The sequence below is a fragment of the Gammaproteobacteria bacterium genome (genome assembly GCA_016199745.1).
Lineage (GTDB): Bacteria > Pseudomonadota > Gammaproteobacteria > Acidiferrobacterales > Sulfurifustaceae > JACQFZ01.
In genome coordinates this window covers 1-57,671 of record JACQFZ010000005.1, presented here as the reverse complement: position 1 = coordinate 57,671, position 57,671 = coordinate 1, and the positions used below count along the sequence as shown (strand labels likewise).

Sequence of the window (57,671 nt, the reverse complement as noted above, 5' to 3'; positions counted from 1 at the left end):
CGTGAGCGGCAGCATCGGTATCAGCCTGTACCCGACCGACGGCATCGATGCCGACGCGCTGATGCGCGCCGCCGACACCGCGATGTATCACGCTAAGGAAAAGGGTCGCGGCAACTATCAGTTCTTCACGCCGGTACTGAATCAAGCGGCGCGGCGGCGGTTGCGCATGAGCACGTTGCTGCGGCAGGCGTTGGCGCAGCGTGAATTCGAATTGCACTACCAACCGCAGGTCGACATTGCCAGCGGCCGCATATTATCGGTGGAGGCGTTGTTGCGTTGGCGGCAGCCGGGACACGACGCGGTATCCTGCGGCGAGTTCATCGCCGTCGCCGAAGACAGTGGTTTGATTTTGCCGATCGGCGAATGGACCTTGCGCGAGGCGTGTAATCAGCTCAAGTGCTGGCACAGCGCTGGCCGCCAGGATATGCGCGTTGCCGTCAACTTATCGGCGCGTCAGTTTTATCAACCGGGTTTCGAAGATTTGGTGGAGTTGGTATTGCAGGAGGTCGGGTTGCCGGCCACCGCGCTCGACCTCGAGATCACCGAGCGCATCCTCATGCAGCCGAACGAAGATAACCTGGCGATCTTGCGGCGGATCAGCGACATGGGCGTGCAGTTGTCGGTCGATGATTTCGGGACCGGCTATTCGAGCTTGGCATACTTGCAGCGTTTTCCCATCAATGTGCTCAAGATCGATCGTTCATTCATCAACGGTATTGGCTACGACCCGAACGACATGGCGATCGTCTCGGCCATTATCGCCTTGGCCAATAATTTGAACCTGAGCGTGATCGCCGAAGGGGTAGAGAAGGCGGAGCAGGCGACGTTTCTCAAGGAGCACGGCTGCTTTACCGCGCAGGGGTTTTATTTTGGCAGGCCGGTGTCGGCTAGCACGTTGACGGAAATGTTGCGCCGGCAAAAGCAGTCGTCCGAGCGCCTCGCCGGTAATGGCGAATCGGCTTAACGGTTCGGAGTTTCGCCACAGCGACAGGCAGTGGTTATTGAAGTGTTGACGACGTGCCGGTGGTTGCTCGTCCTAGCGGCAACAATGCTCACGGATTCGGCTTAAGGTAAGACGCCAAAATCCGCTTCACACCGACGCGCGGGAAGTTGACCGTGAAGTGTTCGCCGCCGTTGTCGAGGATTTCACCCTCGCCGAAACGCGCGTGCCAAACGCGCTGGCCTTTATTCGGGCGGGCGGGATCGACGGGTTTGGCGGTAATTCTTTTCGGTGCGCGCATCACCCGCCGCGGTGGGCTCGCGCGTTGGCGGCAATTGTCGCAGCGGTTGCAATCGATCTCGGTGTGGTCGCCGAGATAGTTACGCAGGTAACGCATGCGGCACAGGGCCGACTGCGCATAATGCATGATGGCATCGAGTCGTTCGCGTTCGGCGGCGGCGCGGCGCTCGTATTCGTGCAGGAATTGGTCGAGCTCGCGCGGATTGGCGAACGCACGTTGTTGCTGTAGTCGGCGACCGCGCCGTTGCAAGATACCGATCAATTCGAGCTGGGCAACGATCACCTTAATACGTCGTTCGCTCAAGCCCGTCAGCCGTACCAGCTCGCGCGGTGTCATGGTTTTGTTATCGTCGCCCGCCAGCAGCGCTTCGTAGACCTTCTGCGAATCTTCATGGCGCGGATACTTGCCGCCCAAAAAGTACGATTGAATGCGGCGGTCTTCGAGTTGATAAAGCAGGATCGCCCGCGCCGGTCGATCATCGCGACCGGCGCGACCGGCCTCTTGGTAATACGTCTCCGGTGAATCGGGAAAGTGATAGTGCACGACCAGCCGAATATCCGGTTTATCGATGCCGAGGCCGAAGGCTTTCGTTGCCACGACGATACGAAAACGATTTTCCATGAAACCGGTCTGCGCTTGCTCGCGTTCGCGCGGCTTCAGTTCACCGTGGTAACGCGTCGTCGAATAACCGCGGTCGCGCAGCCAACTCCATAACTGGTCGACGACGCGCACGGTGGCGGCATAGACGATGGTCGGACCGGTCATCGTTTGCAAAATACGCAGCAGCGCGCCGCGCTTGGCGGCGTCGGTCGGTGTGCGGCGTACATCGAGAATTAGATTTTCGCGGTCGGCGCCGGTGTTGACGATTTGTGCGCCGGCGATATCGAGCTGTTGCAGGATATCGCGCGTGACAGGCTCCGGTGCGGTCGCGGTCAACGCCAACACCGGCGGCCGGCCGAGCCGGCGCACCACATCGCGTAGGGCGAGATACGCCGGACGAAAGTCGTGGCCCGACTGCGAGATGCAATGCGCTTCGTCGATCACCAGCCGCGAGACGCCGCGGTTGCGTAATAGCGTCACGTAATCGGGATCTTCCAGGCGCTCGGGTGTCACGTAGACGATACGAACGTCGCCATCGGCGATTTCAGCCGCGGCCGCCCGTTGTTCGCGATCGGTTAGTGTAGAGTCGATTTTTACCGCGGCGAGGTTGGCGTCGATCGCCTTCGCTTGCTGGTCCTGCATCAGCGCGATCAACGGCGAGACGACAACGGTGGTCTTCGGCAGGAAGAGGGCGGGTAATTGATAGGCGAGCGATTTGCCGCCCCCGGTCGGCATGATGCCAAGCGCGTCGCGGCCGGTTAGTACCGCTTCGATCAGCGCGCGTTGGCCCAAGCGGAATCTAGTAATTCCGAAGCGCGTCCTTGCTTCGCGTGCAATGCTGTTCCAGTCGATACCGCTCACGACGTGCCCGCTACAAATAAGCACGACAGGCTAGAGGAGACTTACTCTAGTTTCAATGAGGGTAAGGCCGGGCGGGTTAGGGGTTTATCCCCAGTGGTGTTGACATGGCGCAATCGAAAAATTAGCGCAGCACCCGCACCGCCGCTGCATCGCCGTTTTTGATCGGTGGCAAATCGGCCAACAACTCTTTCGGTTCGCGTGGGCCGTATTTGCCCACGCGAAATTACGATGGCGAGCAAATAGCGTCAGAACTGTAACCGGTCCATGGTCTTTTCCTCCAATAGGTTGGCAAACATTTAATGGCGCCGTCGTCGCTTCAACAATGCGGATGTGCCCGAAGAGACACGCACGCGTTAATGCTGTCGCGCACATCGTGCAACGGTCTAAATAGCCGTAAGCAACAACATAAGTGAGGAGACGTTCGCTTGCTCGTGATTCCATGCTCCGGCATGATCTAACCGTGCTGGGGTGATAACGCACCACACAACAACGGGAAGAGATGTCATGGTTGACGGCTACATTCTCGAAACCAGGGACCTTTTGAAAGAGTTCAAAGGTTTCGTGGCCGTCAACGGCGTTAGTTTGAAAATCCAACGCGGCCACATCCATGCGTTGATCGGTCCGAACGGCGCCGGTAAAACCACCGTCTTCAATTTACTCACCAAGTTTTTGCCGCCGACGCGCGGCAGTATTTTCTATAACGGTCACGACATAACGCGCACGCGGCCGGCGCAGATTGCGCGCCGTGGGTTGGTGCGCTCGTTTCAAATCTCCGCCGTGTTTCCGCATCTCACCGTGCTCGAAAACGTCGGCATTGCGCTGCAGCGTCGGCAGGGTCATTCGTTCGATTTCTGGCGCTCGTGCGCCGGGCTGATCGTGTTGAGCGAGCGCGCCCATGAATTGCTGGATGCGGTCGGCCTATCGGCATACGCCGAAGTACCGGCGGTCGAGTTGCCATACGGCCGCAAGCGCGCGCTCGAGATCGCGACGACGTTGGCGCTCGAACCGGAGCTGATGTTGCTCGATGAACCGACCGCCGGCATGACGCACGAGGATGTCGAGCGCATTGCCGCGTTGATCAAGCGCGTGTCGACGAATCGCACGGTGTTGATGGTCGAGCATAATTTGAGTGTGGTTTCGAATCTGTGCGATCGCATCACCGTGCTCGCCCGCGGCGAGATCATTGCCGAGGGCGACTACGCCACCGTCTCAAAAAATCCCACGGTCAAGCAGGCTTACTTAGGATCGGAGCATGTCTGAGGCCGCCGCTCAGCCGCTATTGTCGGTGCGCGATCTCAACGCCTGGTACGGCGAATCCCACATCTTGCACGGCACGAGCTTCGACATTCATCGTGGTGAAGTCGTGACCTTGCTCGGACGCAACGGCGTCGGTAAGACAACGACGCTGCGCTCGATCATGGGCATGGTCGGTCGCCGGCAAGGCTCGGTTCGATTCGGCGATGCCGAGATCATTCGCCTGCCGTCGAATCGCATCGCCAAGCTCGGCATCGCCATTTGCCCAGAAGAGCGCGGCATCTTTGCCAGCTTGAATGTCAAAGAGAACTTGTTGCTGCCGCCGGTGGTGCGCGTCGGTGGCGGATTAGCAGTAGCGCAGATCTACGAGTTGTTTCCGAACTTAAAGGAACGCCAGACCAGCCAAGGCACCAAGCTTTCCGGCGGCGAGCAACAGATGCTCGCCATCGGCCGCATCCTGCGCACCGGCGCGCAATTGTTGCTGCTCGACGAACCGACCGAAGGGTTAGCGCCGGTCATCGTGCAACAGATCGGCCACACCATCGCCCGGCTCAAAACCGCCGGCTTTACGATTTTGCTGGTCGAGCAAAATTTTCGTTTCGCCGCCGGCGTCGCCGATCGGCATTACGTTATGGAAAACGGCGGTCGCGTGGTCGACATGATCCGCAATGCCGAGCTGCCGGCGAATCTCGGTAAGCTGCACAATTATTTGGGCGTGTAGGTAACGATAAGGAGCGACGATATGTTCAAGCGATGTTTATTAGCCGCGGCAATGGCGTTCACCGCCGGTGCTGCACAAGCGGCGATCTCAGGGGGTGTCGTCAAAATCGGCGTACTCAACGATCAATCGGGCACCTACGCTGATCTGTCCGGGCCGGGATCGGTACTGGCGGCGCGCATGGCAGTCGAAGATTTCGGTGCGGCCAAGAAAGGCATGAAAGTGGAAGTTGTCGCCGCCGATCATCAAAACAAACCCGATGTCGGCTCGAACGTCGCCCGTCAGTGGTACGACGTCGACGGCGTCGATGTGATCGTCGATGTGCCGACGTCATCGGTGGCATTAGCGGTCAACCAAATCACGCGCGACAAGAACAAAGTCTTTCTCGATTCCGGCGCCGGTAGCTCCGATCTCACCGGCAAGTCGTGCTCGCCGAACACGGTGCACTGGACTTTCGACACTTGGGCACTGGCGAACGGCACCGGCTCGGCAGTCGTTCGCACCGGCGGCACTACCTGGTTCTTCTTGACCGCTGACTACGCCTTTGGCCAAGCGCTCGAGCGCGACACCGAAGCCGTGATCCTCAAGAACGGCGGCAAAGTCCTCGGCAAAGTCCGCCATCCCTTCCCCAATTCCGATTTCTCCTCGTTCTTGCTGCAAGCACAAGCGTCGAAGGCCAAGATCATCGGCCTCGCCAACGCCGGCAGCGACACGGTCAACGCGATCAAGCAGGGCGCCGAGTTCGGCATCACCCAAGGCGGTCAGCAATTCGCCGGTCTGCTGGTGTTTATCAGCGATGTGCATGCGCTCGGTCTCGATAAAGCGCAGGGTTTGGTGTTGACCGAGTCGTTCTATTGGGATCAAACCGACGGTACGCGTGCTTGGTCGAAGCGCTTCTTCGACAAGCACAAGCGCATGCCGACGATGGTACAGGCCGGCGTGTATTCATCGGTGTTGCATTACTTGAAAGCGGTCGACGCGTTGAAGTCCGACAGCGACGGCGCCAAGGTCGTCGCCAAGATGAAGGAGTTGCCGACCGACGATCCGCTGTTCGGCAAAGGCTCGATTCGCCAGGACGGCCGCAAGATTCACCCAATGTATTTATACGAGGTGAAGAAGCCGAGCGAGTCGAAGGGTCCGTGGGATTACTACAAAGTGCGCGCCACCATTCCGGCGGAGCAAGCGTTTCGACCGTTGAAAGAGGGTGGGTGCGAGCTGGTGAAGTAATGCACCTCTAAATTTTTCACCCATCGCAAAACGTAGAGTTCCCCTCCCCCCTTGCGGGGGGTGAGGCGGAGATTTCGTGAATGCACTTAACGTGCATTCACGCCGCTGAACGGGTGCACACGATTTTTGTGCACCCCGGCGGGAACATGACAGGGGGAATACTATGAACTTCGAGTACGCCATGATTTCAGAGTTGGAAACGATTCCCCCTCTCCCCCGTCCCCTCCCCCGCAAGGGGGGAGGGGGGCGCTTCGTTAAGCCCTCGCTATGAACACAATCTTCGGCGTCCCTACCCAAGCACTCTTCGGCCAATTATTAATCGGCCTAATCAACGGCTCGTTCTATGCGCTGTTGTCGCTCGGCCTCGCCGTCATCTTCGGTCTGCTCAATATCATCAACTTCGCGCACGGCGCGTTGTACATGCTCGGTGCGTTCTGCGCTTATTTTCTGTTGACCTATCTCGGCCTCGGCTATTGGTGGGCGCTCGTGCTCGCGCCGATCATCGTCGGTATTATCGGCATGCTCATCGAACGGTTAATGCTGTCGCGGCTCTACGGACTCGATCATCTATACGGGTTATTGCTGACCTTCGGCGTAGCATTAGTGATTCAAGGCCTGTTCCTCAACGAGTTCGGCTCGTCCGGTCTGCCGTATCCGACCCCAACCGAGTTGCAGGGCGGGCATAACCTCGGTTTCATGTTCCTGCCGAACTATCGCGCCTGGGTCATCGTCGCGTCGGTCGTCATTTGTTTCGGTACCTGGTTCATGATCGAGAAGACCAAGCTCGGCGCCTACTTGCGCGCTGCCACCGAAAATCCGGCGTTAGTGCAAGCGTTCGGCATCAATGTGCCGCGCATGATCACACTGACCTACGGCTTCGGCGTCGCGCTGGCCGCATTCGCCGGCGTCATGGCGGCACCGATCTACTCGGTCAACCCCTTGATGGGCGCGAACCTCATCATCGTCGTGTTCGCCGTGGTCGTGATCGGCGGTATGGGCTCGATCTTGGGCGCGATCGTCACCGGCTTCGCGCTCGGCGTGGTCGAGGGCCTGACCAAGGTCTTTTATCCCGAGGCATCGAACACCGTGATTTTCATCGTCATGGCGATCGTCCTCATGTTCAAACCGACCGGCCTGTTCGGACAACGCTGATGGCGAACAACTCGACAACCCTAACCGCCCCGGTCGCGACCGGCGATCTCAAGCCGCAGCGCATCGCCTTCGCGTTGATGCTGTTGTTCTTTATATTGGCACCGCTAGTGGTCTATCCGGTGTTCTTGATGAAGATCATGTGCTTCGCGCTGTTCGCCTGTGCCTTCAATTTGCTCATCGGCTACGGCGGCCTATTGTCGTTCGGGCACGCGATTTTTTTCGGCACTGCCAGTTATATTTGCGCGTATACCGCCAAGGCTTGGGGCCTGACGCCGGAGCTCGCCATTTTGTGCGGTGCGGCGGCGTCGGCGTTGCTCGGCATCGTCACCGGCCTCATCGCCATTCGCCGCCAAGGTATCTATTTCGCCATGATCACCTTGGCGTTGGCGCAAATGATTTACTTCTTTTACGTACGCGCGCCGTTCACCGGCGGCGAAGACGGCATCCAAGCGGTGCCGCGCGGCCGGCTGTTCGGTTTGATCGATCTCAACGATGTCACGGCGATGTATCTCGTCGTCCTGGCGATCTTCGTCGGCGGTTTTCTGCTTATCTATCGCATCATCCATTCGCCGTTCGGCAACGTGCTGAAGGCGATTCGTGAGAACGAACCGCGGGTGATCTCGCTCGGCTTCGATACCGATCGCTACAAGCTGCTCGCGTTCGTGCTGTCGGCAACACTCGCCGGTCTTGCCGGCGCCACCAAGGCCTTGGTATTTCAGCTGGCGTCGCTCACCGACGTGCACTGGACCATGTCCGGCGAAGTCGTATTGATGACGTTGCTCGGCGGTCTCGGCACGATCTTCGGACCGGTAGTCGGTGCCTTCATCATCATCGGTTTGGAAAACTATCTCGCGCAACTCGGCGCCTGGGTGACGGTGGTACAGGGGGCGATCTTTGTTATCTGCGTGCTCGTGTTTCGTCGCGGCGTCGTCGGCGAGATTGGCCGCATGCTCAAGAAATCGTTGTGAGGTGACGCTATGAGCGTCTCAGGAAAAGTTGCTGTCGTAACCGGTGCCGCCAGTGGTTTAGGTAAGGCGATCGCCGAACGTTTAGCCGCTGACGGCGCGCGTGTCGTTGTCGCCGATATTGCCGCCAGCGGTGCGCAAGTGGCGCAGGCGATCGGCGGTGTGTTCGTGCAAAGCGATTCAGGAAAGCGCGCCGACTGTAAGCGTTTGATCGACGAAACGCTCACGCGCTTCGGCACGATTCACATTCTGGTCAACAACGCCGGCTTCCAGCATGTCGCGCCGATCGAAGAATTCCCCGAAGACATGTGGGACAAGATGATTGCGGTGATGCTGACCGCACCGTTCTTGCTGACGCGCTACGCCTGGCCGGCGATGAAGGCGCAGCGCTGGGGCCGCGTGATCAACATTTCGTCGATTCACGGTGTCATCGCCTCGCCGAATAAAGCGGCGTATATCTCCGCCAAGCACGGCCTCGTCGGCCTAACGCGCACGGCTGCGCTCGAAGGCGGGCCGTTCGGCATCACCGCCAACGCCATCTGCCCGGCGTACGTACGCACGCCATTGGTCGACAGCCAAATCGCCGATCAGGCGCGCACCCGCGGTATCAAACCGGAAGAGGTAATCGAGCAGATCATGCTGGAGCCGGCGGCGGTGAAACGCTTGATCGCGCCGGAAGAAGTGGCGGACTTCGTCGCTTATTTGTGCACGCCGACCGGCGAGGTCTTCACCGGCGCGGCGTTGATGATGGATCTTGGATGGACCGCGCGCTAGTCTCCCGAGTCATTAATTCAGTAAAAAATTCCCGGCCGCTTGGTGCTGCGTCTCCCTCTCCCCTTGCGGGAGGTGAGGCGGAGTTTTCGTGTACACACTTAACGTGTGTTCGCGCCGCCGAACGGGTGCAGGCGATTTTCCTGCACCCAGGTGGGAATACAACAAGGGAGAGGGGAGCGGCTAGCGATACATTTATTCAACGAATTTATGACTCGGGGCGCTAGTCAATCGCCGACGATTTCGACGTAACGCTTAACGACTTGCTCCATTCCCAGCTCGATGCATTCAGCCACCAGCGCGTGACCGATCGAGACTTCTAAAATGCCGGGAATTTTCAGGAAGCGCGGCAGATTCTGCAAATTCAAATCGTGTCCCGCGTTCACGCCGAGGCCGGCCGTTTGCGCCTTTTCCGCGGCCCGACGAAAATTTTCAAGAACCTCGTCGTTGCCCGCGCTACCGAAAGTTTCGGCATAAGGCTCCGTGTAAAGCTCGACTCGGTCGGCGCCTACCTCTTTGGCGGCTTCAATCGCCGGGTAGTCGGCATCGACGAACAGGCTGGTGCGAATCCCGGCATCTTGCAGCTCGGCAATGATGCGCCGTAGAAATTTGGATTCTTTGCGGATGTCCCAACCATGATCCGACGTCAGTTGGCCCGGATCGTCGGGAACCAGCGTGCACTGCTGCGGACGCGTACGCTTGACGACCGCGAGAAATTCTTCGGTCGGATAACCTTCGACGTTCAACTCGCGTCCGTGTTCGGTACACAGCGTTTTAAGCTCGGCGACATCGGTATAACGCGCATGCCGCTGATCTGGGCGCGGATGCAACGTGATGCCGTGCGCACCGAGATCGAGGCAGCGACCGGCGAACGCCCGCACGTCCGGGAAATTGCGGCCGCGCGAATTGCGCAGCAGGGCGATCTTGTTGATGTTAACGGACAGCTTCGTCATGGCGTCATTGTTTCTCGTAAGCTTCGAGTTCGAGCGGCGATCGAGCGTATCCCATCATCTCCATTTCGACTAAGTAGCGCCGTATGAACGCCGTGCGACCGAGTCGGTCATGTTGGCCTACGTGTACCAGCTCGTGACGGAGCAGGGTCGGCTCGTCCTTATACTGTGGTTTTAGCATGATCGCATAACCGATAGCACGACCGTTTTCAGAATGGTTGCCCATCCCATAACGTTCTGCGTTGGCACGCAACTCCGGATCTTCCGGCATCGGGAATGTATCGAGCACGACAACCCGCACTTTCTCCGGATGGGCGACTCCCAGTTGACGCGCGCTGTCGACTTCAGCGGCGGAAAGTGGGCGTCCTTGCGGTAATAGTTGAGCCTCTATCTGGTTGTACCAGTTCAATGCCGGCGGTAGAAATCGATCAATCTTGGCGACGACAGCGGCCGGCGGTTGATCGAGTGCGCGTAGTTCTTCGGCCGACGGTTTATGTACGATCATACAACCCGCTGTATTGAGGCAAACGCCGATTGCCAGAGACGTCACGTAATAATATCGTCGCGTGCATGCTGATTTCATTTGTTCGATGCATCCAATCGTAGTACTACATTTTATCGGTCTATTGAGCGACCATCGAGATGGCGTAAGCGAGAAGTCATATCAAAAAGACGGCTCTATACAGTGAATTTAACGACGAGATCTAGGGGTTGGATATGGCGATCTACTCAGTAAGCGCGGCTACCGACAACCCACAACACGGCGACTTAGTTTTTGCATACGAAAGCGACTCCAGTGAAAATAGCCACGTTTTTAACGGTTATTCAAAAAAAGACTGGAAGCCGATTCAGTTCATGTGGCATCTGAAAAACAACCAGAAGCGTCAAAACCTAGTCATCAACGATTTCGTGTTAGTGATCGGCGCTGGCACAAATATCGCCATGAACAAAAGGGCCAAGAAGGTGTTGGCGCCGGTGTTAGGGGACGATGCAGAATATTTACCGATTAAGGTGGATGGAGAAGATTCAGAGCATTGGTATCTACTCAATATCCTTCATCGAGTGGAAAATGCGTTGTCAGAGGAGTTGAGCACCTACCGTATCCGTCGAGATGGCAGCAAAGGCGGATTGCGGCGAGCTGTATTTGTCGAGAAGAATATTCCAGACAACCGTATTTTCGTGTACCCCGATACGTACATTAACGTGAAAGTCAAAGGCGAGTTTCTGGAAGAGTTGGTAAACAAACATAAGCTCACTGGCTTACACTTCACGCCATGTGCAACTGCGGAAGCAGGCCCGCTACCAAAAACCGCCGCCGGTTAAGCAACAGCGCGACGGGGTGTTGCGAGTACCGACCAATAGTGAGATCAGTGGCAGCGACTTCATTAAACATTTGAAAATCGTTTGGTCCGGTAAGCATCGAGATCGGGCGCCGCGCAATACACCGATTCGATAAAAAAATTCCGCTCGTGCCACATGATCTCCATTTCAAAAACGCAAAAAGAATAACGCGCCGGATCTTCGGCCCACCCGGACGCGGTCTTTACCGACACCGACGTAAAAAGCTCGTTGTCGTTCCCCCACCACGCGAGAATTAAATAGGGAGCGACGCCGTCGTGCAGAATGGCGAAGGCCGGTGTCGACGCCCAGGAAATTTTCTTTTGCGCTTTTACGTCAGCCAGTCGCGGCAGGAACTCGTCGAACAATACCGGTCGCTGATGCGCGGAAATGGTGTAGAGCTTGATCTGGTCAGCGTCCGACCAGTCGGCGTGGCTTTCGATGCGGCGTGGGCGATACATGAGCTTAGGAGTCTAGCGGATCGCTAATCGTTCGACACGTGGTTAAGTGAGTTGCTTCCCGGTAAAGCGATAAGTTGCCGCCAAAGGGATGGCAAAGGCGATTGCGAACACAGAGTTCAGCACAGCATTTTGCCAGAACCCGGACCATAACGAAAAGGCGGTATCGGGAACGAACCAAGCCAGTAAGGACGCAGCAACCATGAACCAGCCTTCTTTAGAGCCCCGACGAAACGGTCCCAACAACACGATTAGCAGCGCCGCGCCCCAACCGAACAGCGTTGCGCCGAGAACGGCGTGCACCAGAGTGATGTAAGAGACAGCCGTTGTTTCAAAGCCGGTAATGCCTTGCGCTGACGAGAAGACAAGCAACCCGAATGACTGCAGCGTAAGAGTTGGCGCCAGCACCATGCCGATACCGAGAAGTAAAACGCCGACGGTAACGACGATCAGCCAGCGCCACCAGAAGACAAACGACGGTGAAGTGTTCATACGTTGAAGAACTAAGGAGACTTTATTATTTTCCGACGATGAAATAGTAACCAAAGACAATGAGCGCCAGAATAACCCCTAACACCAGCAAGCACCCACGTTTGGTTTCTGCTTGAGTGCTATCGAGCTTCCTTTGCAGGGAAGGTTGAGTCTTTAGATAGTCTTCGACTAGGTCTTTCGCTTCCTTGAGACCGATGTTCCGTTCTTCTCGGACATGCTTGATGGCTTCTATTTTGTTGCCCCGTTGTAAAGCGGATATCGCCGCCGCGGACAAAGAGGTATTTTCGGTCATTGAGGATTCCGTTGCGTTTAATGATCGTCTTTTGGTGAGTGACGACGGCGCTGGACTTCACAACAGCCGTTGCTTCAAGAAGGTCGTTCAGCATGTTGCGGCAAGTCATCGAGTATTTCATACCACTCGGCTTTCGAGCCTACGAAGATATGGGCGCTAGGCTTACTCACTATCGGTGTGTCGAGCGTACCAATGCGCAGCCGAATTATTTCGGGCAGCGATCGACGCTTGCTATAAAGCGGAGAGCTGCAGTTCCTGCAAAAAACCCGAAATACGCCCGGCGTCGATTCGTATTCCGCTAAAACATTCTCTCCACTAACGAGTTTAAAATCCTGCGCCTTGATCGGCGCGTTCGTTGCAAACGCGGAGCCGTTTGCTTTGCGACATTTTGCGCAATGACACATCACAATCGGACCCAATGCTGAGTGGACCTCGTAGGTTATGGCACCACATAGACAGCTACCGTTAAGCATGCGACCTCCGTCGATAGATTAGCATTCTGTTGATCGGCGCGAACGATCGCGTTAAGAGGACGCGCGCCGTTGTCTCGCGGTGTTCGCCACGAATACTTGCTAGCCGTGATGTTTTGCGAGCATGGCGGCTATAAACGATGACCACGCTGGATCGGGTTCCCAAACTGACTTCATTAACGCAAACGCTTCCGCGTGCGCGGATTTTTGTTTTATAGCGCGATACAGTCCGAAAAAAGCCGTGACCCGCTTATTCGCTGCACAGTGTACCAACGTCTTTTTTTCTTGAAATTTTTCTATGGCGGCGAAAAATGCTAACAGATCTACTTCAGCCGGCGCTGCGAATTGCACGGGTATATGGACGTACTCCATACCGAGGGAACGAACTACACCAATTTCGTCGTGCAGTGAGTACCGAGGATCATTGTGTAACGCGAGGTTGATAACGACCTCGAATCCTTCGCGCGCCGCAGCGGCCAGCTGGGCTTCAGACGGCTGGCCGGAAGTAGACAGCTTGCTGTCTACCGGTCGGTAGTTATAAATGTCGACCACTTTTTCCATCGAGTCAGGCATGGGTCTTTGAGTGTAACAACTCAATAAGCGCCGATAATTCGGGCATCATTTCGTATTGCGCCCCGGCGACGATGGTCGCATCCCACGATGCTTTCGAACCGACGTATAAGTGTGCGCCAATTTCGAGCTGATCGCCGTTATCCAGCAACCCGGCTGGCACCCAAAAGTAGGGGGTGTTTCTCAGCGGATTGGGCGTAGGTGAACCGCATTGGGAACAGAAGTCTGAACGGAACCCGCTGGCTTTAACGTACGACGAAATATACGTTTCACCGGCAAGCCAACGAAAATTTTCAGCGGCAATAATGAGTGCCGTGTTTGAAGCGGAGCCGCCTTGCTTGCGACAAAGCGAACAATGACATTGATAGAGTCGCGGAAGAGCGCCGACAATTTCAAACTCGATTTCCCCGCAAAGGCATTTACCGCGCATAGATGATTCCGAAATATCTAACGTTGAGCTAGTGTCCTGTTCCGTATAATTTGCCAAAGAATGTTTTCGGCATATAGCCTTGAGTTTCCCTCTCCCCTTGCGGGAGAGGGAACAAGGGAGAGGGGAGAGCATATGAACTTAGTACGATTGCCTCTCCACCACCGGCCCATTCTTATTGTCGTGGAATACCCATATCGATAAGTGCAGGCAACTCTGCCATGTCGCTGAATACCTGATGTGCTCCGGCGCTGAGAAGCCGCGCCGCCGGGGTAAGTGCCGAATATCCATACACCGTCATGCCGGCGGCAATACCGGCTGACACGCCTGTCGGCGTATCTTCAATGACGACGCAAGCCGATGGCTTTACGTTGTATTTACCGGCGGCATAGAGAAATACATCGGGTGCTGGTTTGCCTCTCGCCACCTCAGTGACACTAAAAAGTTTTCCGTCGAAGCGAGGCAACAGCTTTGTAATACCGAGCGTTGTGCGCATTTTCTCGTGGTCGCCGCTGGAGGCGACACAGCAAGGAAGCTTGATGGTGTTTAACGCGGCTTCGATGCCCGCTACCGGCATTAGCAGCGTCGCCAGCGCTTCGCTCGTTCTACGGCGATAGTTTTCGACGAAGTCAGCCGGCGGAGTGTTCCCCAAGAGCTCGGTAATGAGCTCAAGGCATTGATTCATAGAACGCCCGACAAAACGTTCAAACATATCGTCTAGCGTTACCGGGATGCCGAGCTCATTGAGCATGTGCGCAAAAACTTGGTTGGTAATGCGTTCGCTATCGACTAGTACACCGTCGCAGTCGAAGATGACCAACGCAAATTTACGGATGTCGTGCGTGTTCTTTTCTTGCATAACGAAAAGCAGCGGTTATGTTCAAATTTTCCTAAATTCACCTGTTAGATGTCCGCTCGATCGAAGAGTTGGGCCTCGATGGACTTTGCCAAGGTCGCGAGCTTGACTCGGGAGTTAGCGGTACTGCGCCTAGATCGAGCGCCTTGTTAGCTGTTGTTACTGTAACCTGACCGTTATGAGCCGATAACCAACATCGAGCGCGTCGACATTGAGCAGATGTCGATGCTTGCGTTCCCATCCACCCGAGGCAAGATCTTTGCTCAATTCGTCGATGCGCGTTTCGACGTCCGGGATACGAGAGAACGACGACATGCCGGAGCGGATCCCCCTATCAAGATAAGCCTGTGGCCGACACCAATATGCGCCCAAGAAACCATCGACACAGTCTGCTGGGATCGGGACCGGCTGAACGGTGATACGACCCAGCTGGCGTTCGATCTCAGCGACGGTTGGGAAAATAGCTCGATCAAATGAAAGAAGTTCAGGGAAATAGTCCTGTACGAGCCAGAAGCCATTCGATTCTGGATCCCAAGTAAAAATAACAATTTGTTTGCGGGCGGTGCGGGCACACTCCGTCAGTCCTTTTTTCTTGTCTTGCCAATGATGCAGAGTGAGAACGGCCATCGTCGAATCGAATGCGCTGTCAACGAACGGCAGGGCTTCCGCCTTCGCCTGTACAATATTCGAACATTGTCGACGTTGCGAAATCATTTGTGCCGATGGCTCTACCGCAACCACGGGCAAATCGGTGGGCTCGTAAGCGCCGACACCGGCACCTACGTTTAGTACCGCAGATGCACCGTCCAATTGTTGCCGAATGTGCGCAAAGATTCTCGGCTCTTGCTGGCGACGGCTGGTGTATCCGCGACCGATCTGATCGTAAAGCTCCTTCATAAATCTTCCCGCGACGCAGCGTTAGGCGCATTGCGCCGCATAAACCTCAATCTCCAATAAGAATTCAGGGCGTACGAGCTCGGGAATAATCAGCAACATGGATGCAGGACGAGCATCGCCGAGAAAACGAGAGCGGACTTTTACGTAAGCCGGAATATCCGAGGCGTGGAGCAAGTAGTGAGTCACTTTAACGAGATCTTTGACTGTCATGCTCGCTCGTTCGAGCAGGGTAATAATGTGCGTCCACGCCAGCTCGGCTTGACCGGTAATGTCGTTAGGCAAGGTTCCAGCTAACGCGAGGCCCGGTGTTCCCGCCGTGAAAAGCCATCGTGCGTTAGGTGGTACTTCGACCGCGTCGCTATACGAACCAATTTGTCGCGCAACGCCGATATCGTGGAGCTTGTTCGTCATCTAGTCTCCCTTGAGCGCCATGGTGGCCGTTCATATTGGGAGACTAACTTAATCGACGTCGCTTGTGCCGCGTCCAAAAAAATATTGGACGATGACGCCTAGCCGGCGAGAGCCGAGCACGCGACGTTAAGATTCGCAGTCTTTCGGCAGTGGCGCGGCATCGGTCAATGTCGACGCAAAAAGCGAGGTCAAGGCCGTTTGCTCAAATCCAGACGCAACCGATCCTTTAAACGCAACACCGCCATAGCCGGTCGGCCGCATATGCGCGCGAATCCACACGACTGTATCCGGTTGAATCGGCACCGGCCCGCCGGCGCGCGCGAACGGTTGATCGTTGACGTGGCTGCGCAGCATTATTTTTCGATACAACAAACGGCCGTCTTCGCTGACCACTTCCCACCAGTCGGCGTACTGTTGGCAGCCGGTATCGGCGCTTTTGATAGTGACGGTGAATTGATACGCGCCGGCAGTGCCGTCGGCCTCGACGGAGACGATGTCGGCGCGACCGTGTAATGGTTTGGCGGCGGTGGTGAGCGAGCGATAGGCGTTGTTGTCCGTGGCAGGTGCGCCGGCGACCGTGCCCTCGGGTTTTGCGGCAGTGGGTGCCGAGGGGGCGGGCGCGGCCGCTGGTTCCGTCGCCGTTTCCGGCGGTGCAGTTTCCGCTCTTCGGGTAGCGGGTGCGGCCGCATTTTGCGATGTGTCGGTGGATTTTTTTGCGAGCTCTAACGATTGTTCTGGTATCGGTGCGTCAGCGGCGCGCTCCTCTTCGTGTTGTGATTCGGACGGGGCTACGGTCGACGAATCCGGCGTTGCTTGCTGCAAACGAGCTTGTTCGCGCATCGCTATCTTCGCGCTGGGTGCCGGCGGCATGACGTCGTCGTTCTTCATGAAGGTAATGAGCGTCACGCTCAGCACGATGACGGCGGCGGTGGCGAATGGGGCGCGCCAGTGGGACAGCAACGAGCGTGGTTTCCCATCGACCGCTGCGTGGGCCTCGGCTTTGATCCGCGCGTCTAGTCGCGCGGGTGGCATCTCATCGGCACCGACCTCATAGAGTTGCGACAAATCGTCGGCGTCGGGCAAATCGATTTCCATGTCTTGGTCCTTGTTTTTGTTCATGCTGATTCGGCCTCCGTTCCAGAAACATGACCCGCCTGCCGCATTCCTTCGCGCAGCTTGGCGACCGCATACCGTAAACGGCTCTTGGCGGTTTCGGCGTTGACGCCGGTGGCGTCGGCAATTTCTTCCAGCGACAGGCCGCCTTCCTCGCGCAACAAAAATGCCTCGCGTTGCGCCTCGGGCAATTGCGCGATCAGTACTAACAACCGTCGCGCTTGCCGGCGCGTGTCGAGCTCGCCCTCCGGGGCGCGGCCGGCGGGGCTATCGGCAGGACTGTCGTCCGGATCGTCTTCATAGGAGATCGGCATGCCGGCGGCCTGTTGCCGGTAGTAATCGATCAGACGATTGTGCGCCAGCCGATATAGATAGGTTGTGAATTTTGCTCGCACTTCGTAGCGTGCACGTGCTTTGATGAGGTTGGTCCATACGTCTTGGAACAACTCCTCGGCGACCGCGGCAATGCGACATTGGCGCAGCAGATAGCGGTAGAGTGGCGCCTTGTGGCGGTCGTACAGCGTGTCGAAGGCGCGCGCGTCGCCGTCGCGATAGGCGAGCATCAACTGTTCATCGGCGGGCGCATCCATGGCTATAAACGCTACGGCTCGCTGTTTGGGGTTTTTGTTAGGCGAACGGGGCTTAAACTACGCGGGGAACGCGCCAGCGGCAAGCCTCCCTTGCGCTGATGAGGGTTTGGCTGCCGGCATACAATAAATGAGGTAGCGCGTTGGAGCAGTGCGTGGCAGCGTGCGGGTGACAAAGGAATCGTATAACAGAGGATGACACGATGAATTCAAGGAAGGTAAAGACGGCGGCCGATGCGCGCCGAATCGTCGAAGAATATGATCTAAGCCACGTGCGCACCGGGGTGTTCGATATCGACGGTATCTTGCGTGGCAAGTACATGGCGCGCGAAAAATTCCTGTCGGCGCTCGAAGGCGACGGCTTTGGTTTTTGCGACGTGGTCCTTGGCTGGGACAGTAACGATCAGCTTTACGACAATACCCGCTTTACCGGCTGGCACACCGCCTATCCTGACGCGCTGGTGCGCATTATTCCGGACAGTTGCCGCGATCTCGCGTTCGAAGATCATATGCTGTTGTTCCTCGGCGAATTTGCCGGGCGTGCCGAGGCGATTTGTCCGCGCGGGTTGCTGCGGCGTGTACTGGAGCGTGCGGCCAAGATGGATTTCAAAGTATTGGCCGCCGCCGAGTTCGAATTTTTTCTGTTCAACGAAACGCCCGATTCGATTCGGCAAAAGCACTACCAAAATTTAGCCAGCATCACCCCCGGCTATTTCGGGTATTCGATGCTGCGCAGCAGTGTGCATGTCGAGTTCTACCGCGACCTAATCGAGCTGTCGAAGCGCATGGATTTTCCGATCGAGGGCTTGCATACCGAGACCGGGCCGGGCGTGCTCGAAGCGGCGATCTATGTCGACGAGGCGTTGGCCGCCGCCGACAAAGCGGCGCTGTTCAAGACCTACACGAAAATACTGGCACAGCGTCGCGGCTGGATGGCGACGTTCATGGCCAAGTGGTCGCCCAAGTGGCCGGGGCAGAGCGGTCATCTGCATGTGTCATTGAAACGCAAAGACGGTGGTGGCAGCGTATTTCACGATCCGAAAAAACCGCACTACATGAGCGACACGATGCGTTGGTTCGTCGGCGGCCAACAAGCATTGATGCCGGAGTTGCTGGCAATGATTGCCTGCACCGTGAATAGCTACACCCGCTTGATTCCCGGGTTTTGGGCGCCGACCCAAGCGAGCTGGGGCGTCGAGAACCGCACCTGTGCATTGCGTGTGATTCCGGGCACGGCCAAGTCGCAGCGCGTCGAGTATCGGATCGCCGCCGCCGATATCAATCCATACATCGCCCTCGCCGCCGCCATCGGCTCCGGGCTTTGGGGCATCGAGCATCGTATCGAGCCGACCGCGCCGATCGAAGGCAGCGCCTATGAGCACGAGCTGCCGGCGGAATTGCAATTGCCGGCGACGTTGTTCGAAGCGGCGCAGCGATTGAAGACGTCGACGGCGGCGCGCGAATTGTTCGGCGCGCCGTTCGTCGAGCACTACGCGGCAACGCGCGAATGGGAAGAGCGCGAGGCGCGCAAGGCGGTTAGCGATTGGCAGTTGCAGCGATACTTCGAGATTATTTAATGCAAAGGCTCGCCAGCAATTCAAACGAGCGCTCCCCTCTCCCCTTGCGGGAGAGGGGGAGTGATTTGCAGTAATGCATAATTTCCCCCCTCTCCCGCAAGGGGAGAGGGGGACGCGAAGTTTTACATCGAGGTGGTGTCATGAATCGGTGCGTTCACGATGACTGAATCAACGCTACAAACCATTAGCCCGATCGATGGCGAAGTTTATGTCGAACGTCCGCTAGCATCGGCGCCAGCGATCGAGGCAGCGCTCGCCCGTGCAACGACGGCACAAGCGGCATGGAAGAAAGTCCCGATCGAGCGCCGCCAAGAAATTTTAACGCGCGCAATCGATGCCTTCGTCGCCCGCACCAGCGAGATCGCGCTCGAGTTGACCTGGCAAATGGGCCGGCCGATCGATCAGACGCCAGGCGAGGTGCGCGGCTTCGCCGAGCGCGCGCGTTATATGCTCAAAGTAGCGCCGCAGGCGTTAGCGCCGATTCGGCCCGAGGCCAAGAACGGTTTCAATCGCTTCATCCAACGCGAGCCGGTCGGTGTGGTCGCCGTTATCGCGCCGTGGAATTATCCGTACCTCACTTCAGTCAACGCGGTTGTGCCGGCATTGATGGCCGGCAATGCCGTTATCTTGAAGCACTCGCAGCAGACGCCGCTGTGCGCCGAGCGTTATGCGCAGGCGTTCGCCGACGCCGGGTTGCCGGAAGGCGTATTTCAATTTCTACATCTGCGCCACGCCGACACCGATAAGCTGATTACCGACGCCCGCATCGGCTTCGTCGCTTTCACCGGCTCGGTACCGGCTGGCCACGCGGTTAAGCGCGCACTGATCGGGCGTTTTATCGGTCTGGGCTTGGAGCTCGGCGGCAAAGACCCAGCCTATGTGCGTGCCGACGCCAATCTCGCGCATGCCATCGAGAATCTGGTCGACGGCAGTTTCTTCAACACCGGCCAATCGTGTTGCGCCATCGAACGTATCTATGTCGACACGTCGATCTACGGCCGCTTTGTGACCGATTTTGTCGAGCTGACCAACGCCTATCGCTTAGGCAATCCGCTGACCCCGGATGTCAATCTCGGACCGATGGTACGCGCGTCGGCGGCGGAGTTCGTGCGCGGGCAAATCGATGCAGCGGTCGCGCAGGGCGCGCGCGCCGTGGTCGATCACACGCGCTTTCCGGCAGACCGGCCGGGCACGGCATATATGGCACCGCAAGTGCTGATCGATGTCGATCATCGAATGCGGGCGATGACCGAAGAGAGCTTCGGGCCGGTGGTCGGTATTATGAAAGTGAAATCCGATGCCGAAGCGGTCGGCTTGATGAACGACAGCCGCTACGGTCTGACGGCGTCGATTTGGACCGGCGATGAGAAAGCGGCGCTGGAATTGGGTGAGCAGTTGGCAACCGGTACGGTGTTCATGAATCGCTGCGATTATCTCGATCCGGCGTTGGCGTGGACCGGTGTTAAAGATTCGGGCTTCGGTTGTACGTTGTCGGTGCTAGGCTACGAATCGTTGACGCGGCCGAAGTCGTTTCATTTTCGTACGGCGTTGTAGTTTTAAGACCCCCACCCTAACCCTCCCCCTGCTGCGCAGGGGAGGGGACTCAGTAGGTGTGGCACGTTGATTCCCTCCCCTGCGCAGCGGGGGAGGGTTAGGGTGGGGGTAATAAAAGGAAATGCAAGCATGATCCAACCGCTTACCGGCAAATGGAACTACCCAACCACCGTCTGGGCCGGCCCGAATCGTATTAAAGAACTGCCCGACGCCTGTCGCGTGCTCAACATCCAGCGGCCGCTGCTTGTCACCGATCGCGGCCTCAAAGACACGCCGATGATTTTCGCGGCGCTCAATATCAATGCGCAGGCGCAGCTGCCGACGGCATTGTTCGCCGACGTCAAAGGCAATCCGATATCGGCCAACGTCACCGCCGGTTTGGACGCCTATCGCGCCCATCGCGCCGACGGCGTCATCGCTATGGGCGGCGGCAGCGCGCTCGACGTCGGTAAATCGGTGGCGTTTATGTCGGGTCAGACTCGGCCGATCTGGGATTTCGAAGATATCGGCGATTGGTGGACCCGTGCCGATCCCACCGGCATCGCGCCGGTGGTGGCGGTGCCGACCACTGCCGGTACCGGTTCCGAGGTCGGCCGCGCGGCGGTGATCGTCAACGAAGCGACGCACGAAAAGAAAATTATTTTCCATCCGAAGATGCTGCCGGCGATCGTCATCTCCGACCCGACGCTCACCTTCGGTTTGCCGCCGGCGGTAACCGCCGCCACCGGCTTCGATGCGTTCGTGCATTGCTTCGAAGCCTACTGCGCGCCCGGCTTTCATCCACTGGCCGATGGCATCGCCGTCGAAGGCATGCGCTTGATCGCCACCTACCTGCCGCGCGCGTATCGCAAGGGCGACGACATGGAAGCGCGCGCCTACATGTTGGCCGCCGCCAGCATGGGGGCGGCGGCGTTTCAAAAAGGTCTGGGTGCCGTGCATGCATTAGCGCATTCGGTCGGTGCGCTGTACGACACACATCACGGTTTGACCAACGCCGTGTTGCTGCCGTATGTGATGCTGCACAACCGCAGCGCGATCAGCGCGCACATGACGATACTCGGACGCGTGCTCGGGTTGGCCGATGCTTCTTTCAACGGCATGCTGACCTGGGTCTTGGAATTCCGGCGCACGCTCGGTATCCCGGCAACGTTGGCGGTGTTGAAGGTACCGCTGGAGCGGGCCGAAGAAATCGGTCGCATGGCCGAACGCGATCCATCGGTCGCCGGCAATCCGATCGCGGTCGACGCTGTCGCGTTGGCGAGGATTTTCTCCAAGGCGGTGGCCGGAAAGCTCGAATGACCGCGACGTTGAAGATACTCGTAGTCGACGGCAATACGCGCGAGACCGACGAAAAGCATGTGACATTTGGCGGCGTCGCCACCGGCCAACATTACGTCAATGTCCTGCGCTCGCTGCGCGCCGACATCGACTGCACGATCGTGCATCCGGCGCGCGCCGGCGGCGTGGTCCTGCCGGCGGGTGTCGGTCTTGATGCGTTCGCTGGCGCCGTTTGGAGCGGCTCGGCGCTGAATGTATATAAAGATGAACCGGCGGTGCGGGCGCAGATCGATTTAGCGCGGGCGATTTTCAGCGCTGCTGTGCCGCAGTTTGGCAGTTGCTGGGGCCTGCAGGTCGCGGTAGTGGCGGCCGGCGGTGACGTGCGCGCCAATCCTCGTGGGCGCGAGCTGGGTATCGTTCGGCACATCGTCCCCACCAGCGCCGGCGCCACGCATGCGATGTTCGTCGGCAAGCGCAGCCCGTTCGAGGCCATCGGCGTGCACCTGGACGAAGTCACGGCATTGCCGACGAATGCTGTTGTGTTGGCCAGCAATAGCATCAGCACGGTGCAGGCAGCGGAGATTCATTTCGGTGCCGGTGTTTGTTGGGGCGTGCAATACCACCCCGAGTACGACCTCAACGAGATTGCCACCGTTATCCAGCGTCACGGTGCGCGCTTAATCGAGGAGCGATTTTTCGCCGATATGGCGATGCTGAACCGCTTCGTCGGTGATCTGCGTGCGTTGCATACCGATCCGAGTCGTACCGATTTGGCCTGGCTTTACGGCATCGGCGATGACGTGCTGCAGCCGCAGCGGCGGCGGTTGGAGCTGCGACGTTGGCTCGATTGCCAGGTGCTACGGTCCAGCTAAGGTCAGTCGCCAAAACCCGTTTCCCAGATTACGGCGCGCTTCGCGTCTTCATCCGCGCTACAAACGGGGTCAGCCCTGCGGTTCATTTTTTTAAACCTCATATATAAGGAATAACGTTTCTCAGTGTCGGTTTTCCGACACGGCGTGTTTGCGCGGCGCGGTTGTTGCAGCTCTCAGAACCAACTCCACGGGCTGAAGCGGGACGTGCTTGGGCATGACAAGAGATACGAAGAAATCCGCGCAAGTCCTTGAGCTGCGACGTCCACCGTCCGATGAGGAAATAAAAAGCCTCATCTCGTTGGCGGCCGATTGGTACTGGGAGCAGGACGAGCGTTACGTTTTCACCCGCTTCATCGGCAAGGTGTTCGACCGCTCCGGCCTCGATCCGCAGCGGCTCATCGGCACAATGCGGTGGCACGGCGGTGCCGTGCCGCTCGGCGATGGCGGCCGTTGGGACACACACCGGGCGCTACTCGAAGCGCATAAGCCGTTCACCCATTTTATTTATCAGCGCGTCAGCGACCAGGGCGAGCCGCAATATTTGAGCGTCAGCGGCCAGCCGGTGTTCGACGTGCAAGGCAAGTTCAAAGGTTATCGCGGCATCAGCAGCGACGTTACCGAGCGTATCGAGATCGAGCGGCGGTTGGCGATCGAAAACGCCATCGCCCGCATCTTGATCGAATCGAGCGGTATTGCCGACGCGGCGCCGAAAATTATTCGCGAGATCTGCGAGCCGATGGGTTGGACCTGCGGCGCGCGCTGGGACGTCGATGTGAACGGCCGCCGGTTGCATTGCGCCGAAACGTATAGCCGTGCCTCGGCATCGGCAGCAGTCGAAGCTTTCCTCGCGTCGATGAAGAGCGACGTGTGGATCGCGATGCCGCCGGCGGCGCCGAACCAAGCCGACATCGCCCAGGCGCAAACGGTATGGGTGCGCGATCTGGCGCAGGCCGCGGCGTTTCCCTGTGCGCCGGCGGCGCTCGCCGCCGGGTTATGCAGCGCGTTTACGTTCCCGATCGCCGCCGGCGGTGAAAAGCTCGGCGTATTCGTGTTCTTCGCCGGCGAGATTCATCGGCCCGATGCGAGATTGGTTAACGGCGTGCTGTATCTCGGCGGGCAAATCGGTCATTTCTGGCAGCGTACTTTGGCCGAGGATGCGTTGCGCGAGATTGGTCAGCGCTTCCAGCATATGACCGAAGTATCGCCCGATTGGCATTGGGAGCACGACGAGTACTATCGATTCAACCACATCAGCGGCAACGATATCGGCAAAACCGGGCTGCAGCTGAACGATCCGATTGGTAAGACTTATTGGGAGTTGCCATTTCTCAACGTCAAAGAAGAGCAATGGTCGCAATTGAAGGCAACGCTCGATGCGCGTCGAGCGTTTTTCGATATGGTGCTGATGTGCCGCGGCAACGACGGCGGACTATGTTACGTCAGTTTGAGCGGACAACCGTTCTTCGATGGCACCGGCAAGTGCAAAGGCTATCGCGGTGTTGGCAAGGACGTTACCGAACGTGAGCGCGATATTAAAATTCGCCGCTTGGTCGATTCGAATGTCATCGGTTGTTTGTTCACCGAAGACCTCAGTGGCGTCATCACCGATGCCAACGACGCGTTTTTACAGATCGTCGGTTATACCCGCGAAGATTTGAACGCCGGTAAGGTCAACTGGGTCAAGATGACGCCGCCCGAATATCACGCCGCCATGAATCGCGCGACCCTGGACTTGCAGACCAAGGGCCAGACGCATATCTACGAGAAGGAATACATCCGCAAAGACGGCAAGCGCATTCCGGTACTGATCGGCAGTACCCAATTCGGCGGATCGATGGACAAGGGCGCGTCGTTCATCCTCGATTTGTCGGAACGGGTGAAGGCCGAAGAAAAAGTGTTGCGCGAGAGCGAAGCGCGCTTTCGTAGCCTGACCGAGCTATCGTCGGACTGGTATTGGGAACAGGACGATAATTTCCGCTTCGTGTTCTTGTCCGACGGACTCGGTCAAAAGACCGGCCTGATCGGCTCTTACGTCGGTAAAACCTTCTGGAATTTCCCGACGCTCAACTTAACGCAGGAAGATTGGGTGCGGCATCGCACCAAGCTGGCCAAGCACGAGCCGTTTTACGATTTCGAAATGCGTTTCCCCGAAAACATATCGCCACGGTAGCGCGCAAAATTTTGGCGGCGCTTATCCGGCCGATCATTGTGCTCGGTCAGGAGTGCCGGGTGAGCGCCAGCATCGGTATCTGCCTGTATCCGCAGGATGCGCAGGACGAACAGGTATTGATGAAGAACGCCGATATCGCCATGTATCGCGCCAAGGAGGAGGGCAAAAACAACTACAAGTTTTATTCCGAGCAACTGAACGTACATACGCTCGAACGCTTAGCGCTCGAGACCAGCATGCGCCGCGCACTCGAGCGTAACGAATTCTTCCTGCATTATCAGGCGAAGCTTAATCTCAAAACCAACCAGATCACCGGCGTCGAGGCGTTGTTACGCTGGCAGCATCCGGAGCTCGGTATGATTTCGCCGGCGCAGTTCATTCTGCTGGCAGAAGAGACCGGACTCATCGTGCCGATCGGTAAATGGGTATTGCGCACGGCGTGCGAGCAGAGCGTCATCTGGCAGCAGCAAGGATTGCCGCCGTTGTGTATGGCGGTCAATCTGTCGTCGCGCCAGTTTGTCGATGACGAATTGCTCAAAGACATCGCTAACTCGCTCGCCGAAACCCATCTCAAACCCGAGTTGTTGGAGCTCGAAATCACCGAAAGCATGGTGATGCAAAACACCGAGCACGCGATCATGCTGCTCGGCGCCATCAAGCAGATGGGCGTACGCCTCGCGATCGACGATTTCGGCACCGGCTATTCGTCGCTGGCACAGATAAAACGTTTTCCGATCGACACCCTCAAGGTCGATCGCTCGTTCATTCGCGAGATTCCCCTGCATCCGGAAGACAACGCCATCACCGAAGCGATCATTGCCATGGGTAAAACCTTGAGCTTGACCGTGGTCGCCGAAGGTGTTGAGACACCGGAGCAGCAGAAATTTCTACGCGACCATGCGTGCGATGAGATGCAGGGCTTTTACTTCAGCAAACCGGTGTCGGAGATACAGTTTGCCGAGCTGGTACACCAGCATGTGCGCGCGCACGGTGACAACGACAATCGTGGCGATGTGACTGAGGGCGGCGTCGATTTTTTAAAATAGAGCAGGCGGTTGTCGGCAGTATTAGTCGGATGTATCGATCGATCGCATTTTTTTTGCCAACCCTTCCGGAAAAATAGTTTCCACGCTGTGCTCCATGTCGGTCACGGTCCACCAGCGGGTATTCAGAATGCCTTCTTGCCGGTGCGCATCGGCGACCACCGGCGTCTGTTCCCACTGCGGCAGACGAACCAGGAAATATTTTTCCTGTTGGCGCACCGGCGTATCTCTAAACATAAATTCAGCCGTTCTTTCCCACAGTGGCTCGAGCGAGATATGCGCTACCCCGAGCTCCTCGTGCGCCTCACGGACCGCTGCCTGCTCGAAAGTTTCGCCGTCCTCCAAGCCGCCGCCCGGCGTTACCCAGAATCGTTCGGTAGTAGATCGCTCGTATTGAAACAACAGCGTCCGTCCGTGCGGATCGACGATCACGAGTCGGGCGGCTTTGCGTTGAGCGAGTTCCATGGGTCGCCGAATTCTATGCTAGTTAGCCTGGTATTGTCTTAGAGGCGGTAACAAAATGAACGTTGGCACGTTAACTCCCTCCCCCTCAGGGGAAGGTTGGGGTGGGGGTGGGTTTGCGGCACAGCTTCGAAACCCACCCCCACCCTGTCCCTCCCCCTGAAGGGGAGGGGACGGCTACGTTGAAGCTATTTCATTTTGTTACGGTCTCTTAGAAAAAGATAAATCTATCGCCGAAGGTTTTTTTATGAACGCCAGATGCAATCAATGCGTATGCAAAAAGGCAACGCGGAACGTAGCTTGCGTTCCGCGCGCCTGCCTACCGTGGCAACGGTTACTTGATTGCCGCGGCGGCGGCAATGATGGCGGCCGCCACTTCCTGCGGCTGGGAGATGAACACGACGTGGCTCGCCTTGACCGTCGACGTCGTCGCGCCGATTTTCTTCGCCATCGCCTGTTGCAACGACGGCGCGATCATCCGGTCGTCACTGGCAACGACATACCAGCTCGGCTTGTGTTCCCATGCCGCGCTGGCGACTTTCTCGTCGAACGACTTGCCGAGAATCGGCCCCTGGGTCGCGGCCATGATCTTGGTTTTTGCCGCCGGCAGATCCTGCGCGAAGGACTTCGTGACGACCTCGGCCGGCAGGGTCACGTAACCGCCGGCATCGGCGATCAGCGATGACGCCCATGGCGCCGGCGGAAGATCTTTCGTCAGATCTGTCACCGACTGACCCGCGGACGGCGCGAACGCGGCGACGTACACGAGCGACTTTACCTTGTCGTTGGCGCCGGCTTCGGTGATAACGACGCCACCCCATGAATGACCGACCAGCACCACCGGACCTTTCTGCGCATCGATCGCGCGCTTCGTGGCGTCGACATCGTTAGCGAGCGAACTCAGCGGGTTTTGCACGGCGACGACGTTCAAACCCTTAGCTTGCAACAACGGTATGACCTTATCCCAGCCGGAGGCATCGGCAAAGGCGCCGTGAACGATGACAACGGATTTCATGGGTTGATCTCCTTTGGATAGGGGTGCTGCCGCTTGCGCGGCCTCGGCGGATGCACTGGCCGACAGCGCGGTAACGAAAGCTGCGGAAACGGCGATTAAACGACGCGAATGGAATTTCATGACATGGACTCCTATTGAGTTAAAGGGGACACCGGTTACGAAAGACGATCAAACCAACGTCAATAACACCTGAATATTGCCGCGTGTGGCGTTGGAGTACGGGCAAACGTTGTGCGCCTTGTCGACGAGCGCTTGCGCCACCGCGCGATCCACGCCTGGCAAGGCGATCTGCAACTCGACCTCGAGGCCGAAGCCGCCGGGTACGGCGCCGATACCGACCGTGCCGGTGATCGCGGCGTCGCCGGCAACGGCGACTTTTTCTTGGCTGGCGACGAACTTGATCGCGCTCAAGAAGCACGCCGAGTAACCGGCGGCGAACAACTGCTCCGGATTGGTCGCGGCACCGCCGCCCCCGCCCAGCGCTTTGGGCGTGGCGAGCTTTACGTCGAGATGGCCGTCGCTGGAAATGGCACGGCCGTCGCGGCCGCTGGTGGCGGTGACCGTTGCTTGATAGAGCACTTTTTCGATTTTCATGATGACGTTCCTCGGTAGTTGCAGTTATTAACGATTAAACAATTATATTTTGTACAATTTAATTACCTAAAAAAAAGCCATTCGATCTGCTGCTTTATTTTGCAATGCTTTTCACCAGAATGGCGCGCATTTCCTGTAAGCGACGCGTCAGCAGCTTAACTTCCTTCGGCGAGCACTGGACCGTGCACGCGAGTTTGTCGGCCACTTCGTTCGCCTTAGTTTTCAGCTCCCGCCCCTTGGGCGTAAGGCTCACCAACACCCGCCGCTCATCCTCTTCCGCACGCCGCCGGCGGACCAACCCGAGCAACTCCAAGCGCTTCAGCAACGGCGTCAACGTGCCCGAGTCGAGATAAACCTTGTCGCCCAACTCCGACACTGTCACACCATCGCGCTCCCACAGCGCCATCAATACCACATACTGCGAATAGGTCACACCGAGCTTCTTGAGCAACGGCTGGTACACCTTGCTCATCGTCAGCGACGTGGAATAAAGCGCGAAGCACATCTGGTTGTCCAACAGCAACGCGTCGGTTGCAGGGGCGTGGGCGGCTTTGGACGATTTCATGGTGACGAATATAACGAAGTACAATTAAATTGTAAACAATTTAATTTGCCGGCCTTACGTTTGATCTGCAACGCGATTACGTATTTAGTTATCCTACATCCTCCAGTTCCCGTTTTCGTCGTGCCTGGTAATTGCCATGATAAAAAGACTTACAAGTGTTTTGGTGGTGATATGCGTCTGCGCGACTGCGCACGCGTCTACTGTTGAAAAAAATCCAGTATCGCTATTAGCCTGGGAAATTGGATTCGAACGGTTTGGAGACGTACTGCTTCGCTACGTGAAATTTGACGCATTCTCCGAATATCCCTGCCTTCGCTTTGAAACATTGACGGATAGTCACAAGCTTATTGACCGCATGGAGGTGTGCAAATTGCCGCTGAGCAATGAAACGGTCGACGTGAGAAAACTTAATTCGGTTATGTTCGAACACTTCAAGGCGACCGAGAATACGTTTCACTTTAGCGCTAACCTCGACTTCTCGACGCCGGGCCATGGAGCGCCGAACAACTACTACCATTGCAAAGTCGATGTCTCCTCGAAAGGCAAGCTCGCCGGCCCGGTATGTAAGCAAATCGATCGGCAGACCTACAAACAGGAGGAGCAGGACGAAAAGAAGGACCAAAAGAACAAGGATCAGCAGTGAGGACGGGAAATTCGGGTGCGGAAATTGGGGTCACCCACTGGCCAAGAAGATAAGCCGGCCTCTGTTTTGGCCGGCTTATCTAGATCAATTTGCTTACGCCTTTGGCTCAAGCACTAATCAATGCCAGTCGGCGGTTACCGTACCGGAACAGAGCCAGGAGCTGTCGGTAAGCATCCAACCGCCGGCTACCGTTTGCGAAGCTCCCCAGGGAACGAAACCTAAGCGTCCGTAAAATTGTTGATACGATCCTGTGAGCGGATAAGTATGAACATCGGACGGTATTAGACCATCCGTATAAATGGAGATCTCGCCGAACAGGGCGGATTGCCCCGGAACTAGCCATTGTTCGAACGTGTAATTACCACTGTCATCGCCCCACAGTTGCATCGTCGAACAATCGCCGACACTTTCTCCCTTTCCTGAACTAAGGGTTCCGGCGGTGTCGTCAGGTGTAGTCGCCGTCTCGTTTAAGCCTAGCGTTTTAAAAACTTGTTCTGTACTGAGGTGGACTCTGTTTTCTTCTCTAAGTTTCTTAAGATCCTCTGCTTGTTGGGGCGTAAGCTTTATGCCCTGCATCGTTGCCGGACTCTTTGTAGGGCGTGCGACGTCTTTCGCTTGAGATTCCTCCGCAGCGGTTGCGGTTATCGAAAAGAAAAGTAACGCGCTGCAACCGGTCGATAGCAATGTTTCCTTTGTGATTTGCATTGGATAAGACTCCTTTGGATTTGCCAACCATACGTAACACCATGATCGTTACTTCATTCCTCAACGACATGGTTCATCGGTAGGTATCCACTGCATGCAGATCGGTTCAAGCGCAACCTAGGGGAAAGTACTGGCACGATTAAACTAAAGGGAGCGTCGAATAACCCTCAACTCGATAAAAATATTCCGAGTGTGGCCATTTTAGTTTGGCATGACCTTCCTCTTATTGTTGGACGGAAACATTACAAGTGTCAGGCAAAAGGTGGGAAGTCCACATACAGCATGGACCAGAAAATGAACTTGCAGGAGTGCATTGCGTGCACTCCTATTTCTTTCTATCGACTTTCTTGATGCGGTCTGAGATTCAAGTTTGGTTTGCGAGAAACCGTAGGATCTATCGTTATTGACTCGCTTCTTAGTTGCCCAATGTCATGAGGCCGGCGTTGCCGCCGGCAGCAGCGGTGTTAACGCTGATGACCCGTTCCACGAGCAGTCGGAGCAATGGGTAGCGTTGTGTCGTATCGGCGCTAATGAACGGTATCAGTGCGCCGTCACACGCGGCGATTTCCATGCGTAATCGTTCGGCCGCGGCCACGTCGCCGGCAAACAATACGGCCGCTGTCGGCGTGGTGCGCCAGTCCTTGCCGAACTCGATGTGTCGGCCAATCGCCGGTGGCAATGAATCCAACAGTGCGATTGCCGGTGTCGATCCGCCGAACGTGAGCCGATTGCCGGTGGCAAGGCAGGCGGCGATTTGCGACAGCAGTACGGATTCGGTCGTGGCGATACAGGCAACTGTGCCGCGTGCGGCAAAGACGAGTGTGTTGCTTTCACCGGTCGGGCCGGGGAGCGGCAAACGTTTGCCGAGCAATGTGGTCGTGGCGTAGAACGAACACGTCTCGGCCAGCTCGCGGCGTCCGCTGGCTTGGGCCCATTCGGCCAACATCGCCAATACCGGCGCCGGCGGTTCACCGATAGTGCCGGGTCGCGATATCGGCGCGGCGCTTTTCGGTTGCAGCAGGCGTTGCAAGTAAAGCGGGCCGCCGGCTTTGGGGCCGGTGCCGGACAAGCCTTCGCCGCCGAATGGTTGTACACCGACGACGGCGCCGATCATGTTGCGGTTCACGTAAATATTGCCGGCATGTACGCTCGTAGTAACGAGATCGATGCTTTCGTCGATGCGGGTGTGTAAGCCGAACGTCAGTCCATAGCCGGTGGCGTTGATGTCATTCAGCACTTGCACAAGCCGGTCGCGCTCGAAGCGCAACACATGCAGCACCGGCCCGAACACCTCGCGCTTGAGCGTCGTTATGGCGTCGATCTCGATCAGTGTCGGTGGCACGAAGGTTCCGTGCGTGCCGTCGGCCGGTAACGACAATTGATAGACCGGTTGGCCGGCGTCTCGCATCTGCCGAATATGGGTCAACAGTGTTTGTTGCGCATCGCCGTCGATGACCGGGCCGACATCGGTCGACAACTGCGCCGGATTGCCGACGCGCAATTCGCGCATCGCGCCTTTGAGCAGCTCGATCAGCTTGTCGGCGATATCGTTTTGTACGCACAGCACGCGCAACGCCGAGCAACGTTGACCGGCGCTATCGAACGCCGATGCCAATGCATCTTGTACCACTTGCTCCGGTAGCGCCGACGAATCGACGACCATGGCATTTTGGCCGCCGGTCTCGGCGATAAAGGGGATTTCGTCGAACGCACGGGTGCGCTTGGCTAGGGCGCGGTTGATGTGCTGTGCCACTTCGGTCGAGCCGGTGAAAACGATGCCGCGCACGCGCGCATCGGCGACCAGCGCCGCGCCGACAACATCGCCCGCGCCCGGCAGAAATTGCAGCGCCGCCGGCGGAACGCCGGCTTGATGCAACACCGTCACGGCGAAGCCGGCGACGAGCGGAGTTTGTTCCGCCGGTTTTGCCAGCACCGGATTGCCGGCGACCAACGCCGCGGCGACTTCGCCGACGAAGATCGCCAGCGGGAAATTCCACGGGCTGATGCACACGACCGGGCCGAGTGCGGCCGGTGTCTGTTGCGCGTAGTTGGCCCGCATCTGCTGGGCATAGTAGCGGCAGAAATCAACCGCCTCACGCACTTCGCCGATCGCGTTCGGCCAGGTCTTGCCGGCCTCGCGAATGCATAGGCTGATCAACGTCGGCCGATGCTGTTCCAACAATTCGGCCGCGCGTTCGAGCATGGCGGCGCGCTCGGCGATCGGTGTGCGTTGCCACTGCGGCGCAAACGCTGTTGCCGCGGCCAGCGCGGTTTCGACATCGGCGAGCGTTGCCGGCACTACGCTGCCGACGTGGTCGCGGCGATCGGCGGGATTGGTAATTCGCTCGGCATCTTGACCGTGATGACGACCGGACGCCAATAACGGTCTCGTCTCCCATAATTTATGCGTCAGCGCATCGAGCTCGCGTTGCACTGATGCCAGCACCGATTCATTAGCGAGATCGACGCCGCTGGAGTTGCGTCGAGTAGCGCCATAGAGATCGTGCGGCAGTGGAATTTGCGGATGCGGCTGACCCCGCCATTGCTGCGTTTGGATGAGCGGATCGGCGATCAGGGTATCGATGCTGATAGTTTCATCGACCAGGCGATTGACGAACGAACTGTTGGCGCCGTTTTCCAGCAAGCGCCGCACGAGGTAGGGCAGTAACGTTTCGTGATTACCGACCGGGCCATAAATTCGGCAGGGCTTATCGAGCTTATCGCTGCCCACGACTTCGTCGTACAACGACTCGCCCATACCATGTAAGCACTGGAACTCGTAGTCGCTAACGCCAGTATCGAGCGCCATTTGATAAACCGCCGACACCGTATGTGCATTGTGCGTGGCGAATTGCGGATATACGGCGTCGCCGGCGATCAGCAGCTTGTGCGCACAGGCGAGATAAGCCACGTCGGTATGCGCCTTGCGCGTGTACACTGGATAACCGTCGAGCCCGTCGACCTGCGCGTGCTTGATCTCGCTGTCCCAATAGGCGCCTTTCACCAGTCGGATCATCAGCCGATGGCCGCTGCGTTGCGCCAGGTCGACGAGATAGTCGATAACGAACGGCGCGCGTTTTTGATACGCCTGCACAACGAAGCCGATACCGTGCCAGCCGCGTAAATCGGCATCGAGCGCGAGCCGTTCCAGCAAATCGAGCGACAGATCGAGCCGCTCGGATTCTTCGGCATCGATGTTGACGCCGATGTCGTACTGCTGCGCCAGCCGTAACAGCTGCCATAACCGCGGCAGTAATTCCGTCAACACGCGCTCGCGCTGCGCGCGGCTGTAGCGCGGATGCAATGCCGACAGCTTGATCGAAATACCGGGGCCGCGATAAAGCCCGCGGCTGGCGGCCGCTTGGCCGATCGTGTGAATCGCGTGTTCGTAAGCTCGGCAGTAACGATCGGCGTCGGCCGCGGTCAGCGCCGCCTCGCCGAGCATGTCGTACGAGTAACGGTAACCGCGAAGCTCGTGCTCGACGCTGCGGTCGAGCGCCTGTTGGATCGTTTCGCCGATAACGAATTGCTCGCCGAGCAGTCGCATGGCGATGTCGACGCCTTTACGAATCAACGGTTCGCCGCCTTTGGCGATCAGTTGCAGCAACGCATTGCCGAGCGTGTGCTCGCTGCGGGTCGCGACCAGCTTGCCGCTGATGAGCAGGCCCCAAGCAGCGGCGTTCACGAACAGCGATGGGCTATGGCCGAGATGCGCCTTCCAATCGCCCTTGCTGATTTTGTCGCGGATCAAGCGGTCAGCGGTATCGGCGTCCGGAATACGCAGCAGCGCTTCCGCCAAGCACATCAGAGCAATGCCTTCTTGGTTCGACAACGAAAACTCATGCATCAGCATGTCGACGCCGCTAGCGTGCGTGCGTTTGTCGCGTACGGCGGTCACCAAGCGGCGCGCCCGTTCGAGTATTTGCGGCACGCTCGGCGCCAATGATTGTAGTTGCGCTATCAATGCGTGCATGCAGGTAGGCTCGTCGCGTCGATAGGCGGCGGTGATCGCCTGGCGTAGTCGATCGCGGCGCGCCTGCTCGTCGTTGGCGAGGGGTGAGTTGGAGTGTGGGTTCGTCGTACCGGCTCCTGCGATTAAGCGCCTATGTCATTGTTAAGGATAGGAGACAAAATGGTCGGCTAAAACGTCTGCCGATTGAAGGGGAAGGGCGGGCGCGTTAGACAATATTTCGTATTCCCTTCTGAAGTTGTTGAAAGCCGCCATGGCAGAACTTAAGCTCGCCCTGGGCCGGGCTGTTTAGTTCGGACGCTTAGCGGCTGGCCCAACGAGGCGAGCCGCTGAACAGTTGTTTCACCTAACTGGACTTAGGAGGATTGTATGAACCACAAGCGCACGAGATTGGCGTTAATCGCCGGTATTGCCGCCGCAGGCCTGTTTGGTCTGGGTAGTGCATCAGCAGCGGACAAAGGTACCATCAAAATCGTTACCCATTCGCCGCTCTCTGGCCCGAACTCGCCGTCGGGCGAATCGATCAAACTCGGCGCGCAACTGGCGTTGGAGGATTACGGCAAACTGCTTACCAGCCAGGGCTTCAAGGTGCAGCTGCAACCGGAAGATGACCAAGCCAATCCCAACGTGGGCGTCGCTAACGCCAACCGCCTGATCAACGACCCGGACATTCTCGCCGTTGTCGGCCACTACAACTCCGGCGTATTCATTCCGTCTTCGGAGGTGTACGCCAAGGCCAATCTGGTCGCAGTATCGCCGGCCAACACCAACCCGCAAGTGACCGATCGCGAATCGACCCGCGCCATCGCCAATCGCATTTGCGGCCGCGACGACGTGCAAGGTCCGGTCGGTGCGGATTTCGCCGTCAAAGATCTGAAGGCGAAGAAGGTCTACGTCATCAACGACAAGACCGCGTATGGCGCCGGTGTCGCCGATGCGTTCGAAGCGGCGGTCAAGAAGGCCGGCGTCAAGGTCATGTTGGCGAGCGGCGTCGACGATAAGGAAACGGATTTCTCCAGCGTCCTAAACCGTGCCGCCATCGACAAACCTGACATCATTTACTTCGGCGGCTACTACCAGCAGGGCGGCCTATTGCTGAAGCAGATGCGGCAGAAGAAAGTCGGCGCCGTATTCATGGGCGGCGACGGCCTCGACAGCGGCGATCTGCAAAAGATCGCCGGCAGCGAGAACGTCACCAAGGCTTACTTCACCACGCTTGGCGTACCGCTCAGCAAATTGCCGGCGGCGAAGAAGTTCGCCGAGGTCTACAAGACTAAATTCAATAAGGACCCCGAGGCGTATTCGGCTTACGGTTACGACTCGATGCGGGTCGTGCTGCAAGCCATCGCCGATTCCGCCAAGGCCAACGGCGGTAACAAGCCGAGCCGCGAGCAAGTGGCGGCGGCGGTGCGCAAGGTCAAGTTCGACGGTTTGACCGGCAAGATCTCGTTCAACAGCCGTGGCGATATCGAAGTGGCGAAGTATGTCGTTGTTGGTGTCGGTCCGACGCCGGACAAGAACGACGTGAAGAGCATCATCGAGAAGAAGGCGCCGAATAGCTGAGCTATTTCGTTGCTCATGCATAACGAAGGGTTCCCCTCTCCCCTTGCGGGAGAGGGGAAAGGGGAGAGGGGGAATATTATTGCCGCGGGCTTTTATGACGTCCCCTCTCTCCTGCCCTCTCTCCCGCAAGGGGAGAGAGGGACACTTCGTTTAGAAGTGTGAAGTTCTATATAGCGGGGCCGTCGCCATGAATTTCAGCGAAGGACTACAGCTGTTGCCGATTACGCTTACCGACGGCTTAGTGCTCGGTCTGCTCTACGCTGTCATCGCGCTCGGCTACACCATGGTCTACGGCGTGTTGGGCCTGATCAATTTCGCCCATGCCGAGATCTTCATGGTCGGTGGCATCGTCGGTATCGAAGTGCTGACGTTCGGCACCGCCGGCACTGGCATGCATCCGGCGTTGCAATTGCTGCTCGCCGTTACCGCGGCGATGCTCATCTCGGGTGCGCTCGCCGTCGTTACCGAGCGTATCGCCTATCGACCGTTACGCTTGCGCAATGCGCCGCGCTTGGTACCGTTGATCACCGCCTGCGGCGTCAGTTTGTTTCTGCAAGATTTCGTCCGCTTCATCGAGAGCCTGTTCGGCAACTTCATTCGGCCGTTTCCCGATTTCGAATTTTTCTACCGATCGGTCGAATTGTCGGACAGCGTCATCGTCCCGTACAAATCGATCGCTATCGTCCTGGTCGGCGTCGCCATGTTGATCGGTCTCACGTACCTTGTGAACTACACCCGCTTAGGCCGTGCCGTCCGCGCGGTCGCGCAGGATCAAAAGGCGAGCGCGCTCATGGGCATCGACGTCAATCGCATGATCGCGCTGACGTTCCTGGTCGGCGGTGCGCTCGGTGGCGTTGCCGGCGTGTTGTACGGTTTGCAGTTCGGAAAGTTGGATCCGTTTTCCGGATTTATTCCCGGCATCAAGGCGTTCACCGCCGCCGTGTTGGGCGGCATCGGCAACATCCCGGGAGCCATGTTGGGCGGGATTGTGCTCGGCGTGCTCGAAGTGCTTGCCGGTACTTACCTGCCGATCCTGACCGACAACGCCGTCGGCACGGAATACAAAGACATCTTCGCGTTCGGTATTTTGATTTTGATCTTGATCTTCCGCCCGTCCGGGTTGTTGGGGCGAGCGACGGTAGAGAAGGTGTAACGCCATGATGACTTCGGAACTCGATCGACCGCGCGACTGGACCTGGTGGGTGGTCGCCTATGTCATCGCCGCTATCGTTATCAAAGTTCAGGTCTTTTCCGGCACTGGTTTGTTGGACACTTTCGCCTTCTTGGCACTGCTCGCTAGCCTGTTTCTGGCGAGCTCGGTCGCCATGGCGCCGTGGGCGCGGGCGGCGATTTTTGTGGTGCTGCTGATGGCGGTGATTCCTTATATAGGATTGCGCAACACCTTTTATTTGGACGTGGTCACGCAGGTCGGTATTTTTGCGGCGTTGGCGTTAGGGCTGAACATCGTCGTCGGCTTCGCCGGCTTGCTCGATCTCGGCTTCGTCGCGTTCTTCGCCGTCGGTGCTTATACCTGGGCGATTTTCGGTTCCGCTCAGGCCAATCAGTTCTTGAGCATCGGCGCCACTGCCAGTTTTTTTCCACTACCGCCCGATTTCTTCTTCGTCATCTTGATGCTCACCGTCATCATCGCCGCTACTGCCGGTGTGTTGCTTGGCTTGCCGGTGCTGCGATTGCGCGGCGATTACCTGGCGATCGTTACGCTCGGCTTCGGCGAGGTGATTCGCGTACTGGCGAACAATCTCGATAAGCCGGTCAACATCACCAACGGCCCGCGCGGCATCACCGGTATCGGCCAGCCGTTATCGAGCGTGGCCAAGGCCTTGGGTACGTCGCTGATCCCACCGTTCAAATGGCAAGCGCTGATTTATTACGCATTGGTGTTGGCGGTGATCGGGCTGGCGATTTTTTTTACCCGCCGGCTCGATAATTCCAAGATCGGCCGCGCCTGGGTGGCGATTCGCGAAGACGAAGTGGCGGCGCAGGCGATGGGTGTTCCCTTGGTGCGAACGAAGTTGATCGCGTTCGCTACCGGCGCCAGCTTTGCCGGCGTTATGGGCGCGCTGTTCGCGTCGAAGCAAACATTTATTAGCCCCGAATCGTTCGACTTCAACCAATCGATCGGCGTGCTTGCCATGGTCGTCTTGGGCGGTTTGGGTTCGGTGCGCGGCGCCATCGTCGGCGCGGCGATCGTGACAATCTTGAATTTGCAGGTGTTGAAGGCGCTCAGCACCTGGTTGAACGGCCTGCGCGCCGATGGTGTGGAAATTCTCGGCTATTCGTTGGCCAACCTGCCGGCGCAGTTCGAGCCGTCAAAGTACGAGCGATTGATCTTCGGTTTAATTCTGATCGCCATGATGCTGTATCGGCCGCAAGGATTGGTACCGGAGAAGCGGCGCGCGCACGAGTTGGCGCGCAAGGCCGGTGAGATCAATATCAGCGCCGGCGCCAAGAAATTATGACGACGCCGTTGCTCGAAGCGTTCAACGTGCGCAAAACCTTCGGCGGTCTGCTCGCGGTCAATGACGTGTCGTTTAACGTACCGCATCGGCAAATCGTCTCGGTCATCGGCCCAAACGGCGCCGGCAAAACCACCTTCTTCAATTTGATCACCGGTATTTACCGGCCCACCAGCGGCAGCATCCGCTTCGATGGTAAAGACCTCGTCGGTCTGCGTCCCGATCAAATCGCCGCCGTCGGCATCGCCCGCACGTTTCAGAACATCCGTCTGTTCGGTGGCATGACGGTGCTGGAGAACGTGCTCGTCGGCCGGCATGCGCGCCTGCCGACGCGTTATATCGACGCGTTGTTGCATACCCGCCGCTATCGCGACGGCGAGCGCAGCGCGATCGACAAAGCGACGGAGTTATTGCAATTCGTCGGCCTCGACGACAAAGCGAACGAGCTGTCGCGCAACTTGCCGTATGGCGAGCAGCGCCGACTTGAAATCGCCCGCGCCTTGGCCAGCGACCCGAAGCTGATCTTGCTCGACGAGCCGTCCGCCGGCATGAATCCGCACGAGACCGACGACGCTAAAAAGTTGATCCGCCAACTGCGCGATCAATTCGATTTGACAGTGGTATTGATCGAGCACGACATGCGCTTGGTCATGACCATTTCCGATTCGGTAACGGTGCTCGATTACGGGCAAAAAATCGCCGAAGGTACGCCGGCGCAAGTCCGCGCCGACGCGCACGTCATCACCGCGTATCTCGGTCGCGGCGAAGCGACCGGCAAGTTGGGCTCGGAGAACTCGGGGCAGAAAAGTCGCTAGAAAACGTCGGCTGGGCAGCGCTTTTCTGCCCACCGACATCTACATCGTGTAATGGGGAGAGGAGTCAGCAGTCGATGACAAAAACCGATGCACCGCTGCTCGCCGTGCGCGACTTACATACCTACTACGGCAAGATCCATGCGCTCAAAGGCATCAGTTTTCACGTCAACCGCGGCGAAATCGTCACCCTCATCGGCGGTAACGGCGCCGGCAAGACGACAACGCTGCACTCAGTATCGCTGTTGTTGAAACCGCGCAGCGGCGACATCGTCTACGCCGGCCAGCCAATCACCGGCCTGCCGCCACACAAGGTTGTCGGTCTCGGCATGGCGCATGTGCCGGAAGGCCGGCGCATTTTTCCGGAAATGACGGTGCGGGAAAATCTGGAAGTCGGCGCGTTTTTGGTGAAGAACAAGCGCGTCATCAAAGATCGCATGGCCAATGTATTCGAATTGTTTCCGCGCCTGAAAGAGCGCGTTACCCAACAAGGAGGCACGTTGTCCGGCGGCGAGCAGCAGATGTTGGCGGTAGCGCGTGCGTTGATGCAGGAACCGGAATTGATTCTGCTCGACGAGCCGTCGATGGGGTTATCGCCGATTTTCGTCGAGACGATCTTCGATATTCTCAAAACGCTCAACCAAAACGGTAAAACCATTTTGCTGGTCGAACAAAACGCACTCATGGCGCTAGGCATCGCTCATCGCGGTTATGTATTGCAGACCGGCTCGATTGTTCTCGAAGACTCGGCCGCCAAGCTCGCGGCGAACGAGGCGGTGCGTAAGGCGTATTTAGGCGAGGAATAAATTTTTATCCCCGCTCCCGCAAGGGGAGAGGGAGACCGGTCGTTGAGCTAGACGTCGCGCCGCGTTCCGCTGTAGCGTCCACTCCCTAAATCAATTCAAACCGCTTTTTTAGGAGAGAGTATGGACGTACGCGCCGCAGTGGCTTACCAAGCAGGGTCACCCTTAACCCTAGAGACCGTACAGTTGGACGGGCCGAAAGCCGGCGAAGTGCTGGTCGAGATTAAGGCCACCGGTCTTTGTCATACCGATGAGTTCACCCGCTCCGGCGCCGATCCGGAAGGATTGTTCCCGGCGATCTTCGGCCACGAGGGTGCCGGTATCGTCGTCGACGTCGGTCCCGGCGTTACCAGCTTGAAGAAGGGCGATCACGTGATTCCGCTGTACACGCCGGAATGTCGCCAATGTAAATCCTGTTTGTCGCACAAAACCAATCTGTGTACGGCGATTCGCGCCACCCAAGGCAAGGGTGTGATGCCGGATGGTACCAGCCGGTTTTCCATCGGCGGTAAAAAGATTCATCACTACATGGGTTGCTCGACCTTCGCCAACTTCACGGTGTTGCCGGAGATCGCGCTGGCGAAGATCCGCGAAGACGCACCGTTCGACAAAGTGTGTTACATCGGTTGCGGTGTCACTACCGGTATCGGCGCGGTCATCAACACCGCCAAGGTCGAAGCCGGCGCGAACGTGGTCGTGTTCGGTCTCGGCGGCATCGGCCTCAACGTCATTCAAGGCGCGCGTTTGGTCGGTGCCAATCGGATCATCGGTGTCGACCTCAATCCCAAGCGCGAAGCGCTGGCGCGCAAATTCGGCATGACCGACTTCGTCAATCCGAAAGAAGTGCGCGGCGAGCTTGTACCGCACCTAGTCGAGCTCACCGACGGTGGCGCCGATTACAGTTTCGAATGCGTCGGCAATGTCGAGCTGATGCGGCAGGCGCTCGAATGTTGTCACCGCGGTTGGGGCGTGTCGGTGATCATCGGCGTCGCCGGCGCCGGTCAGGAAATTCACACGCGTCCGTTCCAGCTCGTTACCGGCCGTATCTGGAAGGGCACCGCCTTCGGCGGCGCGCGCGGCCGCACCGATGTGCCGAAGATCGTCGATTGGTACATGGACGGCAAGATCAACATCGACGATTTGATTACGCACACGCTGCCGCTCGAGCGTATCAATGACGGCTTCGACCTTATGCATCGTGGTGAGTCGATCCGCAGCGTCGTGGTGTACTGATATGACGATCGAAACGCGCAGTGAGCATCGCTGCTTCGGCGGCCGCATGGGGTTTTACACGCACGCGTCGACCGCCACCGGCACCGACATGAAGTTCGCCGTTTTCGTTCCGCCGCAGGCCGAGCGCGCGCCGGTGCCGACGCTGTATTACCTCGCCGGTCTCACCTGCACCGAAGAGACGTTCATGATCAAAGCCGGTGCGCAGCGCCTCGCCGCCGAGCTCGGCTTAATGCTGGTCGCGTGCGACACCAGCCCGCGCGGCTTGAATTTAGCGGGCGACAGCGACAACTGGGATTTCGGCGTTGGCGCCGGTTTCTACATCGACGCAACGGCCGAGCCGTGGAGCCGGCACTACCGAATGAGCCGCTACGTGAACGACGAATTGCCGAGCGTAATCGAGCAGCACTTCCCCGCGCTCGCCGGTGCCCGCGGCATTACCGGCCATTCGATGGGCGGTCACGGTGCGTTAGTCGCCGCATTGCGTCATCCGGACCGTTGGCACTCGGTGTCGGCATTGGCGCCGATCGCGAATCCGACGGCGGTGCCATGGGGTGAAAAAGCGTTCAGCCATTATCTCGGCCCCAACCGTGATCAGTGGCAAGAGTGGGACGCGAGTGTCCTGTTGCGTCGCCGGCGTTATCCGGGGCCGATCTTGGTCGATCAAGGAATGAAGGACCAGTTCTTGCTGCAGCAACTGCAGCCGGAAGCGCTGGAGTCCGCCGCCGCGGCATCTGGCCAGGAACTGCGGCTACGACGGCACGAAGGCTACGATCATTCTTATTGGTTTGTGCAGAGCGTGATTGCGGAGCATTTGCTGCATCATGCGACATATTTGTATCAACGGACTCCGCATTGACGATCTACCGCCGATGATAATGCCCATAACAATGAGTGACGGGAGAGGAGGCAGTCGTGGATATGTCTGAGGCCGAATCACCGAAAGAAAACAGTAACGCCGTTGAAAGCAAAATCGCCGTCATCGACGACTTTCGCTTGCAGAGCGGCGAGATTCTGCCGCGGTTAGAGATCGCTTACGAGACCTACGGTGCGCTCGCCGGTGATGGGCGTAACGCCATTCTTATTACTCACGGCTACATGGGCCATCAACACGCTGCCGGGCTTTATCAGCCGGGCAAGGCGGCGCGCGGTGTAAGCGATACCGAGAATGGTTGGTGGAATGCGCTGATCGGGCCCGGCAAGCCGATCGATACTCGCCGTTATTTCGTCGTTGCTTCGAACACGCTCGGCTCGTCGCATGGTTCGACCCACCCAGCGAGCATCGATCCGCGCACCGGTAAGTCTTACGGCCCTGATTTTCCCGAAATCACAATGGTCGATATGGTGGCGGCGCAACGCGCGCTGCTCGATCGACTCGGTGTTCAGCATGTGGTTGCGGTGGTGGGTTGGTCCTACGGCGGTTACCAGGCATTTCAGTGGGCGGTTACCTATCCGACGATGGTCGACGGCATCGTCGTCACAGCGTCGGCGCCCAAGGGCTCGGGTAGCTCGGACGGGGTCGATTGGTTGATCGCCGAGTTTGTGCAAGATCCGAACTGGAACAATGGTTGGTACTATGATCGCGGCGGAGTAAAAGCGGCGCTCATGAAGGTTCGCATCGCCGAGCTCGAGCGTTGGAATTTCGAGCGGCGTACCGACGAGGCGCTGCGTCGTAAATTATTGCAGCGGGTCGCGCGCATCTGGGCGGAATTCTTCGACGCGCATTCATTGATCGTGATGCGCCGGGCGGCCGACGGTTACAACGCCGAAAAGGACTTCGCGCAGATCAAGGCCAAGGTGCTCTACGTGTTGTCAGCGACCGATCCCTATTTCACCCCGTCGCTCGCGCCGAACGTTATGGCGACGTTGACGGCGAACGGAATCGACGCTACTTATTTCCAAATCGATAGCGATAACGGCCATTTCGCGCCCACCGTCGACGCCAAACGTTGGGCGCCGGTGTTACGGCATTTTCTGGCTAGGCTAGACGCGGTCGCTACGGGTCGATAATGCAAGCTCGGCAGCCATGCGAGCAAGGTATCGGTTGTCATCCGCAGTCAATAAATTGGCTATAAAAGCCATTGCCATCTAGCCGATGATGTGCCCTGCCAAGGACACCCTGAATCGACGTTATTGACAGCACGATGTGATTCCCCTTTGATCATCGTCCGTGGCGGATATTGCCGCGTAACAAGGGATGTTCGCGCACCCGCCGCAGGCGGCGTAACACGGTTGCGCTGGTACAATTTTTTGGCCCGATTGAGAGACGGAAAAATTTTGCTGTGAGATATATCGATGTCGTCGCCCGTGGGTAGCCGGTGTGCCGCAAACTAACGATCCGAAATCAGTGCTCGCCGACCGGGTCGGCGAGCTACTCGATGGCATTGCCGCCGGCGATCAGCAGGCGATGGCGGAGTTGTACCGCAACTTCGGGGCGATGATCGCGCGCAATGTGTTGCGGCTGGTGAAGGATTCGGCGGTCGCGGAGGAAGTCGTGCAAGACACCATGTACGAGATCTGGCGCAATCCGCGGCGATTTCGCGGTGAGTCGAGCTTCAGTACGTTTGTCATCGCCATCGCCCATCACAAAGCGCTGACAGCGCGACGTAGCAGCGCGCGCGATCGCCGGGTTGAAGTCGTTGCCGACGATTGCCTGCTGAAAATAATGGACGAAGTCGCCGGCCCTGATCTGGACCCGTCCGACGAGGTTGGTCAAAAACATTTGCAGCGCGACGTGCAACGTTGCATCGGCAAGCTGCCGGAAATCCACGGCGAGTGCTTGCATCTGGTTTATGCACTCGACCTGTCGATCGAAGAAGTGGCAAGAATTCAGAACTGTCCGCCGAACACGGTAAAAACGCGCATGTTTCACGCCCGGCAAAAAATCAAGAATTGTCTGCGGCTGGTATTGCAAGGAGCGGCGATATGAACGAACAGCAGCTGAAGCAACAGTTCCACGAATTATTGCCGTGGTACGTGAATGGGACGCTGGCCACCGCTGACCGCGAGTGGATGGATCAATATATAAAGGATCATCCGGACGTTCGCAGTGAGTTGCGTTGGGATGAATTCCTGCGCCAAGCCGTGCAACAGGTAGATACGTCGGCGGTGTCGGCCGACGTCGGCATGGAAAAATTTCTGTCGCGCATTCGCCAGGAGCAGCGCTCGGCAACGCCGCGTTTCAGTGAGCGACTGCGTGCCTGGCGCCGGCGCGCCGGCGATGCCTTTGCCGGCGACTGGTCGGTGTCGATGTTGACGACCGGCTTGATCGTCGTGGTCGTTATCCAAGCCGTGATCAACGGCGTACTCGTGCTGCGCCAGAATAATTCTGACTACGGCGCCGTGCGGTCGGTCGGCGGTGTGGCGCGCGGTCCGCTGCTCGAAGTCAATTTCCGGGCGGATGCCAGCGAGCACGAAATTCGTTTTCTGCTGGTCGAGCTCGGTGCCAGTGTGGTCGGCGGCCCCGGTCAGCTCGGCAATTACTTGCTGCACGTGCCCAGCGATAAGGTCGATGAGTCGGCGCAGCGGTTGGCCGCCTCCAAGATCGTGCTGGCGGTGCGGATTTTGCCGCCGCTGCCGGCAGGGGAGTGAGAATTGACGTCGATGGCGCGTATCTCCTTGGCCGTTATTCCGCTGCTGGTGTTGATCGCCGGTGTGGCGCCGGCGATCGTGATCGCGGCCGACGCTGCCAGTCAGAAAGCGCCCCAGGACCGTATCGCGCTGGTTATCGGCAACGGCGCATATCGACGTTCACCGTCGCTGGCGCCACTCAAAAATCCGGTGAACGATGCGCGGGCGATGGGCATCGCGCTCAAGGATCTCGGTTTCGACGTCATGCAGCTGGAGGATGCCGATCGACAGACCATGCGCGACGTCATTCAGGAATTTTGGATCAAGGCGCAACGTTATCCGATCCGGGTGTTTTATTACGCCGGTCACGCGGTATCGCTCGATCGCGTCAACTATCTCATTCCGGTGGACGCCGACCGGCGCTGGGAGCAGGATATTTCCGGCCAGGGTTACGATGTGGACGAGCTGGTGGAAAGCCTCGGCCGGTTGCGGTCCGGCGTCAGCATCGTCGTACTCGATACGTGCAGAACCAATAAGTTGTATAGCCGGCGTTTGCCGCAATGGGTCCGGCGCGAGCCGCCGCTCGGGACGTTGGTGGCGTTGTCGACCGCCAACGGCGGCGTGGCATTCGACGGTCGCGGTGCGGCGCACGGCATTTACACAAAGTACCTGCTCGACAATTTACGGCGCCAGCCCGAGCTGCAGGTCGAGCAATTGTTCAAGCATGTCGGCGCCGCCGTCTCTAACGAAACACAGCAGGTGCAGAAGCCGTGGATGAAATCGAATTTGCTCGGCGACTTCTGTTTCAAGGCCGCCGCTAATGGCGAGTGTTTATATAGTGCTGGCGACGCTATTGCGAAGTAATAGGTATTCACAGTCGACCGTTTACGGCTCTTAGCGGTTAATGACCCGGGACCATACCTTTGCTTCAATGCACGTCGTTTGATTCTAAATAGAAGATCTGCGGGGAGTGATTCATGAAACGGCGATCGTTCGCCAATCGGCTTTTGCTTGCCTGCCCATTCCTCTTCATTTTTTTTGCGCACATAGCGGCGGCGACGGTCGATCCCATGCTGCGGATCGAAGCGGGTCAGCATACCGGGCCGATACGGCGATTGGCGGTGGATTCGACCGGAACTCGTATTGTCACGGTCAGCGACGACAAAACCGCACGTGTCTGGGACCGCCAGACACAGCGGTTGCTATCGATACTGCGCGTGCCGATCGAGCCGGGCAATGTCGGCAAGCTGTACGGCGTGGCGATTTCGCCGCAAGGTACCGAGGTCGCGGTCGGCGGCACGACCGGCGGCAAGACGCTGCCGCATCGGATTTATCTATTTAACCTTGATACTGGAACGCTGACCGACGTGATCGACGCCCGCGCCGGCGACATCAAACACCTTGCCTGGACGCCGGACGGAAATTATTTGGTCGCATCGTACGCCGGCAATAACGGGGTGCGGATTTTCGATCGGCGCGGGCGCGAAGTCTTCGCCGATGCATTCGCCGGCGGCTCGTATGGAGCGTCGATATCGGCCAGCGGCAGCATCGCCGTGCCGGCGTTCGACGGCAAGGTTCGTCTCTATCGATTCGTCGACGGCAGCGTGCGGCTGATCAACACCTTCGCGACACCGCTGCCCGACCCGGTGAGCGTCAGCTTTTCCCCGGACGGCAACCAGCTCGCCGTCGGCTATCTGTCGCGACTCAAGCGCGGAGTGGCCGAGGTCAGCGTGTTCGACATCGCCACCGGTCAAATGACGCGCCGCTTTCCGCTCGACGGCCTGGCCGACGGCAATCTCATGAATGTGGTTTGGGGCGGTGACGGCTCGGCGATCTATGCCGGCGGTAGTGGTTATCGCCCACCGGCGCGGTTTATCGTCAAAAAAATCGCCTGGCCGACGGGTACGGTTACCAATATCGAAGTGGGACCGAATTCGATTACCGATTTCGCGACCCTTGCCGACGGCACACTGGCCTTCTCTACGTTCGAGCCGGCTTGCGGTTTCATTAAAGACGACCAGTTGGTCATGAAGCAGGTGTCGCCGCTATTTGATTTGCGCGGCGCCGATCGCCTCAGGATCAATGCGCAGGGAACACAGGTTAGCTGGTACGCCATGTCGGAAGCGGGACCGATGAGCTTCGACAAAGCGGTGCCCATGACCTTCGATTTGGAACGACGCAAGCTGTATCAAGGCTTGCCGGCGGACACGCACGCGGCCATTACCGAGTCGACTAATTTTTCCAGTACGCATTGGCAGAATGATTTTACGCCGCGGTTAGGTGGCCGCCCCATTAAGCTGGCGCCGGGTGAAATCTCGCGCGCCGTTGCTGTGTTGCCGGACGATTCGGCGATGTTGTTGGCGACCAGCTGGAGCCTACGCAAGCTCGACCGATCGGGCGCGGAAATCTGGAAGTTGCCGGTGGCAACCGAGATTACCGCGGTCAACGTCAGCGCCGATTCGCAGCTGGCGATCACCGCGTCGACCGACGGTACGTTTCGTTGGCTGCGCACCAGTGACGGCAGCGTGTTGATGTCGTTGTTCGCCGTCGCCGATGGTCGCTGGATTATATGGACCGAGCAGGGCCACTACGACGCGAGTATCGGCGCCGAACAATTGGTCGGTTGGCATGTCAATCGGCCGACGGCGGCGACGGCGGATTTTTATCCGGTGGCGCGTTTTCGCGAGCGTTTTTACCGACCTGATGTCATCGATAACGTGTTGTCGCGCAAAGATTCGGCCAAGGCGTTGGCCGCTGCCAACGACGATTTGCGCAAGCGCGCCGGTAGCGCCGGCAACAAGCCGCTCGGCCGCAGAATTCGGGCGTTGCTGACCGCGTTGTCGCCACCGTCGGCGGCGTTGCCGCCGGCGTTGAGCCTGCGCAGCTCGAAGTTGCTATCGATGCAGGCGCCGACGCTGACCGTCGATTTTTCGGTATATACACCGGATTCGAAACCGATCGCGGCGGTCGAGGTCAAGTTGGACGGGCGGCCGGTGCAGCCGCTGTCGTTGTCGCCGCCGAAGCTCGCCGATGGTCGAGCGATCGGCCGCATCACGTTGCCGACGCCGGCAGCCGATGCGATCGTGCAAGTGTTCGCCAGCAACTCCTTCGGTGTTTCGGAACCGTTGACGGTTTACTACGTCTGGCGCGGGGCGTCGTCCGCTGGCGCTCGTCTGCCGCTGACGAAACGACCGACGCTGTATGTGTTGGCTATCGGTGTCAGCCAGTACGCCGACGCCGGTTACGACTTGACGTTCGCTGCCAAGGACGCCGCCGATTTCACCCGCTCGCTCAAGTTGCAAGAAGGCGTGTTTTACAAGCGCGTCGTCACTCATGTGTTGACCAACCAACAGGCCACGCATCAGGCGATCGTCGCTGGGTTGCAGTGGTTACGGGAAAATGTCACCGCTGCCGACATCGGCGTCCTATTTATCGCCGGCCACGGCGCCGTCGATGCCGGCGCGTATTATTTTCTGCCGCACGACGCCGATGTCGCTGCGCCCGACGACACCATGGTGTCGGACGAGCAGATTCGCGACGCGTTGGTGAAGATTCGCGGACAGGTGCTGTTCTTTATCGACTCGTGCTATTCCGGCAAGGTCGCCAACGCATTCAGCAAGCACGACACGACCCTCATCGCCAACAAGCTCGCCAGCCCCGAAAGCGGCGTCATTGTTTTCTCCTCCAGCGACGGTCGCCAAGATTCGCTGGAAGACGACGCCTGGGGTAACGGCGCTTTCACCAAGGAGCTGGTCATCGGCCTGAAGGGCAAGGCCGATTTTCGCCGCGAAGGGTTTGTGACGTTCAAAGGACTCGATTACTTCGTCACGCAGGCGGTACAGCAGTTGACGAATGGCCGGCAAATACCGATAACGACGGTGCCGATCGGCTTTAGAGATTTCGCCATTACTAAGAGTTTGGAATAGGACCGCCGCGCGATTTATGCAAACCACCTACATCAAGATTTTTTCGTCGATATCGGCCATGTTGATGCTGCTGTCCTGTGGCGGCGGTAGTGGCGACGGCGCGACGTCGAGCCAGGCGACGCAGTGTCGCGCCGGTGTGGTATCGGGCTTTGTCCGCGATGTAGAGGCGCCACCGGTTTATCACGATGGTGGCGGACATGATCCCGATGGTGGTGATGGTGGTTCGAGCTCCGGTGTCGGTGGCGGCCTCGGCAAAGTCCTGCGAGGTTTAGTACGTGTTAGCCGCATTACCGATGGTGCGTCGATCGGCGAAGCGTATACCGATTCGGTCAACGGACTCGTTACGGTGACGACCTGCGATAAGGCACCCTTGCTCATTACGCTCAAGGGTGCCGCCGGCGCGAAATATTTTGACGAGGGCAAGAACGCGCTAGTCGATTTCGGACCCGATCAAGAAATTCACGCCTTGGTCGATGTGGTCGATGAAAACATCGGTGTCTCGTCCTTCACCGAGGCGGCGTATCGTTACGCCATCAATAACTATTTGGTCGAGTCGGCGAAGATTGCCGACGGGACGGTGCCGTTACGCAAAACCGCCGACGTCACCGGCCTTAGTGTTGCCCGTATCGCCGCCGCTAACCAGCTCGTGCTCGCCGAGCTCAACCGCGCGCTCCCGAGCGCTTATCAGTTGTCCTCGCTCAAGGCATTGCCGACGCCGATCACCGCCGACAGCGCTAGCGATTCGCTGGCCAGCACGCGTCACGGTCTGGCAGCGGTTGTCACCGGTGGATTTGTCAGAATGGCGAGTCAATTTCTATTGACCGAGGATTTGCCGGCGTTGCAAGCGACCGAAGAATTGGCGCGCGACCTGACCGACGGAACAATCAACGGTGCTGCGCTCGACGGTACCGCCTCGGCACCAGGAAGATTGCCGATGTACGACGCCGTGCATCTGCCGATCGCTTTCAGTGTCGGCGCGAACTCGGTGGCACAACAATTCAGCCTTATGCAAAACTTTTCGGCGGCGCCGTTCGTGGCCGAGGTCATTTACGTGCGCGGGCATACGTCCGACATCGACGGCATCTGCGGTTGGCAGGACGGCGCCGAATTATTGAAAGACGGCTCGGTGTTAGTGCGGCGACGGTTCATGCGCCTCGCGGCGTCGGTGTGCCAATTGCAGTCGGATGAGACCCGCATCGCCAACTTTGCGGTCGACGTCAAGCAGCTAATCCCCAATCAATTTCGCGCCCAAGGATTTCTCATCAAGACCAACGGCGATGTCTTGACCTGGGGCCCCAACAAATGTGGATTATTGGGCATCGGTACCTTGTCCGGGCCGACGTTGACGCCGGTGCAAATTACCGGCCTGACCAACGTCACCTCGCTCGCTACCGGTGACTACTACGCGATTGCCCGCGATGGCGCCGGCAATGTCTACTCGTGGGGCGCCGACATCTACGGCGCGTTGGGCTTGGGCAACACGCCGAAGGAGGGTACCTGCGATGTGACCGACACGTGGGCGGTGCCGACGAACGCGCATCCGCTGCGCATTCCCGGACTGTCACACATCGTCAATGTCTTCAGTAAGCTCTACAGCGTATTCGCCGTCGATCAAAACGGCGTGCTCTATGGTTGGGGTAAGGGCGGCAATAGTTTTGCCAACGGTCCGGATGCACCGGATCGGTCGACACCGGAATTAGTGGCGGGCGTGACCGCGGTCAAAGCCGTCGCTTTCACCTCGAATGTCGTGTTTGCGCTCAAGCGCGATGGTACGTTAGTCGGCTGGGGCTCGAACGAAAACGGCAGCTTCGGCGACGGCACGACCGATCCCAAGTACCGGCCGACGGTGCTGACCGCGATCCGCGACGTCAAGGAACTGGCCGGCACGCCGGCGTACACCGACGTTTTCTACGCCTTGAAATTCGATGGCAGCGTGTGGCGCTGGGGCGGAACCAATAGTTCGTACCCGCGCACGCCGACGTTGGTAACCGATCTACCGCCGATTCGACATATCAACTCGGTCGGCGATGATATTTATTTGTACACCCAGGATGGGCAGATACTGCGGCATCATGATGGCGAGAACCCTACCTGAGAATGTGGTGCCGTAACGACACCGCGTCGAATAAAAAATGGCAGTGTCACCGGCGGCCAATGATTTTGGCAGGCACGGTCATTGGCACGTGACGTCCAATCGATTTAGCTACTAATGCAGTTCGACCAGTGCTCCGTTAATTACGTTTTCCGGACGTGATCCACCGTTGCGGCAAAGCTCTCTTCTGTTGCGAACGAGCGAGAAGCGTACGAAGCGCTAGTTGGAAGGCGAGGCTAACTTTGATAGGACGTCGATAAACGCAGCAACGTGACTAAACGTTAATGCGTTCATCGCTCACTCAACAGGAGCACGTTAATGAAACGAATTCGAACCATCGCGCAAACTTGTATCGGCATCACGACCTCCGTCGTCGTGATGACCGTCCATGCATTCGATCTTGGCAACGGTATGGTGATTCCCACGGGCTTGCCCAATCCGACCACCGTTGGCTGGAAGGCGTGCGGCGACACGCTTAGTAGCCTGGTCGTGATTCCCGGAAGTTATACGACCAAGGCGGACAACGAGCTTATCGAACACAAATGGATCAAAGGTACGTTAAAGGTCGCCCATAAAAATGTGCATGTGCGCTGCAGCCGAATCGACGCGGCGACCACCGGCGGAAGAGGCGTTGTCTACGGCAGCGGTACCGACATCGGCGGTCTGGCGCTAAATCTTTCGTACGTCGAAATTATCGGACCGACAACGACCGGCTGGCCTGACGAAGAGGGCGTTGCCGTGCACCGCAGCGACATCGTCGTCGAGTATTCGGATATTCACGATGTCGCCGACGGAATCTTGCTGAAAGATCGCATGACCGTACGTTACAACTACATCCACGACCTGCACCACGAAACTGACTCGCATTCCGATTGTTTGCAAGTAACCAGCGGCGACAATTGGCAGGTCTACAACAATACCTGCCTCGCCTTCAATTCCGGCAAAGGCGAGCTCCATCGGAATGCCGACGGAACGTATTCGGCATCGGGTATGGCCAATGCAGCGGTCATGCTCGGTCGCCAACCGGATCCGGCGACGAATAACGGCAACCTCAGCACCATCACCGGCTTCGAGGTTTACAACAATTTTTTCGCCGGCGGCAACTGGACCGTTAACAAGAATGAGGACGGCGAGGCCGCAAACGGTCCGATCAGCGGACTGTTCCGCAATAACATCTTCGGCCCCGGCATGCGCTATGGAATGGCACTTACTTAAGCCGCGGCACGCGCTAGCTCCCTCCCCCTCAGGGGGAGGGCTGGGGTGGGGGTGGGTTTTTTACTCGGTTATCGCTGCCATAAAACCCACCCCCCTCCCAACCTCCCCCCTGAAGGGGGAGGAGTCAATCGTGACATCTGTTGTCGATGGCGCTTAAGTAAGTGCCATTCACCTCTGAGCAGTTAATGCAGGGTGTGTTCCGCGCACCCTGCATTGCTGAGCCTCGTCGGCCATAACACCAAAGAATCAGGCAGTCCGTCCATTCAGGCTCGTGCATCCCGCCAGCGGATGCGACGAAGCCAAGTCGATGCGTCCATCTGCATCGGCACAATAAAAAATTTGAACCGATCTTCGACTTGTTGCGACTAAGCCGATAGGCACAGAACTTGTCCCACGTTTTAGTTGGCCACCTGAGTTGGGGGCAAAAAAATGAAAGAGTCAGGGAGCGGCGCCAGCGTTCGGCACGCCGACGGTATAAGAGCAATGAATGAGATCGGGACCATCCAGGCGGCTTTTTTTCAGGCGATTCTGCGTCACTTGCGCATGATGGACTTTGACATTTCGTCGTTGATCGAGCGGACCGCGTTCAATGCCGACCAACTGAATGATCCCGACGCACGCATACCGCGTCAACAGTTTTTTCAATTCTGGCAGGCGCTGAGCAATCGCGTACACGATCCGGCGATCGCCGTGCGCATGGGCGAAATGGCGCACCCGCGTTTCATGGGCGTGCTCGGCGGCGTGATTGCCGGCAGCAAGACGTTGCGCGAGGGCCTGCATCAGATCGTCCATTATAGGAAGCTTATCGACAGCGAAGACTACGCCGCCGAAACCATCGGCCAGGATCGCTACACGTTCATTTATATTCCGCAGAGCCCAGCGTCGCTTGAGCCGGCGATGGTGGAACTGCGGCTGGTAACCGTGGTCACGTTAGCGCGAATGCTGACACAGACCAATGTCACGCCAATCGAAATACGCTTCCGTTATCCGGCACCCGCGCACATCGCTCACTATGAGCGCATATTCCGTTGCGATCTGCATTTCGAACAGGCCGATAACGCCATCGTCTGGGACACGCGCAGCGCCGATCTGCTGTTGCCGCAATACAACGACTGTGCCCAAGCGATATTACGCCGCCATGTCGAACTGTTGCTTGAACAGTTACAACATTCCGACAACCTGGTCGGACGCGTCCAGCAGTACATTTCCGATACGCTGCGTACCGGCCGCGCCAGCTTAGACGGGTGCGCCGCTGCACTGTATATGGGTCGGCGCACATTGCATCGAAGGTTAAGCAACGAGAGTACGTCCTTTCAAAAGCTGCACGACATGGTTCGTCGACAGTTAGCGTTCAAATATCTCGCCGAGAAAAATTTATCGACCGCCGACGTTGCGACTTTGCTCGGTTTCTCGGAATCGAGCGCGTTTCATCGCGCGTTCAAGCGTTGGTCGGGACATAATCCGGCGGACTTCTCACTTCGGCATCGATCCGATCGAATCTTGCCGTGCCCCACGTCATCCGTTCTTTCGCACAGCGCTGACAAGATGTCATCGATGGTCAATGACATTGGCAACTAGCGTCATCGTCCGTTGTCGTTAGTGCGCGTATTTTTTGCGGCGACGGATCACAGGATGGAAGTGCCATCGGCGTCGGAGTGGTGTGATCCAGCTTATAACTCTCGGTTCGGTTTATCTGAAGTCAGTTGGTCGTCGAGGAATGCTAAATGTTACTACACGCTGTTTCATCGTCTTTCCGTGCGCGCCTGGTTGTCTGTAGTTTCGCTTTCGCCGCATCGATCTTCAGCACCGGATCCGGCGCTGACAATGTCGCCGATGCCGCGCCCACCGTGGCCGACGCGGCGAAAGGCAAACGGGGCGACGACGCAACGACGCCGGTACCGCCCTGGGAAGAGCTACTTAGGCGCATCAGCGCGATGGACGACAAGGACCCGGACATAAACGCCGTATGGGCGGCGCGGCGTATGGCGTATGAAAACCCGGCACTGCGCGCCGATCTGATTCAGCGCTATACCCGTACCTCGGAGACATCCGCAAAAACTCGCTTTATCGATCTCATCAACGCAAGCGCAACTCCCGACGTTGCCGTTTTTGCCCAACAGCTCATAGCCAGTACCTCCAGCATCGAACGTAGCCACGGGTTCAGTTTATTGGCGGCCCAGCCGCGGGATGCCAAGGTCTACCAACGGGTGGCGCGTGCGATGCAAGAGGAAAAAGAACCGGAGGTGCTGGCAGCGGCCATCATGGCGCTGGAGAAACCGGGCATCGTAGAGCCCGCCATGTCGCAGAGTATGGTGTCGCGGCTACAGAAGTTGACGCGACACGTGCATCACGACGTGCGCAGCAGCAGCGTGTGGGTGCTGGCGCAGTGGGACAAAGCCGGCAAAACGGCCGAGACCAGCATTAACCAGGCGCTATTCGACCCTGCGCCCGAGGTGCGTCACGCAGCGCTGGCCGCCATCGAGCGTCGTCAACTGCGTTCGGAACCGCTGAAGCATTCATTGATAAAAATTCTGGTCAATAAGAACGAACTGCCGCCGATGCGGTTCACTGCCATGCAAGCCTTGAATAATTTTGCCCTGAATAACACCGAGTATCGCGTGTACACGCAGGCACGTCTCGAAGTCGAAAAACTCGAGCCCCCCGTTGAGCCATAGCCAAATCAAGTGGAGAAAATTCCATGAGTCGTTACACGTTGTATGCAGTGCTGATCGCCGCCGGACTCGGCGGCGCATACGGATTGATGAATGTGCTGATCGATGGTAGCGCGCAGAGTTCGCCCGTCGCGCTTGCGCCGGCGGCGCGAACCTCGGCCCCGTTGCAGTTCACGGGAACTACGCGAGTGGCGCCAGTGACTGCGTTACCCGCCCATTCGGCGCTGACCGATGTGGACGTACGGGGGCTGGAAGTGTTGTTTCAGACGCTGCAAATCTCGTCCGACGACAAGGAGGAACCGATAGGGCCCGAGGCCTGGGGCAAGCTACGACACGCGGTGAACAGCAACCCGGCGTTTCGCAGTCAGTTGCAAAAACGTTATGAAACCGAGCAAGACGAGCGCGCTCGCTCGATCATCGTGTCGCTGCTTGCTGGACAGACGGCGCCGGACGTCATCGAATTCGCGCGGCGCCTGCATGCGAGCACTGACGCCGCGCAGCGCAAGGATGCCCTCGAATTGATGGCATCGCTTCCAACGACGATCGAGACGCAGCAATTGTTCACGCAAACGCTCGAGCAAGAGCGGGACCCCGAAGTACTGACGCAGACGATTGGTTTATTGCCGAACATCAAGATGAAGTCAAACGAATTGTCGGCCGCTGTCACGCGTGTGCAATCCCTGTCGCAGCACGAAAACGCACCCGTGCGAGCAGAGGCCCTGCAGGTGCTTGCCCGTCTCGATAGAGGCGCTACTGAGCAACGCGCGTATGAGGCATTGGCGGACAGTTCCGACGACGTACGCCTGGCAGCGATAGATACGCTCGCTGTCGGCGGAGTGCGGTCGGAGCAGGCAAAAAACGCGCTAATGGGGTTGCTACAAAATCCGGATGAAGACCTGACCGTACGTGCGAGTGCCGCCGAGGCGCTGCAGGGTTTTACATTGAGTGCCGGCGAGCATGCGGCCTACAACCAGGTTGCCGCACAAATCGAGCAGTCGTATGCCACGGAGTATCCGAACAAATGTATCAGTATTGGGCAACCGCCACGCCGGATGTGTGATGGCTAGGTCCGTTAGAGATCAGGGACGAACACTGCAGATGGGACTTTCTGCATTTTCCATATAACCAAACTGTTGGAGGATCAATAATGAAAACATCGATAGCTGTGAAAAAAACTCGTCATATCGGCAGAAAAGCGTTGCTGAGCGCGCTTGCGATAACTGGAACCGTAGGCATCGTATCCACCGTGCAGGCCAGCGGTTGCGGATACCAGTGTGACAATGCGTATTACACAAGTCGTGTATATTTCAGTGGCGGCTATCACCGATGCAATGATGACGCCAGGACCGTAAGAACGGCCTTTAATGGCGTTCTGAAGTTGCGCTACAGCCCGACCTGCCGCACCACCTGGGCGTCTGTTCCCTCGAACTTTTATTATTACTATCTCGACCATTCAAGTTACTTCGATCCCGCGGCAACAGGCCTTCGAAAGAGAAACTACAATCAAGGCGGTTGGATGCTCAACGATGCAGGTTTTTTTAATGAGACCTGCGCTGCTACGAGTAACTCCGGTTTCCACTGCACCGGTTTGTACTAAAGAGGTTTTAATTAATTGTCATTTCGTCGCCCCGGCGAAAGCCGGGGTTTAGAAAATGGGACGATAGAATCAGACCACGGTTAATTGACGGCGGTTGTTAATAACCGTGGCCTGACCAGGCGCCAGGCATCGCTTCCAGCAACGTCGGTGTAATCTCCAGCACCTTGCGGTCGCCGCCCGGTGCCCACCAGAACCAAACGGTACGCACTGGCTCGGTGCCGTTATTCACCATGCGATGCAGCATGTTCGGTGCGTGATAAATCGCCATGCTGGGCTCGGCGATAAAAGTTTCGTCGCCGACGGTCCATTCCGCCGTTCCACTTAATACGAAATAAATCTCCGGTGCTGGATGCGCATGTGCCGGATAGTAGCCGCCCGCATCGATGTCCTGAATGCCCATCGACACCTCCGGTTGGGCGATGCCTGATCCGAGCGGCCCGGGGTTGCCGATCAATGTCTTCCAACGAAAGATGCGTTGTAGCTCTTCCGGGTAAAAAATCGCCGTCGTCCAATCGACTTGGTTGATGTGCAGATGGCTGTGCGACTTCGTTGGAGTGCTCATGACCGGTTCTCGCTGACGTTTTAGTTGGACCGAGCGCTAACTCTAGACTAGGCTGAAGGTTCTTTAAAATGAATAATTATGAATTCTGAGTTCTCATGATGAGAAACATCGATCTCGTCGCTTTGAGCATTTTTAAGACCGTTGCTGAAGAGGGTGGTATCGCCCGTGCCGCCGCCAAGCTGCATCGTGTGCCGTCGAACGTCACGACGCGCGTACAGCAACTGGAGCGGCGCTTGGGCGTGCAATTATTTTTCCGGCAGAATCGCCGATTGGTGCTGTCGCCGCAGGGGCAGATTTTGCTGACCTATGCCGAGCAGTTACTGCGGTTGGCGACCGAGGCGGAAGCGGCGCTGCGCGATGACACACCGCGCGGCCCGCTGCGGATCGGTACGATGGAGAGCACGGCGGCGACGCGATTGCCGCCGGTGCTGGCGCGTTATCATCGGACCTATCCGCAGGTGCGAATTGAATTGATCACCGGCACGGTGGTCGCATTGATGGCCAAGGTTGTCGACAACGACATCGAGGCGGCGTTCGTCGCATCGGCGGCCATTGTTAAGGGGCTCGACTCGCAGCCGGTGTTCGTCGAAGAGTTGGTGTTGATCGCGCCGGCGAGCTTTGCCAAGGTGAAAACGGCGAAAGACCTGAACGGCGCGACCGTGCTCGCCTTCGGCGTCGGCTGTCCTTACCGCCGATGCTTGGAAGAGTGGTTGGCACGAACACGAGTTGCGCCCGCGCGCATCATGGAATGCAACTCCTATCACACCATCGTCGCCTGTGTCGCTGCTGGCACCGGCGTCGCGGTCGTTCCGCGAGCGGTGATCCGTGCCGTGCCGGCGGGCAAAGTGGTGCAGACTTTTTCGTTGCCGTCGGACTTGTCGAAAACGCGGACCGTGCTCGTTTGGCGCAAGGGCTATCGTTCGCCTGCGCTAGATGCGTTACGCAAGGAGCTCGGCAAGGGTGGCGGCTGTTAGTAACTAGTGTCCCGAGTCGAATGGCACTTACTTAAGCCGCGGCACGCTCTAGCTCCCTCCCCCTCAGGGGGAGGGCTGGG

General features: G+C 58.0%; 55 protein-coding genes (1 of these 55 running past the window's edge). 34 read left to right on the top strand and 21 right to left on the bottom strand.

Annotation, left to right across the window (positions count from 1 at the left end):
- Nucleotides 1-964, top strand: the 3' end of a protein-coding gene (locus HY308_01395) for an EAL domain-containing protein (protein ID MBI3896933.1). 5,663 nt of this gene lie to the left of the window's left edge; 964 of the gene's 6,627 nt are visible here — the last part of the coding sequence; its start codon lies beyond the left edge, outside the window; the stop codon is at nt 962-964.
- An 88-nt stretch (nt 965-1,052) separates the two neighbouring features.
- On the opposite strand, the gene HY308_01390 is transcribed toward HY308_01395, so the two are convergent.
- Entirely contained in the window at nt 1,053-2,702 is a 1,650-nt protein-coding gene (locus HY308_01390) for a RecQ family ATP-dependent DNA helicase (GenBank protein MBI3896932.1), read from the bottom strand.
- A 504-nt stretch (nt 2,703-3,206) separates the two neighbouring features.
- On the opposite strand from HY308_01390, the gene HY308_01385 reads away from it, so the two are divergent.
- From HY308_01385 to HY308_01360, 6 genes are all read left to right on the top strand, one after another.
- Nucleotides 3,207-3,962, top strand: a complete 756-nt coding sequence (locus HY308_01385) for an ABC transporter ATP-binding protein (GenBank protein ID MBI3896931.1) — start codon at nt 3,207-3,209, stop codon at nt 3,960-3,962.
- On the top strand, nt 3,955-4,677 hold the full coding sequence (locus HY308_01380; GenBank protein ID MBI3896930.1) for an ABC transporter ATP-binding protein: 723 nt from the start codon (nt 3,955-3,957) through the stop codon (nt 4,675-4,677). The genes HY308_01385 and HY308_01380 overlap by 8 nt, the downstream gene beginning before the upstream one ends.
- A gap of 21 nt (nt 4,678-4,698) precedes the next feature.
- On the top strand, nt 4,699-5,901 hold the full coding sequence (locus HY308_01375; GenBank protein MBI3896929.1) for an ABC transporter substrate-binding protein: 1,203 nt from the start codon (nt 4,699-4,701) through the stop codon (nt 5,899-5,901).
- Nucleotides 5,902-6,168: 267 nt separating this feature from the next.
- On the top strand, nt 6,169-7,053 hold the full coding sequence (locus HY308_01370) for a branched-chain amino acid ABC transporter permease (protein ID MBI3896928.1): 885 nt from the start codon (nt 6,169-6,171) through the stop codon (nt 7,051-7,053).
- Nucleotides 7,053-8,021: a branched-chain amino acid ABC transporter permease gene (locus HY308_01365; protein MBI3896927.1), complete on the top strand. Its 969-nt coding sequence runs from the start codon at nt 7,053-7,055 to the stop codon at nt 8,019-8,021. The genes HY308_01370 and HY308_01365 overlap by 1 nt, the downstream gene beginning before the upstream one ends.
- Nucleotides 8,022-8,030: 9 nt before the next feature.
- Nucleotides 8,031-8,792 (top strand): 3-hydroxybutyrate dehydrogenase, encoded by a 762-nt coding sequence (locus tag HY308_01360; GenBank protein MBI3896926.1) that lies wholly within the window; start codon nt 8,031-8,033, stop codon nt 8,790-8,792.
- A gap of 224 nt (nt 8,793-9,016) precedes the next feature.
- Here HY308_01360 and HY308_01355 read toward each other — a convergent pair whose 3' ends face one another.
- Nucleotides 9,017-9,742, bottom strand: a complete 726-nt coding sequence (locus HY308_01355) for a pyridoxine 5'-phosphate synthase (protein MBI3896925.1) — start codon at nt 9,740-9,742, stop codon at nt 9,017-9,019.
- Nucleotides 9,743-9,746: 4 nt separating this feature from the next.
- Nucleotides 9,747-10,244 carry a hypothetical protein gene (locus HY308_01350; GenBank protein MBI3896924.1) on the bottom strand — a complete coding sequence of 166 codons (498 nt, stop codon included), beginning with the start codon at nt 10,242-10,244 and terminating at the stop codon, nt 9,747-9,749.
- Between the two features lie 212 nt (nt 10,245-10,456).
- On the opposite strand from HY308_01350, the gene HY308_01345 reads away from it, so the two are divergent.
- Nucleotides 10,457-11,062 (top strand): hypothetical protein, encoded by a 606-nt coding sequence (locus HY308_01345; protein MBI3896923.1) that lies wholly within the window; start codon nt 10,457-10,459, stop codon nt 11,060-11,062.
- 62 nt (nt 11,063-11,124) lie between these two features.
- On the opposite strand, the gene HY308_01340 is transcribed toward HY308_01345, so the two are convergent.
- The 11 genes from HY308_01340 to HY308_01290 all read right to left on the bottom strand — a co-directional run bounded on the left by HY308_01340 (nt 11,125) and on the right by HY308_01290 (nt 17,653).
- A complete protein-coding gene (locus HY308_01340; GenBank protein MBI3896922.1) occupies nt 11,125-11,538 on the bottom strand; it encodes a hypothetical protein in 414 nt (137 codons plus the stop codon).
- Nucleotides 11,539-11,580: 42 nt separating this feature from the next.
- Nucleotides 11,581-12,027 (bottom strand): hypothetical protein, encoded by a 447-nt coding sequence (locus tag HY308_01335; GenBank protein ID MBI3896921.1) that lies wholly within the window; start codon nt 12,025-12,027, stop codon nt 11,581-11,583.
- Between the two features lie 25 nt (nt 12,028-12,052).
- Nucleotides 12,053-12,319 (bottom strand): ribosomal protein L7/L12, encoded by a 267-nt coding sequence (locus HY308_01330; GenBank protein ID MBI3896920.1) that lies wholly within the window; start codon nt 12,317-12,319, stop codon nt 12,053-12,055.
- A gap of 74 nt (nt 12,320-12,393) precedes the next feature.
- Nucleotides 12,394-12,792 (bottom strand): GFA family protein, encoded by a 399-nt coding sequence (locus tag HY308_01325; protein MBI3896919.1) that lies wholly within the window; start codon nt 12,790-12,792, stop codon nt 12,394-12,396.
- Between the two features lie 99 nt (nt 12,793-12,891).
- The gene (locus tag HY308_01320) at nt 12,892-13,350 is read right to left on the bottom strand and encodes a protein tyrosine phosphatase family protein (protein ID MBI3896918.1); all 459 of its coding nucleotides are present in this window, start codon (nt 13,348-13,350) and stop codon (nt 12,892-12,894) included.
- A gap of 4 nt (nt 13,351-13,354) precedes the next feature.
- Entirely contained in the window at nt 13,355-13,789 is a 435-nt protein-coding gene (locus tag HY308_01315) for a GFA family protein (GenBank protein MBI3896917.1), read from the bottom strand.
- 172 nt (nt 13,790-13,961) lie between these two features.
- Nucleotides 13,962-14,645 (bottom strand): HAD family phosphatase, encoded by a 684-nt coding sequence (locus tag HY308_01310; GenBank protein ID MBI3896916.1) that lies wholly within the window; start codon nt 14,643-14,645, stop codon nt 13,962-13,964.
- Nucleotides 14,646-14,801: 156 nt separating this feature from the next.
- Nucleotides 14,802-15,539: a class I SAM-dependent methyltransferase gene (locus tag HY308_01305; protein ID MBI3896915.1), complete on the bottom strand. Its 738-nt coding sequence runs from the start codon at nt 15,537-15,539 to the stop codon at nt 14,802-14,804.
- A 21-nt stretch (nt 15,540-15,560) separates the two neighbouring features.
- Complete coding sequence (locus tag HY308_01300) at nt 15,561-15,950, bottom strand: RidA family protein (protein MBI3896914.1); 390 nt, start codon at nt 15,948-15,950, stop codon at nt 15,561-15,563.
- Nucleotides 15,951-16,076: 126 nt separating this feature from the next.
- On the bottom strand, nt 16,077-17,069 hold the full coding sequence (locus HY308_01295; GenBank protein ID MBI3896913.1) for a hypothetical protein: 993 nt from the start codon (nt 17,067-17,069) through the stop codon (nt 16,077-16,079).
- Nucleotides 17,066-17,653 carry an RNA polymerase sigma factor gene (locus HY308_01290; protein MBI3896912.1) on the bottom strand — a complete coding sequence of 196 codons (588 nt, stop codon included), beginning with the start codon at nt 17,651-17,653 and terminating at the stop codon, nt 17,066-17,068. The genes HY308_01295 and HY308_01290 overlap by 4 nt, the downstream gene beginning before the upstream one ends.
- A gap of 200 nt (nt 17,654-17,853) precedes the next feature.
- Between HY308_01290 and HY308_01285 the strand changes: the two genes are divergently transcribed.
- The 6 genes from HY308_01285 (at nt 17,854) to HY308_01260 (ending at nt 26,147) form a co-directional block, all read left to right on the top strand.
- Entirely contained in the window at nt 17,854-19,227 is a 1,374-nt protein-coding gene (locus HY308_01285) for a glutamine synthetase (GenBank protein ID MBI3896911.1), read from the top strand.
- 159 nt (nt 19,228-19,386) lie between these two features.
- Nucleotides 19,387-20,781, top strand: a complete 1,395-nt coding sequence (locus HY308_01280; protein MBI3896910.1) for an aldehyde dehydrogenase family protein — start codon at nt 19,387-19,389, stop codon at nt 20,779-20,781.
- 129 nt (nt 20,782-20,910) lie between these two features.
- Complete coding sequence (locus HY308_01275) at nt 20,911-22,080, top strand: iron-containing alcohol dehydrogenase (protein MBI3896909.1); 1,170 nt, start codon at nt 20,911-20,913, stop codon at nt 22,078-22,080.
- Nucleotides 22,077-22,931, top strand: coding sequence for a type 1 glutamine amidotransferase (locus tag HY308_01270; protein ID MBI3896908.1), 855 nt, complete (start codon nt 22,077-22,079; stop codon nt 22,929-22,931). Before HY308_01275 ends, HY308_01270 begins: the two co-directional genes overlap by 4 nt.
- A 214-nt stretch (nt 22,932-23,145) precedes the next feature.
- On the top strand, nt 23,146-25,101 hold the full coding sequence (locus HY308_01265) for a PAS domain S-box protein (GenBank protein ID MBI3896907.1): 1,956 nt from the start codon (nt 23,146-23,148) through the stop codon (nt 25,099-25,101).
- An 11-nt stretch (nt 25,102-25,112) separates the two neighbouring features.
- Nucleotides 25,113-26,147, top strand: coding sequence for an EAL domain-containing protein (locus tag HY308_01260; protein MBI3896906.1), 1,035 nt, complete (start codon nt 25,113-25,115; stop codon nt 26,145-26,147).
- A gap of 21 nt (nt 26,148-26,168) precedes the next feature.
- Here HY308_01260 and HY308_01255 read toward each other — a convergent pair whose 3' ends face one another.
- The 4 genes from HY308_01255 to HY308_01240 form a co-directional block, all read right to left on the bottom strand.
- Nucleotides 26,169-26,609: an NUDIX domain-containing protein gene (locus HY308_01255; GenBank protein MBI3896905.1), complete on the bottom strand. Its 441-nt coding sequence runs from the start codon at nt 26,607-26,609 to the stop codon at nt 26,169-26,171.
- Between the two features lie 331 nt (nt 26,610-26,940).
- Nucleotides 26,941-27,741 (bottom strand): alpha/beta hydrolase, encoded by an 801-nt coding sequence (locus HY308_01250; protein ID MBI3896904.1) that lies wholly within the window; start codon nt 27,739-27,741, stop codon nt 26,941-26,943.
- Nucleotides 27,742-27,789: 48 nt separating this feature from the next.
- Nucleotides 27,790-28,215, bottom strand: coding sequence for an organic hydroperoxide resistance protein (locus tag HY308_01245; protein MBI3896903.1), 426 nt, complete (start codon nt 28,213-28,215; stop codon nt 27,790-27,792).
- Between the two features lie 94 nt (nt 28,216-28,309).
- The gene (locus tag HY308_01240) at nt 28,310-28,780 is read right to left on the bottom strand and encodes a MarR family transcriptional regulator (protein ID MBI3896902.1); all 471 of its coding nucleotides are present in this window, start codon (nt 28,778-28,780) and stop codon (nt 28,310-28,312) included.
- A gap of 370 nt (nt 28,781-29,150) precedes the next feature.
- On the opposite strand from HY308_01240, the gene HY308_01235 reads away from it, so the two are divergent.
- A complete protein-coding gene (locus HY308_01235; GenBank protein ID MBI3896901.1) occupies nt 29,151-29,423 on the top strand; it encodes a hypothetical protein in 273 nt (90 codons plus the stop codon).
- A gap of 117 nt (nt 29,424-29,540) precedes the next feature.
- Here HY308_01235 and HY308_01230 read toward each other — a convergent pair whose 3' ends face one another.
- Together HY308_01230 and putA are read right to left on the bottom strand one after the other, a co-directional pair.
- Nucleotides 29,541-30,128: a hypothetical protein gene (locus HY308_01230; protein MBI3896900.1), complete on the bottom strand. Its 588-nt coding sequence runs from the start codon at nt 30,126-30,128 to the stop codon at nt 29,541-29,543.
- A 415-nt stretch (nt 30,129-30,543) separates the two neighbouring features.
- A complete protein-coding gene (gene putA / locus HY308_01225; GenBank protein ID MBI3896899.1) occupies nt 30,544-34,224 on the bottom strand; it encodes a trifunctional transcriptional regulator/proline dehydrogenase/L-glutamate gamma-semialdehyde dehydrogenase in 3,681 nt (1,226 codons plus the stop codon).
- Between the two features lie 243 nt (nt 34,225-34,467).
- Between putA and HY308_01220 the strand changes: the two genes are divergently transcribed.
- From HY308_01220 to HY308_01135, 18 genes are all read left to right on the top strand, one after another.
- A complete protein-coding gene (locus HY308_01220; protein ID MBI3896898.1) occupies nt 34,468-35,661 on the top strand; it encodes a branched-chain amino acid ABC transporter substrate-binding protein in 1,194 nt (397 codons plus the stop codon).
- 187 nt (nt 35,662-35,848) lie between these two features.
- Nucleotides 35,849-36,814, top strand: a complete 966-nt coding sequence (locus tag HY308_01215) for a branched-chain amino acid ABC transporter permease (protein ID MBI3896897.1) — start codon at nt 35,849-35,851, stop codon at nt 36,812-36,814.
- Nucleotides 36,815-36,818: 4 nt separating this feature from the next.
- Complete coding sequence (locus HY308_01210) at nt 36,819-38,141, top strand: branched-chain amino acid ABC transporter permease (GenBank protein ID MBI3896896.1); 1,323 nt, start codon at nt 36,819-36,821, stop codon at nt 38,139-38,141.
- Entirely contained in the window at nt 38,138-38,953 is an 816-nt protein-coding gene (locus tag HY308_01205; protein MBI3896895.1) for an ABC transporter ATP-binding protein, read from the top strand. Before HY308_01210 ends, HY308_01205 begins: the two co-directional genes overlap by 4 nt.
- 74 nt (nt 38,954-39,027) lie before the next feature.
- Nucleotides 39,028-39,756, top strand: coding sequence for an ABC transporter ATP-binding protein (locus HY308_01200; GenBank protein ID MBI3896894.1), 729 nt, complete (start codon nt 39,028-39,030; stop codon nt 39,754-39,756).
- 120 nt (nt 39,757-39,876) lie between these two features.
- Nucleotides 39,877-40,986 carry an S-(hydroxymethyl)glutathione dehydrogenase/class III alcohol dehydrogenase gene (locus HY308_01195; protein MBI3896893.1) on the top strand — a complete coding sequence of 370 codons (1,110 nt, stop codon included), beginning with the start codon at nt 39,877-39,879 and terminating at the stop codon, nt 40,984-40,986.
- Nucleotide 40,987: 1 nt separating this feature from the next.
- Nucleotides 40,988-41,842 (top strand): S-formylglutathione hydrolase, encoded by an 855-nt coding sequence (gene fghA / locus HY308_01190; GenBank protein MBI3896892.1) that lies wholly within the window; start codon nt 40,988-40,990, stop codon nt 41,840-41,842.
- 62 nt (nt 41,843-41,904) lie between these two features.
- Nucleotides 41,905-42,993 carry an alpha/beta fold hydrolase gene (locus HY308_01185; protein ID MBI3896891.1) on the top strand — a complete coding sequence of 363 codons (1,089 nt, stop codon included), beginning with the start codon at nt 41,905-41,907 and terminating at the stop codon, nt 42,991-42,993.
- Between the two features lie 310 nt (nt 42,994-43,303).
- On the top strand, nt 43,304-43,912 hold the full coding sequence (locus HY308_01180; GenBank protein ID MBI3896890.1) for a sigma-70 family RNA polymerase sigma factor: 609 nt from the start codon (nt 43,304-43,306) through the stop codon (nt 43,910-43,912).
- Nucleotides 43,909-44,574 (top strand): hypothetical protein, encoded by a 666-nt coding sequence (locus HY308_01175; GenBank protein MBI3896889.1) that lies wholly within the window; start codon nt 43,909-43,911, stop codon nt 44,572-44,574. The genes HY308_01180 and HY308_01175 overlap by 4 nt, the downstream gene beginning before the upstream one ends.
- Before the next feature lie 12 nt (nt 44,575-44,586).
- Entirely contained in the window at nt 44,587-45,417 is an 831-nt protein-coding gene (locus HY308_01170; GenBank protein ID MBI3896888.1) for a caspase family protein, read from the top strand.
- A 113-nt stretch (nt 45,418-45,530) separates the two neighbouring features.
- Nucleotides 45,531-48,479: a caspase family protein gene (locus tag HY308_01165; GenBank protein ID MBI3896887.1), complete on the top strand. Its 2,949-nt coding sequence runs from the start codon at nt 45,531-45,533 to the stop codon at nt 48,477-48,479.
- A 16-nt stretch (nt 48,480-48,495) separates the two neighbouring features.
- On the top strand, nt 48,496-50,574 hold the full coding sequence (locus tag HY308_01160; protein ID MBI3896886.1) for a hypothetical protein: 2,079 nt from the start codon (nt 48,496-48,498) through the stop codon (nt 50,572-50,574).
- 315 nt (nt 50,575-50,889) lie between these two features.
- A complete protein-coding gene (locus HY308_01155) occupies nt 50,890-51,786 on the top strand; it encodes a hypothetical protein (GenBank protein MBI3896885.1) in 897 nt (298 codons plus the stop codon).
- A 483-nt stretch (nt 51,787-52,269) separates the two neighbouring features.
- A complete protein-coding gene (locus tag HY308_01150) occupies nt 52,270-53,364 on the top strand; it encodes an AraC family transcriptional regulator (GenBank protein MBI3896884.1) in 1,095 nt (364 codons plus the stop codon).
- 146 nt (nt 53,365-53,510) lie between these two features.
- A complete protein-coding gene (locus HY308_01145; GenBank protein ID MBI3896883.1) occupies nt 53,511-54,461 on the top strand; it encodes a hypothetical protein in 951 nt (316 codons plus the stop codon).
- Nucleotides 54,462-54,484: 23 nt separating this feature from the next.
- Nucleotides 54,485-55,525: a HEAT repeat domain-containing protein gene (locus HY308_01140; GenBank protein MBI3896882.1), complete on the top strand. Its 1,041-nt coding sequence runs from the start codon at nt 54,485-54,487 to the stop codon at nt 55,523-55,525.
- Between the two features lie 80 nt (nt 55,526-55,605).
- Entirely contained in the window at nt 55,606-56,055 is a 450-nt protein-coding gene (locus tag HY308_01135) for a DUF2690 domain-containing protein (protein MBI3896881.1), read from the top strand.
- 97 nt (nt 56,056-56,152) lie between these two features.
- Here the strand turns inward: HY308_01135 and HY308_01130 are convergent, their stop codons facing one another.
- Entirely contained in the window at nt 56,153-56,617 is a 465-nt protein-coding gene (locus HY308_01130) for a cupin domain-containing protein (GenBank protein MBI3896880.1), read from the bottom strand.
- 98 nt (nt 56,618-56,715) lie between these two features.
- On the opposite strand from HY308_01130, the gene HY308_01125 reads away from it, so the two are divergent.
- Nucleotides 56,716-57,591, top strand: coding sequence for a LysR family transcriptional regulator (locus HY308_01125; protein MBI3896879.1), 876 nt, complete (start codon nt 56,716-56,718; stop codon nt 57,589-57,591).
- The last annotated feature ends 80 nt before the right edge of the window (nt 57,592-57,671 follow it).

What these genes read in the sequence shown, in the direction of transcription:
- HY308_01140 (MBI3896882.1), top strand. Translation starts at nt 54,485, where the DNA reads ATGAGTCGTTACACGTTGTATGCAGTGCTGATCGCCGCCGGACTCGGC.
- HY308_01285 (MBI3896911.1), top strand. Translation starts at nt 17,854, where the DNA reads ATGAATTCAAGGAAGGTAAAGACGGCGGCCGATGCGCGCCGAATCGTC.
- HY308_01275 (MBI3896909.1), top strand. Translation starts at nt 20,911, where the DNA reads ATGATCCAACCGCTTACCGGCAAATGGAACTACCCAACCACCGTCTGG.
- HY308_01265 (MBI3896907.1), top strand. Translation starts at nt 23,146, where the DNA reads ATGACAAGAGATACGAAGAAATCCGCGCAAGTCCTTGAGCTGCGACGT.
- HY308_01350 (MBI3896924.1), bottom strand. Translation starts at nt 10,244, where the DNA reads ATGATCGTACATAAACCGTCGGCCGAAGAACTACGCGCACTCGATCAA.
- HY308_01335 (MBI3896921.1), bottom strand. Translation starts at nt 12,027, where the DNA reads ATGAACACTTCACCGTCGTTTGTCTTCTGGTGGCGCTGGCTGATCGTC.
- HY308_01280 (MBI3896910.1), top strand. Translation starts at nt 19,387, where the DNA reads ATGACTGAATCAACGCTACAAACCATTAGCCCGATCGATGGCGAAGTT.
- HY308_01360 (MBI3896926.1), top strand. Translation starts at nt 8,031, where the DNA reads ATGAGCGTCTCAGGAAAAGTTGCTGTCGTAACCGGTGCCGCCAGTGGT.
- HY308_01340 (MBI3896922.1), bottom strand. Translation starts at nt 11,538, where the DNA reads ATGTATCGCCCACGCCGCATCGAAAGCCACGCCGACTGGTCGGACGCT.
- HY308_01295 (MBI3896913.1), bottom strand. Translation starts at nt 17,069, where the DNA reads ATGAACAAAAACAAGGACCAAGACATGGAAATCGATTTGCCCGACGCC.
- HY308_01300 (MBI3896914.1), bottom strand. Translation starts at nt 15,950, where the DNA reads ATGACGAACAAGCTCCACGATATCGGCGTTGCGCGACAAATTGGTTCG.
- HY308_01145 (MBI3896883.1), top strand. Translation starts at nt 53,511, where the DNA reads ATGTTACTACACGCTGTTTCATCGTCTTTCCGTGCGCGCCTGGTTGTC.
- HY308_01215 (MBI3896897.1), top strand. Translation starts at nt 35,849, where the DNA reads ATGAATTTCAGCGAAGGACTACAGCTGTTGCCGATTACGCTTACCGAC.
- HY308_01365 (MBI3896927.1), top strand. Translation starts at nt 7,053, where the DNA reads ATGGCGAACAACTCGACAACCCTAACCGCCCCGGTCGCGACCGGCGAT.
- HY308_01255 (MBI3896905.1), bottom strand. Translation starts at nt 26,609, where the DNA reads ATGGAACTCGCTCAACGCAAAGCCGCCCGACTCGTGATCGTCGATCCG.
- HY308_01150 (MBI3896884.1), top strand. Translation starts at nt 52,270, where the DNA reads ATGAATGAGATCGGGACCATCCAGGCGGCTTTTTTTCAGGCGATTCTG.
- HY308_01160 (MBI3896886.1), top strand. Translation starts at nt 48,496, where the DNA reads ATGCAAACCACCTACATCAAGATTTTTTCGTCGATATCGGCCATGTTG.
- HY308_01290 (MBI3896912.1), bottom strand. Translation starts at nt 17,653, where the DNA reads ATGGATGCGCCCGCCGATGAACAGTTGATGCTCGCCTATCGCGACGGC.
- HY308_01195 (MBI3896893.1), top strand. Translation starts at nt 39,877, where the DNA reads ATGGACGTACGCGCCGCAGTGGCTTACCAAGCAGGGTCACCCTTAACC.
- HY308_01240 (MBI3896902.1), bottom strand. Translation starts at nt 28,780, where the DNA reads ATGAAATCGTCCAAAGCCGCCCACGCCCCTGCAACCGACGCGTTGCTG.
- HY308_01165 (MBI3896887.1), top strand. Translation starts at nt 45,531, where the DNA reads ATGAAACGGCGATCGTTCGCCAATCGGCTTTTGCTTGCCTGCCCATTC.
- HY308_01305 (MBI3896915.1), bottom strand. Translation starts at nt 15,539, where the DNA reads ATGAAGGAGCTTTACGATCAGATCGGTCGCGGATACACCAGCCGTCGC.
- HY308_01210 (MBI3896896.1), top strand. Translation starts at nt 36,819, where the DNA reads ATGATGACTTCGGAACTCGATCGACCGCGCGACTGGACCTGGTGGGTG.
- HY308_01270 (MBI3896908.1), top strand. Translation starts at nt 22,077, where the DNA reads ATGACCGCGACGTTGAAGATACTCGTAGTCGACGGCAATACGCGCGAG.
- HY308_01315 (MBI3896917.1), bottom strand. Translation starts at nt 13,789, where the DNA reads ATGCGCGGTAAATGCCTTTGCGGGGAAATCGAGTTTGAAATTGTCGGC.
- HY308_01375 (MBI3896929.1), top strand. Translation starts at nt 4,699, where the DNA reads ATGTTCAAGCGATGTTTATTAGCCGCGGCAATGGCGTTCACCGCCGGT.
- HY308_01135 (MBI3896881.1), top strand. Translation starts at nt 55,606, where the DNA reads ATGAAAACATCGATAGCTGTGAAAAAAACTCGTCATATCGGCAGAAAA.
- HY308_01155 (MBI3896885.1), top strand. Translation starts at nt 50,890, where the DNA reads ATGAAACGAATTCGAACCATCGCGCAAACTTGTATCGGCATCACGACC.
- HY308_01385 (MBI3896931.1), top strand. Translation starts at nt 3,207, where the DNA reads ATGGTTGACGGCTACATTCTCGAAACCAGGGACCTTTTGAAAGAGTTC.
- HY308_01175 (MBI3896889.1), top strand. Translation starts at nt 43,909, where the DNA reads ATGAACGAACAGCAGCTGAAGCAACAGTTCCACGAATTATTGCCGTGG.
- HY308_01205 (MBI3896895.1), top strand. Translation starts at nt 38,138, where the DNA reads ATGACGACGCCGTTGCTCGAAGCGTTCAACGTGCGCAAAACCTTCGGC.
- HY308_01185 (MBI3896891.1), top strand. Translation starts at nt 41,905, where the DNA reads ATGTCTGAGGCCGAATCACCGAAAGAAAACAGTAACGCCGTTGAAAGC.
- HY308_01380 (MBI3896930.1), top strand. Translation starts at nt 3,955, where the DNA reads ATGTCTGAGGCCGCCGCTCAGCCGCTATTGTCGGTGCGCGATCTCAAC.
- HY308_01200 (MBI3896894.1), top strand. Translation starts at nt 39,028, where the DNA reads ATGACAAAAACCGATGCACCGCTGCTCGCCGTGCGCGACTTACATACC.
- HY308_01310 (MBI3896916.1), bottom strand. Translation starts at nt 14,645, where the DNA reads ATGCAAGAAAAGAACACGCACGACATCCGTAAATTTGCGTTGGTCATC.
- HY308_01370 (MBI3896928.1), top strand. Translation starts at nt 6,169, where the DNA reads ATGAACACAATCTTCGGCGTCCCTACCCAAGCACTCTTCGGCCAATTA.
- HY308_01320 (MBI3896918.1), bottom strand. Translation starts at nt 13,350, where the DNA reads ATGGAAAAAGTGGTCGACATTTATAACTACCGACCGGTAGACAGCAAG.
- HY308_01345 (MBI3896923.1), top strand. Translation starts at nt 10,457, where the DNA reads ATGGCGATCTACTCAGTAAGCGCGGCTACCGACAACCCACAACACGGC.
- HY308_01250 (MBI3896904.1), bottom strand. Translation starts at nt 27,741, where the DNA reads ATGAAATTCCATTCGCGTCGTTTAATCGCCGTTTCCGCAGCTTTCGTT.
- HY308_01325 (MBI3896919.1), bottom strand. Translation starts at nt 12,792, where the DNA reads ATGCTTAACGGTAGCTGTCTATGTGGTGCCATAACCTACGAGGTCCAC.
- HY308_01220 (MBI3896898.1), top strand. Translation starts at nt 34,468, where the DNA reads ATGAACCACAAGCGCACGAGATTGGCGTTAATCGCCGGTATTGCCGCC.
- HY308_01125 (MBI3896879.1), top strand. Translation starts at nt 56,716, where the DNA reads ATGAGAAACATCGATCTCGTCGCTTTGAGCATTTTTAAGACCGTTGCT.
- HY308_01230 (MBI3896900.1), bottom strand. Translation starts at nt 30,128, where the DNA reads ATGCAAATCACAAAGGAAACATTGCTATCGACCGGTTGCAGCGCGTTA.
- HY308_01170 (MBI3896888.1), top strand. Translation starts at nt 44,587, where the DNA reads ATGGCGCGTATCTCCTTGGCCGTTATTCCGCTGCTGGTGTTGATCGCC.
- HY308_01355 (MBI3896925.1), bottom strand. Translation starts at nt 9,742, where the DNA reads ATGACGAAGCTGTCCGTTAACATCAACAAGATCGCCCTGCTGCGCAAT.
- HY308_01130 (MBI3896880.1), bottom strand. Translation starts at nt 56,617, where the DNA reads ATGAGCACTCCAACGAAGTCGCACAGCCATCTGCACATCAACCAAGTC.
- fghA (MBI3896892.1), top strand. Translation starts at nt 40,988, where the DNA reads ATGACGATCGAAACGCGCAGTGAGCATCGCTGCTTCGGCGGCCGCATG.
- HY308_01330 (MBI3896920.1), bottom strand. Translation starts at nt 12,319, where the DNA reads ATGACCGAAAATACCTCTTTGTCCGCGGCGGCGATATCCGCTTTACAA.
- HY308_01245 (MBI3896903.1), bottom strand. Translation starts at nt 28,215, where the DNA reads ATGAAAATCGAAAAAGTGCTCTATCAAGCAACGGTCACCGCCACCAGC.